The 57,671-nt window shown below is 27.9% G+C and carries 45 protein-coding genes, 3 rRNA genes, 1 riboswitch and 1 other annotated feature (2 of these 50 cut by a window edge); of the genes, 4 read left to right on the forward strand and 44 right to left on the reverse strand.

Going from position 1 to position 57,671, the window contains the following annotated elements; translation table 4 throughout:
• From MFL_RS02120 to MFL_RS02250, 27 genes are all read right to left on the reverse strand, one after another.
• Nucleotides 1-3,653, reverse strand: the 5' portion of a protein-coding gene (locus MFL_RS02120) for an ABC transporter permease (RefSeq protein ID WP_011183300.1). 574 nt of this gene lie to the left of the window's left edge; the window shows 3,653 of its 4,227 coding nt (coding positions 1-3,653); the start codon lies at nt 3,651-3,653; its stop codon lies off the left edge, out of view.
• A gap of 84 nt (nt 3,654-3,737) precedes the next feature.
• Nucleotides 3,738-3,845, reverse strand: a 5S ribosomal RNA gene (rrf, locus tag MFL_RS02125).
• 64 nt (nt 3,846-3,909) lie between these two features.
• Nucleotides 3,910-6,824 (reverse strand): 23S ribosomal RNA (locus MFL_RS02130).
• 206 nt (nt 6,825-7,030) lie between these two features.
• Nucleotides 7,031-8,555, reverse strand: a 16S ribosomal RNA gene (locus MFL_RS02135).
• The 16S, 23S and 5S rRNA genes sit together here, the layout of an rRNA operon.
• A 249-nt stretch (nt 8,556-8,804) precedes the next feature.
• Complete coding sequence (locus MFL_RS02140; RefSeq protein ID WP_011183301.1) at nt 8,805-9,485, reverse strand: type 1 glutamine amidotransferase domain-containing protein; 681 nt, start codon at nt 9,483-9,485, stop codon at nt 8,805-8,807.
• A 22-nt stretch (nt 9,486-9,507) separates the two neighbouring features.
• Nucleotides 9,508-10,740, reverse strand: a complete 1,233-nt coding sequence (locus MFL_RS02145) for a replication-associated recombination protein A (protein WP_011183302.1) — start codon at nt 10,738-10,740, stop codon at nt 9,508-9,510.
• Between the two features lie 51 nt (nt 10,741-10,791).
• Nucleotides 10,792-13,155 carry an endopeptidase La gene (gene lon / locus MFL_RS02150; protein ID WP_011183303.1) on the reverse strand — a complete coding sequence of 788 codons (2,364 nt, stop codon included), beginning with the start codon at nt 13,153-13,155 and terminating at the stop codon, nt 10,792-10,794.
• A 109-nt stretch (nt 13,156-13,264) separates the two neighbouring features.
• Nucleotides 13,265-14,545, reverse strand: coding sequence for a trigger factor (gene tig, locus MFL_RS02155; protein WP_011183304.1), 1,281 nt, complete (start codon nt 14,543-14,545; stop codon nt 13,265-13,267).
• Nucleotides 14,546-14,564: 19 nt separating this feature from the next.
• Nucleotides 14,565-14,864 carry an MMB_0454 family protein gene (locus tag MFL_RS02160; protein ID WP_011183305.1) on the reverse strand — a complete coding sequence of 100 codons (300 nt, stop codon included), beginning with the start codon at nt 14,862-14,864 and terminating at the stop codon, nt 14,565-14,567.
• A 31-nt stretch (nt 14,865-14,895) separates the two neighbouring features.
• Entirely contained in the window at nt 14,896-15,453 is a 558-nt protein-coding gene (gene efp, locus MFL_RS02165; RefSeq protein WP_011183306.1) for an elongation factor P, read from the reverse strand.
• 61 nt (nt 15,454-15,514) lie between these two features.
• A complete protein-coding gene (locus MFL_RS02170; RefSeq protein WP_164919788.1) occupies nt 15,515-16,033 on the reverse strand; it encodes a hypothetical protein in 519 nt (172 codons plus the stop codon).
• Nucleotides 16,026-16,970, reverse strand: coding sequence for a methionyl-tRNA formyltransferase (gene fmt / locus MFL_RS02175; RefSeq protein ID WP_164919813.1), 945 nt, complete (start codon nt 16,968-16,970; stop codon nt 16,026-16,028). Before fmt ends, MFL_RS02170 begins: the two co-directional genes overlap by 8 nt.
• Nucleotides 16,954-19,083 (reverse strand): DUF2779 domain-containing protein, encoded by a 2,130-nt coding sequence (locus tag MFL_RS02180; protein ID WP_011183309.1) that lies wholly within the window; start codon nt 19,081-19,083, stop codon nt 16,954-16,956. Before MFL_RS02180 ends, fmt begins: the two co-directional genes overlap by 17 nt.
• Nucleotides 19,084-19,190: 107 nt before the next feature.
• On the reverse strand, nt 19,191-19,808 hold the full coding sequence (locus MFL_RS02185; RefSeq protein ID WP_011183310.1) for a membrane protein: 618 nt from the start codon (nt 19,806-19,808) through the stop codon (nt 19,191-19,193).
• A gap of 57 nt (nt 19,809-19,865) precedes the next feature.
• Complete coding sequence (mnmA, locus tag MFL_RS02190) at nt 19,866-20,990, reverse strand: tRNA 2-thiouridine(34) synthase MnmA (RefSeq protein WP_011183311.1); 1,125 nt, start codon at nt 20,988-20,990, stop codon at nt 19,866-19,868.
• Nucleotides 20,991-21,060: 70 nt separating this feature from the next.
• Nucleotides 21,061-22,590, reverse strand: coding sequence for an NCS2 family permease (locus MFL_RS02195; RefSeq protein ID WP_011183312.1), 1,530 nt, complete (start codon nt 22,588-22,590; stop codon nt 21,061-21,063).
• A gap of 85 nt (nt 22,591-22,675) precedes the next feature.
• Nucleotides 22,676-22,770, reverse strand: a riboswitch (purine riboswitch).
• A 69-nt stretch (nt 22,771-22,839) separates the two neighbouring features.
• Nucleotides 22,840-23,964 carry a molecular chaperone DnaJ gene (gene dnaJ, locus MFL_RS02200; protein ID WP_011183313.1) on the reverse strand — a complete coding sequence of 375 codons (1,125 nt, stop codon included), beginning with the start codon at nt 23,962-23,964 and terminating at the stop codon, nt 22,840-22,842.
• 54 nt (nt 23,965-24,018) lie between these two features.
• Nucleotides 24,019-25,797: a molecular chaperone DnaK gene (dnaK, locus tag MFL_RS02205; protein WP_011183314.1), complete on the reverse strand. Its 1,779-nt coding sequence runs from the start codon at nt 25,795-25,797 to the stop codon at nt 24,019-24,021.
• Nucleotides 25,798-25,818: 21 nt separating this feature from the next.
• Entirely contained in the window at nt 25,819-26,382 is a 564-nt protein-coding gene (locus MFL_RS02210) for a nucleotide exchange factor GrpE (RefSeq protein WP_011183315.1), read from the reverse strand.
• Entirely contained in the window at nt 26,375-27,403 is a 1,029-nt protein-coding gene (gene hrcA / locus MFL_RS02215) for a heat-inducible transcriptional repressor HrcA (protein WP_011183316.1), read from the reverse strand. The genes MFL_RS02210 and hrcA overlap by 8 nt, the downstream gene beginning before the upstream one ends.
• Before the next feature lie 54 nt (nt 27,404-27,457).
• Complete coding sequence (locus MFL_RS02220; RefSeq protein WP_011183317.1) at nt 27,458-29,593, reverse strand: ATP-dependent Clp protease ATP-binding subunit; 2,136 nt, start codon at nt 29,591-29,593, stop codon at nt 27,458-27,460.
• A 112-nt stretch (nt 29,594-29,705) separates the two neighbouring features.
• Nucleotides 29,706-30,572, reverse strand: a complete 867-nt coding sequence (locus MFL_RS02225; RefSeq protein ID WP_011183318.1) for a thymidylate synthase — start codon at nt 30,570-30,572, stop codon at nt 29,706-29,708.
• A 58-nt stretch (nt 30,573-30,630) separates the two neighbouring features.
• The gene (gene ruvB, locus MFL_RS02230; protein WP_011183319.1) at nt 30,631-31,578 is read right to left on the reverse strand and encodes a Holliday junction branch migration DNA helicase RuvB; all 948 of its coding nucleotides are present in this window, start codon (nt 31,576-31,578) and stop codon (nt 30,631-30,633) included.
• Nucleotides 31,571-32,119, reverse strand: a complete 549-nt coding sequence (gene ruvA, locus MFL_RS02235) for a Holliday junction branch migration protein RuvA (protein WP_011183320.1) — start codon at nt 32,117-32,119, stop codon at nt 31,571-31,573. Before ruvA ends, ruvB begins: the two co-directional genes overlap by 8 nt.
• 69 nt (nt 32,120-32,188) lie before the next feature.
• Entirely contained in the window at nt 32,189-34,021 is a 1,833-nt protein-coding gene (locus MFL_RS02240; RefSeq protein ID WP_011183321.1) for an ABC transporter ATP-binding protein, read from the reverse strand.
• Nucleotides 34,022-34,031: 10 nt separating this feature from the next.
• A complete protein-coding gene (locus tag MFL_RS02245; RefSeq protein WP_011183322.1) occupies nt 34,032-35,876 on the reverse strand; it encodes an ABC transporter ATP-binding protein in 1,845 nt (614 codons plus the stop codon).
• A 121-nt stretch (nt 35,877-35,997) separates the two neighbouring features.
• Complete coding sequence (locus MFL_RS02250) at nt 35,998-36,747, reverse strand: MurR/RpiR family transcriptional regulator (RefSeq protein ID WP_011183323.1); 750 nt, start codon at nt 36,745-36,747, stop codon at nt 35,998-36,000.
• A 119-nt stretch (nt 36,748-36,866) separates the two neighbouring features.
• Between MFL_RS02250 and MFL_RS02255 the strand changes: the two genes are divergently transcribed.
• Both MFL_RS02255 and MFL_RS02260 read left to right on the forward strand, forming a co-directional pair.
• A complete protein-coding gene (locus MFL_RS02255) occupies nt 36,867-38,225 on the forward strand; it encodes a glycoside hydrolase family 1 protein (RefSeq protein WP_011183324.1) in 1,359 nt (452 codons plus the stop codon).
• Nucleotides 38,226-38,228: 3 nt separating this feature from the next.
• Nucleotides 38,229-39,860 (forward strand): PTS transporter subunit EIIB, encoded by a 1,632-nt coding sequence (locus MFL_RS02260; RefSeq protein ID WP_011183325.1) that lies wholly within the window; start codon nt 38,229-38,231, stop codon nt 39,858-39,860.
• Nucleotides 39,861-39,895: 35 nt separating this feature from the next.
• Here the strand turns inward: MFL_RS02260 and MFL_RS02265 are convergent, their stop codons facing one another.
• The 7 genes from MFL_RS02265 to MFL_RS02295 form a co-directional block, all read right to left on the reverse strand.
• On the reverse strand, nt 39,896-41,335 hold the full coding sequence (locus MFL_RS02265; protein ID WP_011183326.1) for a DUF2130 domain-containing protein: 1,440 nt from the start codon (nt 41,333-41,335) through the stop codon (nt 39,896-39,898).
• Between the two features lie 208 nt (nt 41,336-41,543).
• Entirely contained in the window at nt 41,544-42,359 is an 816-nt protein-coding gene (locus MFL_RS02270) for an HU family DNA-binding protein (protein ID WP_011183327.1), read from the reverse strand.
• Between the two features lie 3 nt (nt 42,360-42,362).
• The gene (locus tag MFL_RS02275; protein WP_011183328.1) at nt 42,363-46,142 is read right to left on the reverse strand and encodes a hypothetical protein; all 3,780 of its coding nucleotides are present in this window, start codon (nt 46,140-46,142) and stop codon (nt 42,363-42,365) included.
• A gap of 109 nt (nt 46,143-46,251) precedes the next feature.
• The gene (locus tag MFL_RS02280) at nt 46,252-47,694 is read right to left on the reverse strand and encodes a glycoside hydrolase family 1 protein (protein ID WP_011183329.1); all 1,443 of its coding nucleotides are present in this window, start codon (nt 47,692-47,694) and stop codon (nt 46,252-46,254) included.
• Complete coding sequence (locus MFL_RS02285) at nt 47,678-49,222, reverse strand: PTS transporter subunit EIIB (protein ID WP_011183330.1); 1,545 nt, start codon at nt 49,220-49,222, stop codon at nt 47,678-47,680. Before MFL_RS02285 ends, MFL_RS02280 begins: the two co-directional genes overlap by 17 nt.
• A gap of 92 nt (nt 49,223-49,314) precedes the next feature.
• Nucleotides 49,315-50,067 (reverse strand): transcriptional regulator, encoded by a 753-nt coding sequence (locus tag MFL_RS02290; RefSeq protein ID WP_011183331.1) that lies wholly within the window; start codon nt 50,065-50,067, stop codon nt 49,315-49,317.
• Between the two features lie 21 nt (nt 50,068-50,088).
• Nucleotides 50,089-50,556 carry a hypothetical protein gene (locus MFL_RS02295; RefSeq protein WP_011183332.1) on the reverse strand — a complete coding sequence of 156 codons (468 nt, stop codon included), beginning with the start codon at nt 50,554-50,556 and terminating at the stop codon, nt 50,089-50,091.
• Between the two features lie 134 nt (nt 50,557-50,690).
• Between MFL_RS02295 and MFL_RS02300 the strand changes: the two genes are divergently transcribed.
• Together MFL_RS02300 and MFL_RS02305 are read left to right on the forward strand one after the other, a co-directional pair.
• Complete coding sequence (locus tag MFL_RS02300; protein ID WP_011183333.1) at nt 50,691-51,389, forward strand: hypothetical protein; 699 nt, start codon at nt 50,691-50,693, stop codon at nt 51,387-51,389.
• Between the two features lie 17 nt (nt 51,390-51,406).
• On the forward strand, nt 51,407-52,093 hold the full coding sequence (locus MFL_RS02305) for a hypothetical protein (RefSeq protein WP_011183334.1): 687 nt from the start codon (nt 51,407-51,409) through the stop codon (nt 52,091-52,093).
• A gap of 208 nt (nt 52,094-52,301) precedes the next feature.
• On the opposite strand, the gene MFL_RS02310 is transcribed toward MFL_RS02305, so the two are convergent.
• The 10 genes from MFL_RS02310 to MFL_RS02355 all read right to left on the reverse strand — a co-directional run.
• On the reverse strand, nt 52,302-52,490 hold the full coding sequence (locus tag MFL_RS02310) for a hypothetical protein (RefSeq protein WP_011183335.1): 189 nt from the start codon (nt 52,488-52,490) through the stop codon (nt 52,302-52,304).
• Nucleotides 52,491-52,500: 10 nt separating this feature from the next.
• Nucleotides 52,501-53,853 carry a M20 family metallopeptidase gene (locus MFL_RS02315; protein ID WP_011183336.1) on the reverse strand — a complete coding sequence of 451 codons (1,353 nt, stop codon included), beginning with the start codon at nt 53,851-53,853 and terminating at the stop codon, nt 52,501-52,503.
• 10 nt (nt 53,854-53,863) lie between these two features.
• Entirely contained in the window at nt 53,864-54,607 is a 744-nt protein-coding gene (locus MFL_RS03635; RefSeq protein ID WP_207253446.1) for a DnaJ domain-containing protein, read from the reverse strand.
• Between the two features lie 246 nt (nt 54,608-54,853).
• Entirely contained in the window at nt 54,854-55,141 is a 288-nt protein-coding gene (gene rpmA, locus MFL_RS02325; protein ID WP_011183338.1) for a 50S ribosomal protein L27, read from the reverse strand.
• A 1-nt stretch (nt 55,142) separates the two neighbouring features.
• Nucleotides 55,143-55,457 (reverse strand): ribosomal-processing cysteine protease Prp, encoded by a 315-nt coding sequence (locus MFL_RS02330; RefSeq protein WP_011183339.1) that lies wholly within the window; start codon nt 55,455-55,457, stop codon nt 55,143-55,145.
• 2 nt (nt 55,458-55,459) lie between these two features.
• The gene (rplU, locus tag MFL_RS02335) at nt 55,460-55,759 is read right to left on the reverse strand and encodes a 50S ribosomal protein L21 (protein WP_011183340.1); all 300 of its coding nucleotides are present in this window, start codon (nt 55,757-55,759) and stop codon (nt 55,460-55,462) included.
• A gap of 6 nt (nt 55,760-55,765) precedes the next feature.
• Nucleotides 55,766-55,845, reverse strand: a sequence feature (ribosomal protein L21 leader region).
• 77 nt (nt 55,846-55,922) lie between these two features.
• Complete coding sequence (locus tag MFL_RS02340) at nt 55,923-56,315, reverse strand: hypothetical protein (protein ID WP_011183341.1); 393 nt, start codon at nt 56,313-56,315, stop codon at nt 55,923-55,925.
• 66 nt (nt 56,316-56,381) lie between these two features.
• Nucleotides 56,382-56,528: a hypothetical protein gene (locus MFL_RS02345; protein ID WP_164919789.1), complete on the reverse strand. Its 147-nt coding sequence runs from the start codon at nt 56,526-56,528 to the stop codon at nt 56,382-56,384.
• Between the two features lie 68 nt (nt 56,529-56,596).
• Complete coding sequence (locus MFL_RS02350; RefSeq protein ID WP_011183342.1) at nt 56,597-57,019, reverse strand: hypothetical protein; 423 nt, start codon at nt 57,017-57,019, stop codon at nt 56,597-56,599.
• Nucleotides 57,020-57,143: 124 nt separating this feature from the next.
• A protein-coding gene (locus MFL_RS02355; protein WP_164919790.1) for a hypothetical protein crosses the window boundary here: on the reverse strand, nt 57,144-57,671 show its 3' portion. The gene runs 3,891 nt beyond the window's last position; the window shows 528 of its 4,419 coding nt (coding positions 3,892-4,419); its start codon lies off the right edge, out of view; its stop codon occupies nt 57,144-57,146.

Here is a 57,671-nt window from a genome sequence, read left to right on the forward strand (position 1 = left end):
GGTGTATCTTCATTAATTAAAATTGATGAATTTTTTTCAATAATTTTAATTGAATAAAATAATTCCATAAAATCACTAGTTTTTGTATTAACTGAAATCATTTCATTTTTTGAATATAAACTTGAAAATCTCACTGGAAGGCTTTCATCATAAAATTTAGTTTTAAAATCTTCTGAATTAATTCAAATATTATCTGTGCCTAATTTTATAGTTTCTGCTTTATTAATTCCTACAACTCTAAGTTGAACTGTTTGGGGATCTAATGTTTTAGTTTTAAATTCTATAATGTCGTTAATCTTTATATTTTGATTTCTAGCCATACTATATGGAATTATTGCATTAACAATATTTGAATTTACATTCTCTTGAGCTGAATTTTTAAATCTTTCAATTTCAGAAGTTGATACATCTTCAAAATTAAACATATTTTCAAAATTTCCATATTGATTAGACTGAGTATTTACTAATCTTGCATAAACATCAACATCATTATATTGGCCGCTTTGTGATAAACCAATTCAGTCAAATAAGACTTCATTTTCTTTATCATACATAACATTATTAATATTTAACATGTAATCATTTTCATCATAATTATCAAAATCTGTTAATTGTGTTGTTTGAAATACATTTGTTGCAACCGAATTCATATTTGTAAAATTAGCTCTAACTAAAAGCGGTATATACTGTTTTAAATCATTAGAAAATATCTCATCAATTTGACTTAATAATCAATTGTCTAATAAGTTTCTTTGTTTTGTGTCATAGATATTAACTTTATTAATTAACTTGTTTGTATATAATTTTTGATACGCATTATCAATATATTCATTTGTTGTTGTTGCTCCAACTAGATCGTTTATCTCAATTATTTGATTAGACTTACCTATAATTTCTTGTAATGCAGAAATTGTTAAATCAATTTGAGCTATTTTTACTGCAAAAATATAAGATAAATCCTTACTGAAAATATGTTTTACAATATCAGATTGCATAGATGCAATTGATAAAGAATTACTTTCGTTTGTTTTTTCATTTAAATCTAATATTTGAGAAGTTGTTCCAGTTAATTTAATTTCCTCAACACCTTTTATAAAAGCAGAATTTTGAGAATTTAAATTATATGACATAATTGTTTTTATAAAACTATTATTACTACTTTCTTCTAAGATTAAATCATTTGTTTTAATGTTCAACATATTGTTTAAAATAAAATACATTTCACTTCTTGGTAATAAGAAATTAGCTTTATCAGTTGAATTTAATGTCATAAAATAGTTATTAGTCATTTGAATTACTGCATCTATTCTAAATCTATATTCTTCTGAAGATGTTTTGTTCAAATATTCATTTGTATTTTTATATTCAGAATAATCATTATAATCAGGAGATGTTCTATTTCATTCATATTTGTAATTAAATTTATTTTGTCCTTCAGTAATATCTAATGTTGGATTAGAATTTCATCAATTATAGTAATGATCTGTTTTTTCGTTATAAACTGCAAACGATTGATTTAACATTTTTGTCATTAAACTTTGAGCACCAAATAATAATATATAAGTAAATGATGCACATGCAAATAATGTTTGAACAGTATAAAACTTTCCTTTTGAAGTTCTAACAAAAGCTCTTCTCAATCTTCAATTGAAAAACTTTTCTCCTGCAAATATTTTTTTAAATAATATTCCTTGTTTTATATTAGCTTTTGTTTTTCTACTATTAGACATTAATGATAAAACAGGCTCTTTTATATATAAGATAGTTGTTATGTAACTTATTAGAATAAAAAGTAATGGTATAAGAATAAATAGAGAAAACAAGAATAATGGGCTTAAGTAAATAGTGCTAAAGCTAATTGAAACAGTATTTTCAAATGCCTTTGCAGCGAAAGTCTGTATAGGAATAGAAATTATAAATCCAAAGATTAAACTAATAAAAAATAAAATACCGGTTTTTATTGAAAATATTCAACTTAACTCACTAGTTTTATAACCAAATGATTTAAATATTCCTAACTGTTTTCTTGTTTCATTCATTTCTTTTTTAAGTTGAAAATTAATGAATAAGAAAGCTAGCACTAAAATTATAGTTCCTAAAACAACATTTATAATTATTCTAATTTGTAGATTTTCTAACGCTTTAGCAACTTTTGTTTCGCTTCAAGGAATAAAATTATTTTCTAAATTTGATAGTATTTTAACATCATCATTTGTTTTAAATAGTTCAAAAGGTATTTCATTTGTTGAGTTTACATTTTTTATCTTTAATTCTAAATTATATGAAGCTTCGTTACTTAATAGGTTTCAAGAGTAATCTCTAAATTTATTAATGAATTTTTGATTTAAATAAATAAAACCATAAGTTTCCATGCTTTGTGAAAATGCTGAAAAGTTATTACCAGGAACAAAGTCATCAAAAGTTTGCCCTATTCCAACAATTTTAACAGTTGTTGATTGATTTGCAAAAAAACTTTCTGTTGGTAATATGCTTTGAACTATTTTGTTTGATAGTATTGCATTAAATATTAAATTATTTGAATTAGCTATAGGCATTTTTATTTCATCACCTATTTTAATATTATTTGCACTTGCAAAAGCTGATGAAATAATAATTTCAGGTTGTTTGTTTAAATTTCAACTTTCAGTTTTTCTTGATTTTTTATTACCTTTATCAAAAATAATATTATTAAATTCATTAGTTGAATCAGTTCTTATTTCAAAAGTTTGAGAACTAGTTAAAACTCCTGCTTCACTTTTTTGAAATACAAAATTTTTATTAATGTTTATTTCGTAATTAGATTCATCATTATTTTTATTTAAAATTTCATTAAAAAGTAGTATTCTATCATCATGTTGATATTTTTCATTTGCTAAAATTTTTGAATACTCAGAATTAAAAACTGTATAACTTGAAATTTTAATTGTTTTAGGATTTCAGTTAGCAATTAAATTTTTTATATCGTCAAGATTAGTTATTGATGAAATTGAATTTATATCTTGAATAATACCATTCACATAAGCAAAATTTAATATTCTATATAATGTTGAAAATCCTATACTTGCAACTGAAGAATAAATATTAGTTTCATCATCGTTTTGTAAAAAATTTTCTAAATCATATAAACCTAACTCTAATGATTTTTGAACATGATATTTAAAAACTTCTTGAGGTGTAGGTAATTCAAATTTTGAATCAAAGTTTGCTGAATCTTTGTATGATAATTCAAATGCTGTAGAATTAGCTGATAATCTATATCTTCTTAAAGATGAATTGACTTGTAATGTTATTCTTTCTTTTTCCTCAGAATTAAAATTATTTCAATTTAAATAATAATCTTTATCTTTTTTATTTGTTGAATCAGTTCATAATTTTGCATTTAAAAATTCTATAAATTTAGGATCTAAATAATCTTTTGCATACTTAGTTATAAATTCCTCACTGTAAAGCATATCTTCACTAGCAGAAGAAAAATTTGAATTATAAGCTACATTTTGTTGTTGTGCTGAATTCATTTTTGAATATATTTGTAAAGGTGTTGCTAACATCCCAATGACTGATGCAGCTAATGTAACAATAAAAATTATCATGAATAAAGTTGATAATCAGTTTTTAAAAAAAGTTTTTAGATAACTTTTCATTATTTTATTCATTAAAATCACCAAAAAACCCTTCTTATTTTAAATATATTTTAACATTTATAACTAAAAAAAAGAATCCTTACGGATTCTTTCATAAACTGGCAGCGTTCTATTTTCTCACAATGCAATATCGTCGACGCTGTAGAGCTTAACTTCTGTGTTCGGTATGGGAACAGGTGTGACCTCTACGCTATGACCACCAGATCTTTTTTTAAATTGTTCTCTGAAAACTGGATATTAGATGATTACATACTCAATTGCTTCTTTTTTCTAAAATTCTCTCGATCTATTAGTAATGGTTAGCTTAATGCCTCGCGACACTTACACATCCATCCTATCAACCTCATAGTCTATAAGGGATCTTACATTCTAAAGAAATGGGAAAATTCATCTTAAAGGAGGCTTCTCGCTTAGATGCCTTCAGCGATTATCCGTTCCACACATAGCTACCCTGCTGTGCCACTGGCGTGACAACAGGAGCACCAGAGGTGTGTCCATTCCGGTCCTCTCGTACTAGGAACAGCTCTCTTCAATTTTCCTACGCCCACAACAGATAGGGACCAAACTGTCTCACGACGTTCTGAACCCAGCTCGCGTACCGCTTTAATGGGCGAACAGCCCAACCCTTGGAACCGACTACAGCTCCAGGATGCGATGAGCCGACATCGAGGTGCCAAACCTCCCCGTCGATGTGAACTCTTGGGGGAGATCAGCCTGTTATCCCCGGGGTAACTTTTATCCGTTGAGCGACGGCCCTTCCACACGGGACCGCCGGATCACTAAATCCTACTTTCGTACCTGTTCGACTTGTAAGTCTCACAGTCAATCACACTTATACTTTTGCGCTCTATGCATGATTTCCAACCATGCTGAGTGTAACTTTGAGCGCCTCCGTTACATTTTAGGAGGCGACCGCCCCAGTCAAACTACCCACCAGACACTGTCCTTAACCCGGATAACGGGTCGAAGTTAGAAATCCAATATAACGAGGGTGGTATTCCAAGGTTGACTCCACTGGCCCTAGCGGTCCAGCTTCAAAGTCTCCCACCTATCCTCTACACGTTATACCAAATTTCAATATCAAGTTATAGTAAAGCTCCACGGGGTCTTTCCGTCTAGTTGCGGGTAACCGGCATCTTCACCGGTACTAAAATTTCACCGAGTCTGCAGCCGAGACAGCGAAGGGATCATTACGCCTTTCGTGCGGGTCAGAACTTACCTGACAAGGAATTTCGCTACCTTAGGACCGTTATAGTTACGGCCGCCGTTCACCGGGGCTTCAATTCGAAGCTTCGCTTGCGCTGACTTCTCCTCTTAACCTTCCGGCACTGGGCAGGCGTCACCCCCTATACTTCGTCTTGCGACTTAGCAGAGAGCTGTGTTTTTGCTAAACAGTTGCCCCTCCCTCTTCACTGCGGCTCAACTTGCGTTGAGCACTCCTTCTTCCGAAGTTACGGAGTTATTTTGCAGAGTTCCTTAGCTACAGTTATCTCGCTTACCTTAGGATTTTCTCCTTGACCACGTGTGTTCGTTATAGGTACAGGCTACTAGTTATTAAGTTAGAAGCTTTTCTTGGAAGCGTAGGGTCATGTACTTCGTTACTAGGCGAACCGTTCACTCCTCATAACACTTCAGCGTTTAATACAACACGGATTTGCCTATGTTGCCGCCTTTGTGCTTAACCCAGGACATCCATCACCTGGGATACACTACCTTTCTCCGTCACTCCATCACTAACTAGCAGGTACAGGAATATCAACCTGTTGTCCATCGACTACGCCTTTCGGCCTCGCCTTAGGTCCTGACTAACCCTGGGTGGACGAACCTTGCCCAGGAAACCTTGGTCAAACGGTATGAATGATTCTCACATTCAATCGTTACTCATGCCGGCATAATCACTTCTAATCGTTCCACCAGTCCTCACAGTCTGACTTCATCACAATTAGAACGCTCCCCTATCACTGTATTTAAAAATACAATCCGTAGCTTCGGTATTAGGTTTAGCCCCGGTACATTTTCGGCGCAGAATCACTCGACTAGTGAGCTGTTACGCACTCTTTAAATGGTGGCTGCTTCTAAGCCAACATCCTAGCTGTCTGTGCAATTCCACATCCTTACACACTTAACCTAAATTTAGGGACCTTAGCTGACGATCTGGGCTGTTTCCCTCTCGAGCATGGACCTTATCACCCATGTTCTGACTGCCGAGTATCCGACAATGGCATTCGGAGTTTAATTCTATTCAGTACCCCTAGGTGGGGCCATCATAGATTCAGTGCTCTACCTCCATTGTGGTAAACCTCGACGCTATACTTAAATATATTTCGGGGAGAACTAGCTATCTCCGGGTTCGATTGGAATTTCACCGCTAGCCACAAGTCATCCGCGGTCATTTCAACGAACGTCGGTTCGGTCCTCCATTTGGTTTTACCCAAACTTCAACCTGCTCATGGCTAGATCACCCGGTTTCGTGTCTAATGCAACGTACTAAACGCCCTATTAAGGCTCGCTTTCACTACGGCTCCGCATATTCTGCTTAACCTCGCACGATACATTAACTCGCCGGCTCTTTCTACAAAAAGCACGATATCACCCATTAACGGGCTCTATCTTCTTGTAAGCACATGGTTTCAGGAACTATTTCACTCCCCTCTCGGGGTACTTTTCACCTTTCCCTCACGGTACTGGTTCACTATCGGTAAAATGGGAGTATTTAGGCTTGCCGAGTGGTCTCGGCGGATTCCGACAAAATTTCACGTGTTTCGCCGTACTCAGGATCCATCTAAGAGATCAACACATTTCGTATACGGGGGTATCACCCTCTATGCCGTTACTTCCCAGTAACTTCTACTATATGTTGATTTTGTAACTCTAAAAAGATGTCCTACAACCCCAGCCCGTAGACTGGTTTGGCCTCTTCCGCTTTCGCTCGCCGCTACTAACAGAATCATTATTTATTTTCTTTTCCTCTTGGTACTAAGATGTTTCAGTTCCCAAGGTTCCCTTCTCATAAGCTATGTATTCACTTATGGATAATACGAGATTAATCGTATTGGGTTTCCCCATTCGGATATCACCGGATCAAAGCTCACTTCCAGCTCCCCGATGCTTTTCGCAGGTAATCACGTCCTTCTTCGGCTCCATTTTCCAAGGCATTCACCATGTGCCCTTACTATTTTTTAGAAAAAATCTTAAAGCAATTGATAATTGATTCAGTAAAATTATTTTTATTTGTTAAAAATTGTTGATTTATTTTAATCTTTTACAATGCTTTTCATCTAATATTCAGTTTTCAAAGAACAATTCTCTTTCAGAGATTATATTTAAATAATCCCTGAAAACTAAATAGAACATATAATAGTCAATCTGTTTTGTTTTTATCTCCATAGAAAGGAGGTGATCCATCCGCACGTTCCCGTACGGATACCTTGTTACGACTTAACCCCAATCGCTAGTCCTACCTTGGGACGCGCCTTCCTTACGGTTAGGAAACGTACTTCTGGTATTACCAACTCTCGTGGTTTGACGGGCGGTGTGTACAAGACCCGAGAACGTATTCACCGCGACATAGCTGATTCGCGATTACTAGTGATTCCGGCTTCATGAAGTCGAGTTGCAGACTTCAATCCGAACTGAGACCGACTTTTTGAGATTAGCTCCCCCTCGCGAGATTGCGACTCTTTGTATCGGCCATTGTAGCACGTGTGTAGCCCAGGACATAAGGGGCATGATGATTTGACGTCATCCCCACCTTCCTCTAGCTTACACTAGCAGTCTCGTTAGAGTCCTCAACTTAATGTTAGTAACTAACGACAAGGGTTGCGTTCGTTGCGGGACTTAACCCAACACCTCACGGCACGAACTGACGACAACCATGCACCACCTGTATCAATGTTAACCTCCACTACATCTCTGTAGCTTTGCACTGTATGTCAAGCCCTGGTAAGGTTCTTCGTGTTGCTTCGAATTAAACCACATGCTCCACCACTTGTGCGGGTCCCCGTCAATTCCTTTGAGTTTCACTCTTGCGAGCATACTACTCAGGCGGAGTACTTAATGCGTTAGCTGCAGCACTGAGGTAATCCCCAATACTTAGTACTCAACGTTTACGGCGTGGACTACTAGGGTATCTAATCCTATTTGCTCCCCACGCTTTCGTGCCTCAGCGTCAATAATCAGCCAGTAAGCCGCTTTCGCCACTGGTGTTCTTCCATATATCTACGCATTTTACCGCTACACATGGAATTCCGCTTACCTCTCTGATATTCTAGTCCCGCAGTTTTCAAGGCGAACCGGAGTTGAGCTCCGGGCTTTAACCTCAAACTTGCGAAACCGCCTACGCACCCTATACGCCCAATAAATCCGGATAACGCTTGCCACCTATGTATTACCGCGGCTGCTGGCACATAGTTAGCCGTGGCTTTCTGGTAAGGTACCGTCAAGATAAGAGCATTTCCTCTCCTATGTTTTCTTCCCTTACAACAGAGCTTTACAACCCGAAGGCCGTCATCACTCACGCGGCATTGCTTCATCAGACTTTCGTCCATTGTGAAAAATTCCCTACTGCTGCCTCCCGTAGGAGTCTGGGCCGTATCTCAGTCCCAATGTGGCCGATCAACCTCTCAGTTCGGCTACGTATCATCGCCTAGGTGGGCCTTTACCCCGCCTACTAGCTAATACGCCGCATCCTCATCTTCTAGTGATCCAAACGGATCTTTGAATGTTTTCTCATGCGATAATAACATCCACATGCGGTATTACCTTTCGTTTCCAAAAGTTATCCCCCGCTAGAAGGTAGATTAGATACGTGTTACTCACCCGTTCGCCACTGAGGTGCAAGCACCTCCGTTCGACTTGCATGTATTAGGCATGCCGCCAGCGTTTATCCTGAGCCAGGATCAAACTCTCATTTTAAATTATTGTTTTGATTCTGACTATTATATTTTTTTGTATATTATTCTGTACTCAATTTGAAATTGTTACAGGATTGTACAATTGTTGTTCTATTTAGTTTTCAAAGATCATTTCCCAATCAGGGACTTTTTAATAATAGCATAAGTTTTTATCAAGTTGCAACAAATTTAAAAAATTTTTTCCAAAAAATAAAAAAAATTTAAAAACTCTTAAAAAAGAATTTAAAAATTTGTTATTCTTTGTATTTAATTAAATATTTTCATAAACCAATTTAGCTACTTTAATTACAGAAAAGGGGTTTTGTCCTGTAATTAAATTTCCATCCTTTAACGCGTATGGCTTATAAAATCTTTTGCTTTTAAAATTAGCATTATTTTTAATTGCTATTTTTTTATTAAGAAAAGGTACCTTCCTATATTTACCACTTAAAATTTCTTCTGTCGTTGTAAATCCTGTAATATTTCTACTTTCAATAATAAATTTATTATTCTTATCCTTTAAATAAAGTAAACCTGCGATTCCATGACATACTGAAGATACTATTTTATTTTTTTCATAAATTTTTAAAGCTATGTCGTGAATTTCTTTGTTATTTGTAAAATCTCACATTACTCCGTGACCACCTGTGAAATATATACAATCATATTCCTCGTCTTTTATATCACTTGGTTTTAATGAATTAGTTAACGCTTTATCAACAAATCATTTATCTTTATAAAGTTTAATATCTTCCTCACTTGCAAATTTTAAGCTTCTTGGATCTACAGGAACTTTTCCTCCCTTAGGGCTGATGAAAGTAAATTCAAATTTAATATCAGTGTTTTTTAAAAAATTGATAAATTCGGTTGCTTCACCAAGCCACAATCCAGTTTTTTCCTTGTAATTACCATATTGGTTTGTATTAGTTAATACAATAAGTATCTTTTTCACTATAATAACTCCTCTTTTAGTATTATTTTTTCATCTCCTCATATAAAGATCAAAGTTTTCTTTCATACGCAGAGTTTGTTTTAGGTTTGAAATATTTAATATTTTTTATCTCATTAGGTAAATATTGTTGAGCAACTCAACCTTTTTCTTCAACATGTGGGTATAAATAGTTAACACCTCTATTTAATTTAACAGCTGATTTATAATGATTGTCTTTTAAATGAGATGGCACTTCATATGCCATTCCATTTTTAACATCTTCAAAAGCTTTGCCACTTGCCATTAAAGCAGAGTTTGATTTTTGACTTAAAGCCATTTCTATAATAACTAAACCTAATGGAATAATTCCTTCAGGCATTCCAATTTGTCTAAATGCATCACACGCTTGCATAACTCTTGGTGGTAAACTTGGGTTTGCTAGCCCTATATCTTCATATGCCATAATAACCATTCTTCGCATTAAAGTTTCATAATCTCCAATAGATAATAATCTACTAAAATAATGTAAGCTAGCATCAACATCACTACCTCTAACTGATTTTTGCAATGCTGATTTTAAATCATGAAAATCATCTCCAGTAGCTCCACTTGGATTTTTTCCTTGAGAAATAATTGAAGAAATTAAATCAATTGTAATTTCTTCACCTTTATATAAATTATGAAACAGTTCAATATTATTTAAAAGACTTCTAATATCTCCACTATTTAATTCACATAAGTATTTAAGTGATTCAGGTTTAATATTAATATCTACTTTTTTATCTTTAATTAATTTGTTTACAAAAGCAAAAGATTCATCATGACTTACTCTTTTTAATTCTAATATTGTGGCCCTACTTCTAATAGCGGGGTTAATTGTAAAAAATGGATTCTCTGTAGTTGTTGCAAATAAATATACGTTCCCACTCTCCATAAAGTTCAATAATATATCTTGCTTGTCACGATTTAATCTATGTATTTCATCAATTATTAAAATAAATCTTTCTTTATTTATAGCTTTATCAATAATTTTAGTTAGATTTTCTTTTTTATCATAACTTGCATTAAACAAATCATATTCAATATTAAGATCATTAGCTAATGCTATAGCAAATGAAGTTTTACCAACCCCACTTGGCCCATAAAAGATTAATGATCTACAAAAATTATTACTTATCATTTTTTTAATTAAACCATCTTCTTTTAATAGATTCTCTTGACCTATAATTTCAGATGTTGTCTTTGGTCTTAATAAATATGCTAATGGTGTATTCATAATTCCTCCTTAATAAAAAATAACTAGTTTTTACTAGTTATTATTTTACTCTTATTTTGTTTTAAAAACTATTGCAAATACCTCTTCATATTTTTCAGCAGGTATAATTTTTAGTTTTGCTTTTACTTCATCTGGAATTTCGTCTAAGTCTCTTTCATTTTTCTTTGGAATAATGATTGTTTTCAATCCACTTCTTGAAGCAGAAATTGATTTTTCTCTTAATCCACCAATTGGCAATACATTTCCTCTTAGTGTGATTTCACCAGTCATTCCAATTTCTTTTGAAACTGGTTTATCTGAAAGTGCAGAAATTAAAGCAGTTGTAATTGTGATACCAGCACTTGGTCCATCTTTTGGAACAGCTCCTTCAGGAACGTGAACATGAATATCATTTTCTTCAAATACTTTTTTATCTACTCCAAATTTTTCAAAGTTTGATTTAACATAAGTTAACGCAATTGTTGCAGATTCTTTCATAACTTCACCAAGTTTACCTGTAAGAATTAAATTTCCTTTACCAGGGTATAAACTTACTTCAATTGGTAAAATATCTCCACCAAATTGTGTATATGCTAAACCTGTAACCACACCAATTTGAGATTCTTCTTGTTTTTCAGTGTGATCAAAAATTCTTTTACCTAATAAATCATTTACTTGTTTTTCATCAATAACAATTTTATCCATTTCACCATTTAGATTTTTAACAATATACTTTCTAATAATAGAATTAATATGTCTTTCTAATTGACGCACACCAGCTTCTCTAGTGTAATATTTAATAATTTCATTAATTGCACCTTCAGTAAATGATATTTCTTCTGAAGTTAATTCATGTTGTTCTATTGCTTTTGGAACTAAATAATCTTGTGCTATCTTAACTTTTTCAATTTCAGTATAGCTAGATAAATTTATGATTTCCATACGGTCATATAAGGCTTCAGGAATATCTTCAGGATAGTTAGCAGTTGCTATAAACATAACTTGGCTTAGATCATATGGTTCTTCAATATAATGATCTGAAAACTCTTTGTTTTGTTCTGGGTCAAGAACCTCTAACATTGCACTTGCTGGATCACCTCTGTGATCAGATGCCATTTTATCAATTTCATCAAGCAAGAATAATGGGTTTTTTACTTTTGCTCTTTTCATTGTTTGAATAATTCTTCCTGGCATTGAACCAACATAAGTTTTTCTATGTCCACGAATTTCTGATTCATCTTTAACTCCACCTAAACTTACTTTAACAAAGTTTTTTCCAACTGCTTCTGCAATTGATTTTGCTAAACTTGTTTTACCTACACCTGGGGGACCAACTAATGTAATAATTGGTGCTTTTAGTGATTTTGTTTTAGTTTTAACAGCTAAGTACTCAATAATTCTTTCTTTAACTTTTTTCATACCATAATGATGTTTGTCTAAAATTTTTTTAGCATATTTTAAATCAGTTAAGTCTTCAGTTTCTTCTCATCAAGGAATACTCATCATTCAATCAATGTAATTTTTCTCAGTATTTCATTCAGGAGTTCCTGATTGAAGTGCTTCAACTCTTTTGATAGAAGCCATAATTTTTCTTTTGACTTCTTCAGGGAAAGGTTCTTTAGCTAAACGTTCTTTATATTTTTCTAATGAACTGTCATCAGAATCATCTTCATCTTCTAATTCATCTTTGATAATTCTCATTTTTTCTCTTAGATAATATTCTTTTTGTTGTTTATCCATTTTTTCTTTTAATTTATGGTTTAGTTCTTGTTCAATTTCATTCTTTTGTCTTGCTGCATCAATTGATTCTGCATTTCTTGTTATGATTCCATCTTCAGCAAAAATTATTTTTTCAATAATTGATCATCTTGTTTTTAATGATGGAGATGTTATGTATTCTGGATTTGTCAATATTTTTGATGGAGCCAGTTTAAACATAATTGAATCAAAAGCTAAGCTTAAATCATCAGATTCACCTGATATTAACTGTTTAATTTGTTTTGTTACTAAACTAGCTTTAGTTTTGATAGCATCAGAGATTTTTTCAATTAATTCTTTTAACTCTTCATCACTAAAATCATTAATTGATTCAATTAATTCAACTTCCGCATATGGCACTTGATCTTCATTTTCAAAAAAGCTAATTACTTTACATCTTTGAATAGGGTTTGTGCTAATAGTTAATGAATTATCTTTTCATTCTTTGATTACTTCAAAATCAATTAAAATTCCAAATTCATGTAAATCTGAAAATTCAGGTTTTTCAACAGATGCATCAATCTGTGGTATTGCGATCATTTGATTATTTGAATTTTTAATCGCATAATTAACGCTCGCTAATGTGTTTTTTCTTCCAACTTCTAAATTCTCTTTAATTCCAGGAACAATAAATGAACCTCTTATTTGGAAAATAGGTAGTTTTATTTTTTTACTCATTTTGTTAACCTCCTATGTGGTTAAATATATATTATCATATTGTTTAGCAATTACAATAGTAGAGTGCTAAAAATAAAAAAACCTTTATCAGGTTTGTTTTATTTTATAATTATCCGTTATTTGAATATAAGAAATCAACTAATAAATCGTTAACAATTTCTGATTTTAACATTTCAGGATTTACCATAGTTTTAATTTGATCAGCAGGAATTCCAAATTGCGCTGCTAAGTTTTCGAATTTAGCATTGATTGCTTCTTCAGTAACTTCAAATTTTTCTTTACTTCTAATTTCAGATGTAACTAAGTAAGTTTCTAATTTATTTTTAGCATCAGCTGTTAATTCAGCTTTAATAGCTTCATCTGATAAACCAGTAACTTTTTTATATTTTTTAATATCTAATCCTTGTTGTTTTAATTGAGCTTCAAATTCTTTTCTTAAATCTGCTGTTTGGTTTTCAATTGCTGTTTTAGGCAATTCGATTGTTGAATTTTTAATTATTTCATTAATTAAATCATTAACGAATTGATTTTTAACATTTTGTAATTTTTGTTTTGTAATGTCTTCTTTTACTTTTGCTTCAAATTGAGCAAAAGTTTCAACATTAGGTAAATTTAAATCTTTAACAAGTTCGTCATCTTTTTTAGGTAATTCTCTTGCTTTAACTTCAATAATGTTTAATTCAAAAGTTGCAGGTTTGTTTGCTAATTCTGGAGTATAACCTTCTGGGAAAGTTACATCAATTTTAGCTTCTCCAAGTCCTAAACCGATCATTGAATCTTCAAATCCAGGAATGAATTGGTTTGAACCTATAACTAATTTATGCCCTTTAGCTTCTCCACCTTTGAAAGCTTCTCCATTCATAAATCCTTTAAAGTCAAAAGTAACAATATCACCTTTTTCAATTTTTGCATCAGCAGCTTTTGGTTTTTCCATAATGAATTGTTCACAGTATTGATCAATAACTGCTTCAATTTCTTCTTTTGTAACTTCAACAGTTTCTTTTTTAACTGTTTTAATGTTTTTGTAATCACCTAATTTAATTTCAGGTTTTAAGTCAAATAAGAATTCAATAACTAATTCTTTTTCACTTACTTTTGCTGGAATTGGTTCTGGTGAGTTCATTGGTTCAACTTTAACTTCTTGAGCTCTTGCAAAGTCAAAAGCAGGTGAAACCATCATTCTATAAGCTTCATTATAAATTTTTGAAGGAGTTACATATTTTTCAGCTTGAGCAGCAGGAATTTTTCCTTTTCTAAATCCAGGAACTTCTAAGTTAGCAAGAACTCTGTTTTTTGCTTTTTTTAAAGTTTCTGTTCATTCTGTTCCATCAATAGTAACAGTTCATTTACCTTGACCTTGTTCAATAATTTTTAATTCTGTGAATTTCATTTTCTATTCCTCGTTTATTCTATCTCTTATAAGCAACAGCTATATTTTTAGGCTTTATGCTTAATGTTTTTACAATTATTTCTTCAACAATTTTATTAATTTGATTTTCTTCTAACATTTGTTTTTTGTTTTTTAAATCAATTTTAATTAAAACGTAAAGCAAGTTATCGTGGTATAAGTCTGTTAATACTTCAATATTGTCTACATTATTCAAATCTGAGTTTGAACGCATTAAGATTGTATTTTGAATTAACTTATTTAAAGCATTAACTTCAATCTCTAATGCTCCACGATTATTTCTTTCTATTGAAATATACATATTCTTACACCTCTATTTCTTATTTTTATTATTATTGAGCTCTACCGCTGTATTTTCCATCTGTTGTAGAAATAATAACTTTTGTTCCTACATTAACAAATAATGGAACCATAATATCTAATCCAGTTTCAACAACAGCTTTTTTTAATGCTCCACTTGTTGTATCACCTTTAACTGCAGCTTCAGCTTCAGTAACTTCTAATTCAACTTTATCTGGTAAAGAAATCCCTAAAACTTCTCCATCATATTCAGTCATTTTAATCATTAATCCATCTGTTAAGAATTTACTTTCTCATTCTAATCTAGTCATTGGTATTTGAATTTGTTCATAAGTATCTGTATCCATTAAGTATGCATCTGTACCATCATTGTATAAATATTGCATATCTTTTCTTTCAATCATTGCTTTTTCAACTTTTTCTCCACCAGTGAAAGTTATTTCAACTCTTGATCCAGTTCTTAAGTTTTTAGCTTTTACACTAACTTTTCCTTGTTGTCTTCCTGTTTTTGAGAAAGACTGTTCAATAACAACAAATAAATTACCTTCGTATATAAATGTTGTTCCAGGACGTAAATCATTTACTGACATTTGTTTTCCTTCTTTCTTTTTAAGATTTTGATTTTAATCATAGTAAATTATAGCATTTAACCTAAAAGTTTGAAAGTTTTTCATTTAGTTTTGTTTTTGATAAAGCTAAAAACATTACTTCAAAAACTATAATTGAAATAATTCATTGAATGCTATCAACAATAGCTTCTTTTACAGCTAGACCATTTCTTGTTGAAATTTGTAGTGTATTTCAAACAACATAATATAAAAATGGTATATATAAAAATACTAAGCTAGCCGCTAAAATTACTGCAATATGTTTAGTAAATATTTTTGAACCAAACTTCATAATTAAAAACATTAAAATATTTATTGCAATAGTTATACCCATTGTAATAACAGAATTTAAAGCTAAATCCATTATTGCTCCATACACAATCCCAGAAACTAACATTCCATATCCTGGTACTAAATAACAGAATGTTAAATAAACTCCTGTTGTAAATTGAATAGCAACACCATCAGCAGTAAATAGCATAGTTACTAATGACAGAGTTACAAGCAACGCGGTTAGCATTCCAATTAAACATATATATTTAATTGATCATCTTTTACTCAAAACAATCACCAACTTTTAAATCAGAAAGATTGTTCAGTTTGTATGAACTTGCTTCCATCATTTTTTTACCTGGTTTTTGAATAAGTAAAATTTGAACTTGACCATCTTTTGTTTGAATGTCTATTCCATTTTCACTAATATTAACTATTGTTCCTGGTTTTGCTTCTACATTATTATTTAAAATTTGTACTTTTTGAATTTTGTATCTTTCTTCACCTTTAAATGTATGAGCTATTGGTCATGGTGATAAACTTCTGATATGATTTCAAACATTAACTGATAAATCATTTCAGTTAATTTTTTCTTCTTCTGTTGAAATATTTTTTGAAAAAGTTACTTCATCTTCATTTTGAGCAATTGGCGGTAATTCATTATTATAAATTTTTAATAAATTTTCTTTAATCATTTTTTGACCTAGTTTAGCTAATTTTTCAAACATGATTCCTGTATCATCAGTTTCTTCAATATCAATTGATTCTTGAATATAATAATCACCTGCATCCATCTTTTTAACCATTTTCATAATTGATATACCAGTTTTAGAATCACCATTTTTAATAGCATACTGAATAGGTGCACCACCACGATATTTTGGTAACAAACTTCCATGAACATTAATTGAATCAATTTTTGGCAGATCCAATATTTTTGTTGGTACAAATTGACCATAAGCACATGTAACAATAAAATCACTTTCGATTTGAGCAATTTCTTCATAAGCTTCAGAAATTTTAACTGGCTGAATTATTTTTAAATTATTTTTTAAAGCAATTTCTTTAACAGGAGTTGGTTTCAATTCTTTTTTTCTGCCAACAGGTCTGTCAGGTTGAGAAATAACTAATACTACTTCAACATTTTCCATTTCAGTTAATGTTGTTAAAATGTCAGCCCCAATTTGTGGAGTGCCACAAAATATAACTTTAATTTTTTCCATTATGTGCCTCCACTAATTCTTTCACTTTTTTAAGAATAACTACCATTGCAAGAGTATCTCTATCACAATATTTAAGCATTCCTTCTTTTACTTTTAAATCTCATGCTGCTTTTGGGATTCTACCATCCACGAATTTTCTAAATGTTTCACTGGCCTTATCACCCTTGTTAATAACTAAATCATTATATGAAAAACTTGGGTCTAAACTTGGTTGTGTTTTTTTGATTGAATAACTTCCTTTAAAGTAAGGATGATAAATTAAAAATGCTGGTCTTCCTGTTACTTTAGTATCACTTGTAAAAAAGTCCATTAAATCAACTGTATTTTGAATTATGTATGCCAATGGTTTTGCATACTTTGGAAACATCATTGCCAGTTTTCTCAATACACCTTGTTCAAAACTTTTATTATAAGCTACATAAACACCAGGACCATGTTTAAAAGAATCTTTAATAAAGTTTTCAATAAATTTAATTCTTGGATCTGTGTCTTGTTCATTGCTTAAAAAGCTATAGTGTTTCATTGTTTCAGGTTTATTGTAATCATAATTATTATCTACAATTACATCAATAGAATATTGAAATGGTGTTTGATAGTATGTGTTAACTAAATTAAATCTTGGAATAGCTCATTTAGAAGTTTCAAAATCATACATATAAATAGGATAATTTTCATAAACACTTAATAAATTGTTTATTCATTCAAGATTATCTAAATCAATAACTCTTCATTTTGATTCATCTTCTGGATATTGTTTTTTAAGGTTATAAACTTCAAACATTCTTTTAGCTATTCTATTTGTTTCAAAAAAAGATTCTCCTTTTTTGTTTAAAACGATACTTGGTTCAAATAAACTCTCATAGTCTTTAAAGTAAGGAGATTTTGAATTTCTTATAACATGTGATTTAAAAGAACGTTTAAATTTTCCTATATTTCAAAAACCTGGTTCATCTTTATCAAATCAATTCATCACATGAAAGCAATTATCATATTCATCATGATTAAAACCATGATCTCAATTCCCAGCACGATCTTTATTGTAATTTAATGTACATTTTTTATTATGTAGAAATTCTGGTATTTCACCATTTTCATATTTCATATTTAAATGGTTTGATAGATTCATAAATATTTGATCTAAATCAAACTTTTCTCTAAAAGCTTTTAAATCATCCTTTAAAGTTGGTCTCTTGGCGTTTTTACCATAAGTCAAATAGTCAAGATAAATTAGTTTATTTAAATCAACTTCAATAGGTTCATTATCATATTCAACAGTAAAATCGCTTTTTACAAAATCTTTAATTTCTTCATACTTAATTTTTCCAAGTTTGTTTATAAATTCTTTAGCTTGTTCTCCAAATGTTTTTTCAGTTATTATTAAGTCAGAATTCATTACATAATCAGAATTTATTTTAGCAATACAAATATCATCTACTATAAAACCACATTTTTCTAAAACAAAAACTTGATACATTAAGTCGAAAAAGTGTTCAGCTTTAACTTTTGTTGTTGCTTTAGCTTCTATTATTTCAACATGTTTATTGTCTTTAATTTTTAAAACGTCACATCTTGTTCTTATCTTTTCATCATCAAAACTAAAAGCCGCTTCATAAATATATTCACACTTATTTTCTTCAAGTAATTCTTTTGTTTTTTTCTCTGCTTCAAAAAATTTTAATTCATCAAGATTTGCTGTTGATTTTTTTTCACTTCTTTTATCATTAGCAATGATATTTTTCATGTCAAAATATTCTCTAACTTTCTCACCAAATGCATTACCATCTTCAATAGTTTCTCCAGCAAATAATTCAGGGTCAAAACCAGTTTCAGAATCTCATGCAGAGTTTCATTTTTTAAGAAACTCTTCTTTCTCATTTTCATTAAGTGATTCAATGTTTAAATATGCAGAAAATATATCAATTGATTCTGCTGAATCAGAAAATTCATTTTCATCATCAAAATTAGCATCAGCATCAATCTCAAGTATTCTGTCTTTTTTTCAATTAACAGCACTTGCAAAATTTTCTTTGTTATCTCATATTCATGCTTTTTTAACGCATTCTTTCATGGATAATTTAAATGTTTCTTTATTAACTTTAGCTTTTAATTTAAACATGCTTAATCTCCTTATAAAACTTTTTATTATTAATATTTTATCAACTTTAAATGTGTTATTAAAAAATAACTTGCATTTATAAACATAATTGCAAGTTATTGATAATATTAGTTTTTTTCTCTACTTCTAACAGGAACAAATTTTTCTTTATTTTCAGTTGTTCTTTGGATAACTGGATTTTTTTTGTTTTCTTTAGCTTCAGCTCTGATTTTTTTAATTTCAGCTTTTTCAATTTGAGCTAATTCTTTTTCTTTTATACGATCAGATTTTTTAATTGCTTTTCTTTCTTCTTTAGTCAATTTAATTTCTTTTTGACCAATTGCAATTCTTTGTTCTGTTTCGTTTAAATCTAAAATTGTATTAACAACTCATTTTGTTGCATAGTTTTTTTTATCAATTTTAGTTGTTATACCTTCAACTTCATAAGCTCTTCTTTCGATTGACTTTTGAGTTTTAGGTTCAATTAATTCAACAACAACATCAAATACGTCACGATATTTATATTCAGGGCCTTTTCTTGAATAAACCTTTTCAAATTCAACTCTAATGTTTTTTCTGTTATCTGATTTAGCTAAAAATGCTTTAATTTCATTTCTAACTGCTTTATACCTTTGTTCTTTTTCTTTTTTAGCAGCTTTTTTACCAGTAATTGTTGTAATAATTACAAAACCTACAACAACAACAAGCATAACTAAAAGAATTATTAATCCTGCACTATTACCCATAAAAATATCATTCCTTCTTTTTAATTTCTTTATTATTATAAATTATTTTTTCTAAAATTATTCTACTATATCAATAATTCCTCCACCGAGACAAATATCGTTTAAATAGAAAACAGCTTCTTGTCCTGGAGTTACTGCTTTTACAATAGCATCGTATGATACTTTATATTCATTATCTTTAATTTTATTTAATCTAACCTTTACATCTGGTTGTCTATATCTAAATTTTGCAGTACATTCAAATTCTTCAACATTATCTATATATTGTTTTAAATCTAATGATCAATTAATTTCTGTAACAATAGCATTGTTTGATAATAAATAACTTTCATCACTAGCTGGACATACATAAATTATTTTTTTGTCTATGTCTTTTGCTGCAACATAATATGGTTCTTTCATACCACCCAAGTTTAATCCTTTTCTTTGACCGATTGTATAATACATTGCTCCAATATGTTTACCAAGAACTTCATTAGTTTTGATATCTACAATATCACCTGGTTGATTTGAAATATAATTTTGTAAAAATTTAGTAAATTCTCTTTCACCAATAAAACAAATTCCTGTTGAATCTTTTTTATCTGCGGTAATTAAACCTTGTTCAGCAGCAATTTTTCTAATCTCAGGTTTTTCTAGACTTTGTAATGGGAATAAAGTTTTTGAAAGTTGATTTTGAGTTAATTGACATAAAAAATATGTTTGATCTTTATTTGTATCAACCGCTCTTATCATTTCATATTGCTTTGTTTTTTCATTAAATCTAACACCTGCATAATGACCCATTGCAATGTAATCTGCTTTTAATTCATTTATTGCATGATTTAAAAACTTGTCAAATTTAATATACTTGTTGCATAAAATATCTGGATTTGGAGTTCTTCCTTTTTTATATTCTTTAATAAAGTATTCAAAAACGTATTCTCAATATTCTTGAACAAAATCAATTCTATGCAATTTTATTCCTAATTTATTTGCAACTTCTAATGCATCTAAATAGTCTTGTTCTTGAGGACATACATCATTATCAATTTCTTGATTTCCTAAAATATCATTATTTGCTGAGGAATCTCAGTTTCGCATAAATAATCCTTCAACTTCATAGCCTTGTTGAATTAATAAATAAGCAGCAACTGATGAATCAACACCGCCACTTAAACCTACGATAACTTTCTTTTTCATATTTCCTCCTTAAACAAAAAAATTACTCAAATGAGTAATTTAATTTTAACATATTTTAATTTATTTCAAATTATATTTGTATGAATGCAAAAGCAATGAAGTAAATAATAAATAAGAATGACAAGCAGTAAACTGCTGGATGAACTTTTTTAGCTTTCGCTGTTATCATCATCATGAATGAATATCCTATAAATGCCATCGCAACACCATTTGCAATTTCATAAGTTGCAATCATAAATAAAATTGATAAGAATGTAGGAACTAAAAATTCAGGTTTATCTCATTCAACATGAGCAGCTTCTTTAATCATCATAATTCCAATATATACACAAGCAGCACTTGTAATAGGTTGAGGAATTAATTTAAAGATTGGGAACATTATAATTGCCAATAAAAATAGAATTCCATTAACAACTGCTGCTAATCCTGTTTTAGCACCTTGTTCTATACCTGCTGCTGATTCAGCAAAAACTCCTAAAGGTGTTGTTCCAGTTACTGAAGCCATCATTGTTCCCATTGAATCAATAACTAAAGCTTTTTGACTTATTTCTTTATGTTGATTTGTTTTTTGATCTAATTGATGTGTAAATGCAGCCATTGTTCCTGTTGCATCAAAGAAATTAATTAACATAACAACAAATATTGAAATATATGTTACTGGTGAAGTTCAAATTTTAGCATTACCGAATGCCTTAAATGTAGAAGTTCAATTTCATGCAAAACCATCAAAATCATAATTTCATCCTTCTCATTTTCTTAAGTCAGCTGAACCTAATAATGAAATAGCTTTTGAATCACTAGGAAGTGTAGATGCTAATATAATTGCAATAACTGACATTGATAAAATAGCAATTGCTACTGCTCCTGGTATTTTTTTAAATGCTAAAAATAAAATTAATAATAAAGTTATTGAACCTAATATTATTGGTAAGTAATTATCTTTTAATGTAGCTACTGAAGCCATTGGTATTCCATTTTCTTGAGCTAATCATCCCATGCTTGAAATACCTACATAAGCTATAAATAAACCAATACCAATACCAATAGCTAATACGATTCCTTTTGGAATTGATTTAATAATGAATGATCTTAAAGGCGTAAGTGAAACTGTTACAAACACTACAGATGATAACATTGTAACAATCATTGCACCTTCAAAGCCTAAACCACCACTAATTCCAATGTTTACACTAACCAATGCATTCATTCCCATTGATGTTGACATTGCTACAGGTATATTAGCAAATAAACCCATAATTATACAACATATACCAGAAACCAATGCTGTTGCAAAAAATATACCAAAGTAATTCATATTTCCAGCACCAGTATTAATTGAAGGTGTTCCTGAAACTAATCCAGGGTTTACTGTAAGTATGTACATCAATGATAAAAATGTTGTAATACCACCAATGATTTCTTTCTTCATAATTGCACCTAAAGTATCAAACTTAAAGTACTTTTCAATTGATCGGATAGCTTTATTGTTGCTGAAGACAAAAGCTTCCTTATTTCTCTGAGCCGTTTGCTCAGGTGTTTCATTTATAAATAATTCAGACTCATTCTCAACTTGAGTCTGTTTTAGACTTTTATTATCCATTTTGCCTATTCTTTCTATGTATAAAATTCAATGAAGAACTCAGCAAAAAATAAAAAAAGTTTTCGTCTACGTAAAAAATACGCATAGCGAAAACCATAAAACTCATAATCTAACATTGGTGTTAGGTAGAGACTCCTTCCCGATATGAAGGATTATACAAGTTTTCATATTAATTTTATACTTAACGATTTTATATAAAAAATAGTCAATATTCAAATAAAAAAAACTAACTTTTATTTTAAGTTAGTTTTAATCAATAATATTTTTAGGCTCAAAATTAGAAAGTTGTTCTAACTCTTTAAGTATTTTTTTCTCTTCTTTAGAAACTGATGTTGGAATAGAAATACTTATTTTAATTAATAAATCTCCACGCTTATCAGAAGTTTGATTTTTGTATAATCCTTTATCATGTACTTTTATTAGTTGACCAGAATAAACACCTTTTGGTATTTTTAATCTTACAGGTCCATCTAATGTTTTAATGATAACTTCATTTCCTAAAATAGCATCAAGGTATGAAATATTATAATTCATTATTAAATCATTTGAATTTGGAATCAATTCAAATACATCGCTTTTCACAATACCTATAGTTATGTAAAGATCACCTGGAATTCCACCTTCTAGTGATGCATGTCCTTTTCCTCGCATAACAAATTGTTGACCAGGTCATAAACCTTTTGGAAGAGGTATTTCAACTTCTTCTCTTTTAGATTCAACACCTTTACCATGACAATTTTTACATTTGCTTTTAAATTCTTTTCCAACTCCATTACATTTATCACAAGTAACTTGGTTTTGAACTTGGAAAGGTCCCATTTGTTTATTAACAATAATTTGTCCAGCACCATTACATTTTGTACAAATATGAACATCAGAAGGGTTTTCAGCACCTACACCATCACATTTTGTACAAGTTTTAACTAAATTTAAAATTGTTTTTTTATTTACTCCAAAAACTAATTCTTTAAAAGTTAGTGTTGCTTCTAATCCAATGTCTTGACCTTTTGAAGGTCCTCTTCTAGAAGAACGCCCGCTTCTTCCCCCACCGAATAAATCAGAGAATATGTCACCAAAGTCCATTCCTCCACCCATGTTTGAGAAGAAATCTTCAAATCCACCAAAGCCTGATCCACCAAAACCTGAACTACCATCAAAAGCTGCATGACCAAATTGATCATATTTAGCTTTTTTATCAGCGTCAAGTAAAACGCTTGCAGCTTCATTAACTTCTTTAAATTTTTCTTCAGCACCGCTCTCTTTATTCATATCGGGGTGATACTTTTTAGCAAGTTTTCTGTATGCGCTTTTTATTTCTTGTTCTGTTGAAGTTTTAGAAACACCTAAAACTTCATAATAATCTCTTTTTGCCATGTTCTTTTCCTTTTTAAAAAATAAAACTAACAATTGTTAGTTTTTAAATTTGGTTTATTTGTTTTCTTCTGAATCTGAATTTCCTTCTTCAGGTTGAGCAGTTTGTGCTTGAGCAAATTGACTTGCCATTTGAATCATTTGTTCTAATTCATTAACTTTTGTTTCTAAAGCTTCATAATCTTCTTTTTCAATTAATTCTTTAACTTCAGCAACCATTTTTTCAGCTTGTTCTTTTTGTTCTTGTGGAATTTCTTGTCCTTCTTGAGTTAAACTTGACTCAATAATAGCAACGTAGCTTTCAGCTTTATGTTTTAATTCAATGTTTTTTCTTTTTATTTCATCAGCTTCTGCATTTGCTTCTGCTTCTTTAATCATTTTTTCAATATCAGCATCACTTAATGCTCCTGAGTTACTAATTGTAATAGATTTTTCTTCATTAGTTGCTTTATCTTTTGCAATAACACTTACAATACCATTTACATCAATTTTGAAAGTAACTTCAATTTGAGGAGTACCTTTTGGAGCTGGCTTAATTCCTGTTAATTGGAATTGACCTAATGATTTATTATCTGCTGCCATTGGTCTTTCACCTTGTAAAACATTAATATCAACTGCTGGTTGATTATCAACTGCTGTTGAGAATATTTGTGATTTTTCTGTAGGAATAGTTGTATTTCTATCAATTAATTTAGTCATAACTCCACCCATAGTTTCAATTCCTAATGATAATGGTGTAACGTCTAATAATAATACATCTGTAACATCTCCCGCTAAAACCCCACCTTGGATAGCTGCACCCATAGCTACAACTTCATCTGGGTTAATTGAACGGTTTGGTTCTTTTCCTAATAATTCTTTAACAATTTTTTGAACAGCTGGTATTCTTGTTGATCCACCAACTAGTAAAACTTCATCAATATCACTAGCACTTAATTTAGCTGCTTGTAATGCATCTTTTACTGGTTTAGAAGTTCTTTCAACTAAATCTTTTGTAATTTTGTCAAATTCTGTTCTTGAAAATTGAGTTGAGAATGAAACTGGTCCATTTTCATTCATTGCAATAAATGGTAAGTTAATTTCAACTTCTAATTGACTTGATAAATTAATTTTTGCTTTTTCAGCTTCATCTTTTAATCTTTGTAATGCCATTTTATCGTTTTTTAAATCAACACCACTTTCAGTTTTAATTTTTTCAATTAATCAGTTAATGATTTGAGTATCGAAGTTATCTCCTCCAAGTTTATTATCACCACTTGTTGATAAAACTTCGAATGTTCCATCAGCTAATTCTAGAATAGAAACGTCAAATGTTCCTCCTCCTAAATCGTAAACTAAAACTTTTTCTTCTTTATCTTTTTTCTCTAATCCATAAGCTAAAGCTGCTGCGGTTGGTTCGTTAATAATTCTTTCAACATCTAACCCTGCAATTTTACCTGCATCTTTTGTTGCTTTACGTTGTGAATCATTAAAGTAAGCAGGAACAGTAATAACTGCTTTAGTAATTTTTTCTCCAACTTTTTCTTCTGCATATTTTTTCATGTATCTTAAAATTTCAGCTGAAATTTGTTCCGGTGTATATTTTTTACCATTTATATCAATTTTTTCATTTGTACCCATTTTTGATTTAACAGATATAACTACGTTTGGATTTGTAACTGCTTGACGTTTTGCAGCTCCCCCAACAATAATATCTTCGTTTTTAAATGCTACAACAGAAGGTGTTGTTCTTTGTCCTTCAGGGTTTTCTAAAATGATTGGTTGCCCACCTTCCATAATTGAAACAACTGAGTTAGTTGTACCTAAGTCTATTCCTATAATTCTTTCTTTTGCCATAATTTATTTCTCCTCTTAATACTATTTTGCTACTTTTACAATTGCGTGAATTAATACTCTATCATGAATCATATATCCATCTGATATTACAGATACTATTTTATTTGATTCCATTCCACTGTTTTCCAGTGATTCATTTGCTTCATGAAAGCTTGAATCAAATTCATCCCCCGCTTTTACACCCATTGCTTTTATTCCGTTAGTTTCAAATGCATTTTCAATTTGACTAATGATCATTTTAAATCCCATCAAATAATTTTGTAACTCTGGAATATCTGTAGGTGTCTCAACCACTTTTTTTAGTAAGTCAATTGGTTTTATTAAGTCCTCAGCTAAATTGCTTGAACCATATTTTCTAACTAAAGCTTCTTGTTCATTTCTTTTTTTTGTAAGATTTGCAATATCAGCATTTCTTAAACTTTTTTGAAATTCAATTTCTTTTTGACAACTCTCAATTTGCTTTTCAAGATCTTGAATTATTTTTTTATAATCTTTTTTCTCTTTTTTGATTTCTTCAGTTGCAACTTTTTTCTCTTTATTCTCAACTGAAGTTTCTTCTTTTTTTAATTCTTTTTCGTTATTCATTTTTATGATCATCTCCATTTATTATTTCTACTATCAAGTTAATTAATTGATTAGCTTGAGAATAATCAACTCTTTTAGGCCCAACCAAAGTTAACATTGTTGAACCCTGTTCTGTTTTAATTGCGGTTTCAACAATTGAAATATCACTTAAATCTTCTGAAATTTCTTCACCTATTTTTGTGCTTATTTGAATCATTTTTTGATTTGAACTATAACTTACATCAAATCAATCAAATGGTGACATGTTTTCCATAATGTTAATAACTTTTCTAAGTTTATCTGTATCATTAAATTCTGGATTTTCTAACATGTTTTTCATTCCAACAATTTCTTTTTTAGATTCTTTTGTTTGTAAAATGTTTGACATAAAAGTTTCTAAAATTAAATCATAGTTTTTAACAGTTGTTTCTAAGTTAGGTCTGATAAGTGATATGTTATTTTCAATTTCTTTAACCGGAGTATCAACTAAACAATCTGAAAATATTTTTATTGATATTGATAAGTCTGATAAAGAAATATCTTTTAAATTGAATAATTGATTTTGCATTTCTCCATTTGAAAGAATAAAAATAACTGATGCCATAGTTTCTGATAATGGAATTAGGTCTATTTTTTTGACCATTAGTTCACTATTTAAATTTTGCTTTGTCACAATTGCTGTCATTTTAGTCATTTCACTAATTATTTGACTTGCTTGTTCTAAAACATTTTCAATTTTTGTTCCGCGTTGAAATAAAATTGATTTTAAGTTTTCTTTTAAACTTTCATTATAATCATCAAATTCCATTAAGTGATCAACATAATATCTGTATCCCTTTGTTGAAGGAACTCTCCCAGATGATGTGTGTTGCTTCTCTAAAAAATTCATTTCTTCAAGTGCTGCTGAATCATTTCTGATAGTTGCACTTGAAACTTTTATGTTAAGTAATTCTTGAATTCTTTTAGAACTAACAGCTTGGTTAGTCTTAATATATTCTGAAACAATTACTTTTAAAATTTTAGCTTGTCTTTCGCTTAACATTTGATCACCTATTTTTATTTTAGCACTCTATACATTAGATTGCTACTTTTTTTCTTAATTTCTAATTTTTGTTAATTCAAAGTCATCATTTTCAACTGTTATTGTATATCTAATGTTTTCTTCTATTTCACCAGAAATTATTTTTTGAGCTAATAATGTTTCAATATTTTTTTCAATATATCTTTTTATTGGTCTTGCTCCGAATTGAGAGTCATATCCTTCATCAATTATTTTATTTTTTGCTTTCATATCAAATGTTAAAAAGAAATTTTTATCATTTTCTAATCTTGCTGATAAAGTATTTAGTTCTTTTGTTACTATTTCAGAAACATTTTCTTTTGACAATGGATTAAATACAACAACATTATCAATTCTATTTAAAAATTCAGGTCTAAAATGTTTTAGCAATTCTGCTTGAATAGCTATTTTACTTTCTTCAGATGTTGAACCATTTTTTAAAATATATTCACTACCTAGATTTGAAGTTAATATGATAATTGTGTTTTTGAAGTCTACTGTTTTACCTAGTGAGTCTGTAATTCTTCCTTCATCCAAAACTTGCAATAAAATGTTAAATACATCAGGGTGCGCTTTTTCAATTTCATCAAATAGAACAATTGAGTACGGATTTCTTCTAACAGCTTCAGTTAATCTTCCACCTTCTTCATACCCAACATAACCTGGAGGAGAACCAATTAATTTAGATACACTATGTTTTTCCATGTATTCACTCATATCTATTCTTACCATTTTTTTATTTGAGTTAAATAATATATCAGCTAAACTTCTTGCAACTTCAGTCTTACCAACACCTGTTGGACCTAAGAATAAGAATGAACCAATTGGTTTATTGGGATCTTTAATACCACTTCTGCTTCTCAAGATAGCCTGAGAAACAGCTTCGATTGCTTGATTTTGTCCTTTTACTCTTTCTTCTAAAGTTTTTTCTAACTCAAGTAATTTTGTTTTTTCAGACTCAACTAGTCTATCAACTGGAATACCTGTTCATTTAGCAACAATTTCAGCAACATCTTTTTCAGTAACTTCTTCACTAACTAATGTTTCACGAGTATCTTTTTCAGCTTCACTTAATTGTTTTTCTAAACTTGGTAATAATGAATATTGTATTTCTCCAGCACGTTTATAATTACCTTCATTCTGTGAAATTTCTAATTCATTTTTTAAGTTTTCAATAGTTGTTTTGAAACTATTTATTTTTTCTAATTGAGATTTTTGTTTATTTCATTCGCTTGCTAATTTATCTTGTTCAATTTTTGTTTTTTCAAGTTCTTTAACAGCTTCAGCTAAACGTTCTTTTGATTTATCGTCTTTTTCTTTTGAAAGTGCACTTTTTTCAATTTCAAGTTGCATAACTTTACGATTAACTTGATCTAGTTCAGTAGGTACACTTGCTAATTCAGTTTTAATTGTAGAAGATGCTTCATCAATTAAATCAATTGCTTTATCTGGTAAGAATCTATCAGCTATATATCTATTTGATAAATTTGCAGCACTTACAATTGCATTATCATGAATTCTAACTCCATGATAAGTTTCAAATCTTTCTTTTAATCCTCTAAGAATAGAAATAGTTTGATCAACAGTTGGTTCTTCTACCATTACTCTTTGAAATCTTCTTTCTAATGCAGAATCTTTTTCAATGTATTCTCTATATTCTTTTAAAGTTGTAGCTCCAATAGCTTTTAACTCTCCTCTTGCAAGAGCTGGTTTTAGAAGGTTTGAAACATCCATTCCTCCACCATTACCTGTTTTACCAGCACCAACTATTAAATGAAGTTCGTCAATGAATAAAATTATTTCACCTTCTGATTTTTTGATTTCATTAACAATTGCTTTTACCCTAGACTCATAGTCCCCAAGATACATAGCACCAGCCATTAAGCTTCCCATATCTAATTCTAAAATTCTTTTTCCTTTTAAAATTGAAGGCACATCACCTTTAACTATTCTTTGAGCTAATCCTTCAACTACTGCAGTTTTACCAACTCCGGGTTCTCCAATTAAAACAGGATTGTTTTTTGTTTTTCTTGAAAGAATTCTAATAACTCTCAATATTTCTTCTTCTCTACCAATAATAGGATCAATTTTTCCATCCTTAGCACTTTGAGTTAAATCACGTGTGTACTTTTCTAATGCGTTAATTTCTTCACCTTTTTGTTGAAATTCCATAATAAATTTCCTCCTTGATAAAAACCTTTTTCCTAGGTTTGTAATTATATTAATACATAATTTTAGCAAAGTCAATAATAGAGTGCTAATTCTTAAAATAAAGAAAAAGTTACTAAACTGCAACTTCTCCTGTTATTTTAGCATGACTTTCATAACCTTCAATTTCAATGTCCTCAAATGCAATATCAAAAATTGATTTTTCAGAATTAATCTTAATTTTGCATAGTGGCAATGGTTTTCTTTTTAATTGCTCATTAATTTGTTCTAGATGGTTTAAATAAATATGAGCATCCCCAATTGTATGAACAAAGTATCTTGCTTTTAAGTTACATTCTTTTGCGATTAATTCCATTAGTAACGCATACGATGCTATATTAAATGGCACTCCTAAAAACACATCACCACTTCTTTGGTATAGTTGTAAATCTAATCAACCGTCTTTTGAAACATAAACTTGTCAAAAAGAATGACATGGTGGTAACAACATGTTATCAACTTCAGCTGGATTTCATGCTGAAACAATATGTCTTCTTGAAAATGGATTTTTCTTAATATCATTAATTAGTTTTGCAAATTGATCAATTCCACCAAAGTCTCTTCATTGTTTTCCATAAACAGGTCCTAAATCTCCTCATTTATTACAGAACTCATTATCATTCTTTAATCTTTCAACAAACTCTTGTAAAGTCTCATTATTGAACTCAGATGATTTTTTAAAATTTTCATATGGTCATTCATTTCAAATTTTTACATTATTCTCAACCAAGTATTTAATATTGGTATCACCTTTTATAAACCATAACATCTCATGAAAGATTGCTTTATAAAAAACTTTTTTAGTTGTTAGTAATGGAAAACCTTCACGTAAATCATATCTTTTTTGTACACCAAACTTAGATATTGTTCCTGTGTTTGTACGATCTTCTCTTTTTTCTCCATCTTTTAAAATTTCATTAACTAATTCTAAATATTGTTTCATATACAATCTCCTTATTTCAATGTAAAGATTATAATTCTAAAATTATTAATTTTCTTTTCTAAATATGTTGATTTTTATTTTTTTCTAAATATATTTTTCCTTTGTTAGTTAATTGTCTACCACGGCCTGTTTTTATAATTAATCTTTCTTTTAAAAAGATTGGCTCCATATTATTTAAAATTGTTTGATTAGGTACATTTATAATTTGCGCTAAGCTATCTAATGACAATGTATTATTTTCTAATAGTGTAAATAAGTAGTCTAAATCTTTTTCATTTAAACCATATTCATAAAGACCCATTTGTTTAAAAACTCATATTAAATTTTTTTCTGATAAATCTTTTATTTTTTCTGTTATCAAAAAATCATAAATTCTTTTTACTAAATTTATAGCAACTCTTGGAACTAATCGAGAAAATTTAGCAATAATCTTTGCTTGTTCAATTTCTATTTTGTATTGCAATTTATTAAATGTATTAATTATAATTTTTGTTAAATCATCATGATTGTAACCCTCTAATTCGAATTGTATTGGAAATCTATTCAAAAAAGGAAATGGTAATTTATTTATTTCTGTTGTTGCAGTTATGATAGTAAAGTTTGGTAACTTTATATTAACTATTTTAGAATTATATTCTTTTCCAATAATAATACTAAGTTTATTTTCTTCTAAAACCGGATATAACACTTCCATGATATCTTTGCTAACTGAATGAACTTCATCAATAAAAAGAATTTGATTTTCTTTTATACTTGTTAGAACTGAAATCAAATCACTTGGTCTTTGTAAACTAGGCCCATTAACAATATGAATTTTAGTTTTTAATATTTTGCTTAATAAATAAGCTAAGCTTGTTTTACCCATTCCACTTGGTCCTGAGAAAATTATTGGATCTAAAACTTTATTTTGTTTGATTGATGATTCTATACATATTTTTAAATTCTTAATGACCTTTTCTTGTCCTATGTATTCACTCCACTTACTAGGTCTAAAATCATTACTCATAACTAATTTGCTCCATAACTATTTTGGTTATTTCATCCACTGAAAGTAAATTATCAACATTAGCAATATTTTTCATTATTGTTTTATAAGAAAATCCCAGCTTAACAAGTGATGTTATTATTTTTTCTTTTTTCTGAGTTATTTTGTTTTTGAAAAAATGCTTTTGCAATTCTTCAATTATTAGTTTAGCTGTATAATTGCCAATCCCTTTTAATTTAGCTAATTTCTCAATATCATATTCTTCAATCATTTTTATAAATTCTTCAAATGAAAAATTATTTAATAAATAAAAAGAAGTTTTAAGTCCTACTGTTTTAATTTTCACCAATTCTTTAAAAAGGTTTCTTTCATCTCTTGATCTGAAAACTATTTCAACATTTTCAAATTCAGTATTATGATCAACAATAAACAATTTAATGTTTTTTTCATTTTTAAAATTATCTTTTGTTAAATAAGAAAAGTATTCTCCTTTATTCTGATACTCAACATATAAATAATTATCATCCTTTGAATTAATATCACAAACTAAATAATCCTTCATTCTTTTCACCTCATATAGTTATTAAAGAAAAAATAAAAAAATCATCTCAATTGAAATGATTTTTATATATTAATGTTCAATTTTTCCTGCTTCATATAAGTTTTTAAAATGACCTTCTTTTTTAGTTAATTCATTAAATGTACCTTCTTGTACAATACCAGCACCATTAGCACCAAGTACTATAATATGATCTACATTTTTAATAGTTGAAAGTTTATGAGCGATAGTAACACTTGTTCTACCTTTCATTAATTGATTCAATTTATTTTGAATTTCTTTTTCAACAATATTATCTAAAGCAGAAGTAGCCTCATCTAAAATTAATAGCTCAGGATTTTTTAAAATCATTCTAGCAATAACTAATCTTTGTTTTTGTCCACCAGATAACATAAATCCACGTTCACCTAGAACAGTTTGATAACCTTCAGGTCAACTCATAACTAATGCATGTAACTCAGCTTTTTTACAAGCTTCAATCGCATCATCATCAGTTGCATCAAATTTACCATATTTAATGTTTTCTAAAACAGTTCCAAAAAGAATTTGTGGTTCTTGTTCTACATAACCAACATGGTCTAAATAATGTGATAAATTTAAATCTTTTAAATCATCTTTATTATTAATTAATATTTGTCCTTCAGTAGGATCATAAAATCTTAATAATAATTTAGCAACTGTTGACTTACCAGAACCAGTTTCACCAACAAAGGCATATGACTTACCATATTGTAAAGTAAAGTTAAAATTAGGTAAGATTAAGTTTTCAGGTTTTTCTGGATATCTAAACTTAACATCTTTGAAAACAATATCACCTTTTAAATCTTTGATTTCTTTTCCTTCATGATAATGAAAATCTAAAATTGATTCAGCATTTAAAGTTTTTAGAATTCTTGAAGAAGAAACTCCTGCCATAGCAGCACCACCAGATATTACAAATAAAGTAATAATTGGACCAGTCAACATCCCTTGTGCCATAACAAAGGCTGGGAATACTTGGAAGAAAGCTTGCATTCTAGCAGTATCTGAATCTCCACCAAAGAAAACTGCAGCAAATACAGGAGCTGTAAATAATAATAAGAAGTCTCCTGCGAAAACAATAACTGAGAATAAACTTAATCATTTACCAATTGGTTTACCTTGATCAAAATAATCAACATGTTTGTCTTTAAAGTATTGTGTTTCATAATCTTCTGTTCCTGAAGATTTAATTAATCTAATTGAAATAACTCGATCAATTACATTACCATTAGTTTTTTCTAAAGTTAATCTAACCTTTTCTCATTTTTTAACTAATGCAATATAACAACCAAAAAATGCAATTAAAATTAATACAAAAATTACAAATCCAACTAAAGCAATTCTTCATTCTAAAATAAAAGTTAAAGATAATCCTATAAGTGATTGAATAACTGCACTAGCAACATTCATTGGAATATCAACAGCTTGATTTCCTACTACTTGAGCATCAGAAATAACATTAGTTAACAATTCTCCAATTTTCTTATCTGAATAATAAGAAATATCTTGTCTAATTAATTTTTCTAAAATTTCATTTCTTAAATGAGTTTCAATTTGTTTTGCAAAAGTATTTGATCATCAATTAAATAAAAATGAGTTAAATAAGTTAAATAATAATAAAGCTACTGAGATAATAATTAATTCTGTTGTCTCTAAACCTCAAAATCTAATTAATCAAAAACCACTTGAAGCAGCTTTTTCTGCATCAGTTAAACTTAAAGCTAAGTTTATTTGGTTTGTTAGCAATGGTGCTAAGAACAACATAGAAGCTCAAAATATAAAGTTAGGAATTACTCATCAGTTTTTCTTAAAGTCTTGTTTATAATATTTAAAAAATAAATATAAAAATGCTCGACTGTTAGAAATTTCTTTTTTCTTTTTCATAATTACCTCCTTAGTGATTTTGTTGTTGTTCTTCTAATAAACCTGCTTCATATAAGTTTTTAAAGTGTCCTTCAACTTTAACTAACTCTTTAAATGTTCCTTGTTGAACTATTCCTTTAGCGTTTCCACCTAAAACAATAATGTGATCAACATTTTTAATTGTTGAAAGTCTATGAGCAATAGTGAAACTTGTTCTACCTTTCATCAATTCATTTAGTTTTGCTTGAATTTCTTTTTCTACAATATTATCTAAAGCTGATGTAGCTTCATCTAAAATTAATATTTGTGGATTTTTTAAAATCATTCTAGCAATAACTAGTCTTTGTTTTTGTCCACCAGATAACATAAATCCTCTTTCACCAAGAATTGTGTCATATCCTTCTGGTCATGAACTAATTAATTTATGTATTTCAGCTTTTTTACATGCTTCAATAACTTCTTCATTAGTTGCATCAAATCTTCCATATTTAACGTTTTCATAAACATCACCAAATAAGATTTGAGGTTCTTGTTCTACATAACCAACATGTCTTAAATAACTTGATAAGTTTAAGTCTTTTAAGTTTTGATCTTTATTAATAATGATTTCTCCATTACTTGGATCATAGAATCTTAATAATAAACGAGCAATTGTTGACTTACCTGAACCAGTCTCACCAACAAACGCATATGACTTACCTTCTTCAAATGTAAAGTTGAATTTAGGCAAAATTAATTTTTCTGGTTTTTCTGGATATCTAAATTCAATATCTTTAAATACAATGTCCCCTTTAATCTCATCAACTATAATTCCATCAGTATAATGTGGATCTAGTCTTGATTCATCTTTTAATAAGTTTGATACTTTTACACTAGCAACTCCAGCTACAGCTAATGAGAATGTAATTCCCATTAAACTACTATATGTTGCAATTAAACTTGCTTGATTAATCATATAAGCTGGGAAAGTTACTGAGAAGAATGTAGCAGATGCTGCTGTATCTCCTTTAATTGAATAAATAATCCCTGCAATTATTGGAATAGCAAATTGTAAGATCATTGAACCTGCATAAACTGTAGTCATTAAGAATGACAAGTTTAAAATAGCTGGTTTATGTGCTTTATAGTTAATATCTTGTTGTTTTTCTAAATAAGCTTTTTCATAATCTTCTGTTCCAGTTGATTTAATTAATCTAATTGTTCCAACTCTATCAGTAACATTACCATTAACTTCTTCATACACTTCTCTAACAACTGCATATTTTTTAACAGTTTGAATATAGAAAACAAAGTATAAAGCTAATAATAAGAAGTAAATAATTGATCCAAAGATTGCAATTTTTCATGCAAGAATAAATGTCATGGTAAATGCAACAACAAATTGTGATAATGAAATTCCAATATTAGTAGGAATTCTAACCGCACCATCACCTAAGTTTTGAGTATCAGCAACAACACTTGTTAAGATTTCTCCAATTTTTTTATCTGAGTAATATGAAATATCTTGTCTTACCAATTTTTCAAGAATTTTATTTCTTAAATCAATTTCAATTTTTCTTCCTAAAATATATGAGAAATAGTTAAAAATAAAAGTTCCTATTGCATCAATTAAAATCATAACTACAGCAACAATAATAATAGTTGTAGAACTTCATCCTCAAAAAAGAGCTTGTTCTGCATCATTTAAAACTACTTTATTTTCACTTTTAATAGCCAATGTAATTTGTTGTGTTAAAAGTGGTATTGAAGCTCTAGTTAAACAGAAAGATAATATTGTTAATGCTAGAATAATTGTTATTCATCAATATTTTAAATAATACTTAGAAATTATTTTAAAGAATTCTGCATTTTGTGATGTTTTTTTATTTGTCTTCATAAAGTCCTTTCTTAAGTATTTTTACAATATATAAATAATATCATTTAGTTTTGAAATTAGATAGATTAAAATATCATTTTTTTAAAAAATAAATAAAAAATGCTTGCGCATTTTCTTTTGATTAAAGTTTTATTATTACTTTTGTAAATAAATAATTAAGAACTACAGATCTCATAGATAAATATATATCTTCTCTATTATGTTCATATATTAAAATTTCTGCTTTAAATTCTTGAAATTTATGACTTTGAGATGATGAAGTTACAATTACAATATTTTTTGTTTTATTTTTAACTAAATTATAATAGTTTACTAAGTATTGATTATCTAATCCAAATGCAAAGAATATACATAAATCGTCTTCTTTACAATAATCTATTCAAATAGGATTCATTTTTCTTTGTGAATTAAAGTTTGAATCAATACCTTTATATTGCAATTGACTTGCAAAGATTTCAACATTAAAGTTCTGTTCATAAGAACTAAATAAAAATGTTCTTCCACATTCTTTTAACAAACTTACCAACAAACTTATTTCATCTTCTTGGACATCAATTTGTTTTATATTTTGAACAACTTGATTAAATAAGGTAGATGGCTTGGCAGAAAGTTTTTGCTTTTCAAAATCTTTGTAATATTCTCTTTCAACTTTTATTCTAATAGCTATTTCTCTAAAACCGTTATAACCATATTTTTTAGAAAATGATGTTAACGCTGATTCAGAAATAAAACATACTTCAGAGCATTCTTTACTAGTTGGGGTTTTATTTTCTTCCAAACAATCAAGTAAATATTTAGCAATTAATTTATGTGTATTACTCTCGTTGTTATTATAAATAACAGTTAACTTTTCTTTTATACTTTGAAACATATTTTTTCTCCCAAAAGTACTTCTCATAAATTTAAGTACTTCTTTATAAATATACTACATGTAAAATTAATAGCAAAATTTTTATATAAAATAAGTGTAGAAAAAAGAGGATTATAAAAATGTTAAAATTTCCTAAAAATTTTCACATCGGTGCTTCAATGAGTGCTATGCAAACAGAAGGAAAAGGAATTACTGAAATAGGTGATTTAACTTTTGATGCATATTTCAAAGAAAATCCGGAATTGTTTTACCATGGTGTTGGGCCAGATCTGACAAGTGATATTACAAGACACTATAAAGATGATATTGAAAAATTTAAATACATCGGATTAGATTCAGTTAGAACAGGTTTTTCTTGAGCTAGATTATTTCCAGATGGTATTAATCTAAACAAAGAAGCAGTAAAGTTCTATCATGACTATATCGATGAGTATTTAAAAAATGATATTGAAATTATTATGACTTTATTTCACTTTGACATGCCTTTATGAGCACATGAATTAGGTGGTTGAGAGAGCAGAGAAGTTATTGAAAAATTTATAAGTTATTGTGAATTTGTATTCAAGGAATATGGATCAAAAATAAATTATTTTGTTACCTTCAATGAACCACTTGTTCCTGTATTTGAAGGATATGTAGGTAAAATGCACTATCCCGCAAAGGATAGTCCCAAAGAAGCTGTAGCTCAAGCATATGGAATTTTCCTAGCTCATGCTAAAGCAGTAAAGTTATTTAAAGAATTAAAAATTGATTCAAAAATAGGAGTTGTTTATAACTGAAACTTTACATTCCCATTTTCAGATTCAGCAGAAGATAAAATTTCAGCTGAAATCTATGATGCTTATGTAAATAGAGGACCATTAAACATTATGTATAATGGAAATATTAACCCAATTATTATAAAAACCTTAGAAGAATATAACATAACTCCATTTCACACAAGCGAAGAAATTGAAATAATTAAACAAACTGAAATTGATTTTTTAGGAGTTAATTATTATTTCCCTTGTAGAGTTAAAACAAATGAAAATGTAAAAAATAGATGAGCTTTAGATCAAATGCATATTGAAATTCCTGCAGATGCAAAAATTAATCCTTTTAGAGGGTGAGAAATTTATCCTGAAGGGCTATATGATATATCTATAGCAATTAAAAAAGAGTTAAATAACATTCCATGATACATTGCTGAAAATGGTATGGGTGTTGAAAATGAAGATAGATTTAGAAATGAAAATGGACAAATAGATGATGATTACAGAATTGAGTTTTTAGAAACTCATATGTCTGAATTAAAAAGAGGTTTAGATGCTGGATCAAATTGTTTTGGTTACCACATTTGAGCTGCCATTGACTGCTGAAGCTTTAGAAATGCTTATAAAAATAGATATGGTTTAATTGAAGTTGATTTAAAAGACCAATCTAGAAAGTTTAAAAAATCAGCTTACTGATATAAAGAACTAATAGAAAATAAGGAGTAAACTATGGCTACAAAAAGTCAAATATACAAAAATGTTGAAAAATTATTTTTAAGTCTTGGTGGACATGAAAATATTCAATATTTCACTCACTGTATGACTAGAATGCGTTTTCATTTGCATGATTGAGATAAAGCAAATGAAAATGAAATTAAAGATGGTGGTTATGCTGTTGGTGTTAACAAAAATAAAAGCAACGGTGAATTCCAAGTTATTATAGGTCCTGAAGTTGAAAGTTTTTACAATGCTTTTTGCGAAGTTAATGGATATGATGAAGATGGAAAAACATTAATTGTTAAAAATGATAAACCAAATTTAACAGAGAAACAAAATAAAGAAATTGTTGATATGAAAAATAGATTTAGAGTTAAAGGTTCATTTAACAAAGCCCTTTCTTTTATCTCAAAAGTTTTTGCCCCAATAGTTATACCTCTTGTAGGTTATGGATTGATTTTGACAATCGCATCATTGATAACTGTTGAATGAAGTGGATCAGATAGTAGTTTAGCTGCTAATTCACATTTTTTTAAAGAGTTTTCTGGAATACTTTCAATTCTTGTTAATTCATTTTCATTGTTTGTTACAGTTGCTGTAGGTTATACAACAGCTAAAGCATTAAGATGTAATGGAATTTATGGAATTATAATTGCACTTGTTTTAACATCACCAGGATTAATAAATATGGGAGATGTTAAACCAGCTGATGGTCAAAGTATTTTAGGAGCTTATGACGGATGAACATTATTTGGAGATGGAGTTAAATATCCATGAAAAATAAACTTCAATGGATTAATTATTCCAATGATAGTTGTTGTTTCATTTGGTGCATTCTTAGAAATACAAACTAATAAAATTAAACAAAGTACATTAAAAATGATTATTCAACCAATTGCTATTATTGGTGGAGGTTTCTTATTTGGAGTATTCATAGTAGCACCTGTTGGGTTACTATTCACAAACTACTTATCAATTGGTATAAATTGATTAAGTACAAATAGTATTGCTAAATATATTGCTATACCTGTTGTTGGAGGATTATATGGCCCTTTAGTTATAACTGGTTTACACCACTCATTAACTCCAATTATTTTACAAGGTCAAGCAATTTATGGAGCCACATTGATTCAAGGTTTCTGTACTATTTCAAACGTTTCACAAGGGGTTGCTTCAATTGCATTCGTTGTGTTACACAGAAGAGTTTCAAAAATGAAAGATATTGGAGTTTCAAACGGGGTTTCTGCCATTGTTGGAGGAATCACAGAACCATCATTATATACAATAAACTTAAAACATTTATTCCCACTAATCGGATGTTCAATAGGTACATTCTTTGGAACAATGATTATGGTTGCTTCTAATTCATATGCATTGCAAGGGGCTTCTTCAATTTTCGGAATACTTATGTTCTTACAACAAGCACCTGAAAAAACTGGAGCTACAACTTGAATTGGTGGAGGATACTTATGAGGTACAATCTCAGTATTAACTTCATGTATAATAACTTTTGTTGCAACTTATTCTTTAGGTAAAACTAAATACTTCTGAAATAGATCAAGAGAAATCTTATTAAATGATTTCCATGAAGATATTAATGAATTAAAACTTTTACCAAAAACTAAAAAAGCGAAAAGAGCTTAATATAAAAAATTCACATTATTTGTGAATTTTTTATATTATAAATATTCTGCTTTCATTTCTCCAAGTATACTTGATAATCCTTTTTGTACTTTATTAAAGAATTGTTGATTAATAACATTAATTGATTTTTTTATTCTTGATGAGTTTCTTTCTAAACTATCAGCCACTTTATCAAGATCTTCTAATTCTTTTTGCATTTTTTTATACGCTGTTGGGAATTGAATCGTTCAATATTCATTTAATTCAGCTTTTTGTTTTTCTAATTCTTTTAGTAATTCATTATCAGAAGCTTTAGTAACTGTTTTAATTTTTTGATTATATTCATTTTCAAATTCAACTAGTCTTCTTACGATTTGACCGACAAATACAAAACTTTCTGAATCAGTTATTCAAATGTTTTCATATTCATCACTTCTCATAAAAGGTATTCCTGGGTATTTATCATTAAAACTTGTTGCAATTAAAATTCCATATTTAGTGTTATTACTTGCAGCGTCAGTTGATAATTTAGGAATTCAAGTATTACTTCATTCCGCATTCTTAACTTCATAAACAATTTTTCCAATTTCTTCACGTTTATGATTTTTAATAGTTTGTAAGTAATCTGCTTTCTTTTCACCAGTTGTTATTTTTTCAATACCATCAAACAATGAAAACGCTTTAACTAAATCTTCATACACTTCATGTTCAAAGTTTTCACCTTTTCGTTTTGAATTAATAATTTTAAATTCACGGTTAGCTTGCACTAAATCAGCTATTCTTTTATCATAATCATTTATTAAAGTTAATTCTTTAGTTTTTGATTCAGCTTCTTTTTGAATAGCAAAGTTTTCTAATTCAATTTTTTTATTATTTAACTCTAGTTTTAAATTATTTATTTCTTGACTAAATTGATTAATTAAAACTTCTTTATTTTTTTCAATCTCAAGATTTAGTTTTTGATCCAAAGCTTTAATTTCAACTTCTTTATTTGCAAGTTTAATCTCTAATGAATTTTTAACATCATTAAACTCATTTAATAAATTACTTTTTGCTTCATTCAATTCTGCAATCTTTTGTTGATTTAATTGATCAATCATATTTTGTTGTTTTTGAATGTTCAATTCATATGTTTTAATTTTTTCATTAAACTCATTAATAACAGCATTTCTTTCTTTATCTATTTCTAATGCCTTTTGTTCATTTAATTTATTAATTAAATTATCTTTTTCATTAATTGAAATATTTAAGCTTTCTAATTGTTTATTAAAGTTATTTAGCATTTCTTGTTTAACTAAACTAATTTCAGCAATCTGTTTATCATTCATTTGTGCTATTAATTCATTTTTAAGTTGCACTCGAATTTCATTCTCTTGCTTTTGTTTTAATTCACTTAAATAGTTTTCAATAACTGTTCAGTTTGAATTATGATTCTTAAAAGAATCTTTTGTGATTTCTTCGCCACATTTGGGGCAACGAAAAAGTATATCGCTCATGGATATATCCTCCTTTATTTAATATTTCTTTGTTTTATTTTTAGAGTCTAGAATAAGCACAGACTGTCAACTTTGGCTCACTTTCTTTATCATTCTAAGGTATAAAACTTACCTACTTTTATATTACTATTTTAATTTTTAAAATAATGTTATTTTTATATTGTCATTATTTATTTTTTGGTTAAAATAGAAAAAAATAAGCCTAAGCTTATTTTTGTTCCTCTTCAATTGTTATCGTTTCAATTGTTTTTTTATTATATTTAATTCCAGTTCATTTTGTATCTGACATAATTAATTTTAAATTACGTGAAGGTTTAAATTTAATTATTGTTGTTGCGGGAACTTCTACAATTTCTCCATTTGATGGATTAATTGCTTGTTTTACCGGCTTTTCAACTTTAATTAATTTTCCAAAGTTTTCAATTATAACTTCTTCTCCACTTATTAAATGATTTTCAACATTTTGAAATAAATTTTTAACAATTTCATCAATAGTTTTCTTTTTATAATCAGGATACATTTCTGTAAGTCTTTCAACTAAATATTTTTTTGATACCTTATCATAACTAGTTTTCTTAATTAATTTATCTTCTCTAATAACTTTTTCTTTAATAATTAATAATGAACTTTTATTTTTTTGAACTATAGTTTCATTTGTTTTTATTGTTTGTTTTTTAAATCAAAACTGTAAAACAAGTATAGTTAACAAAATTATTAGGATAATCACATACATTCAATTTATAAATGCATCTAAAAATATAGGAGTTAAGAAAGTTGAATCAACATATAGTTTAGATTGAAACATAGAATAAAAACCAATAGGACCTTGTAAAAAATGATTAGTATTTTCAAATCATTTAGATACAACTTGTGAGTTAAATCCAGATGAAATTACCTCACTTCATTCTTGATTTCCATTATAAACATTATTTAATAATTTAAAAATGATCAATAAAGTAGTAAAAAGAATAATCAATAGAAAAATAATTGATATTTTAAGATTATTTTTATTAATTAATTTCATATCTTAATTCTCATCTTTCTTTTTCTTTTTAATAAATATAGCTGCTATAGCAATTGCAACTATATTAAGTGCTGCTAGAATTCATAGTAATATACTTATTGTATTATTTCTTGTATTAATAGTAGTATTGTTTTTAATGAAGTCAAAGTTAGCTTGACCAATATACATTTTTGAATTATCTATTGGTTTAATAACTACTTTTGCACTATCTCCATCAATTACTACTTCTGTAATAACTTGATTTCATACAATATCGCTATTTTGTTCTTTAATTATAGAAATTATTCCTGCTTCATTAAACTTATTTTTTGGAATTGAGTCAATAGAAACATTTATTATTAAATTTAAATCTTGTATTGGAGAAACCTTAACTTCTAATTTACCAGAATACAAACTTGTTTCTTCTTTACCTTCAACAATTAAATTTCCACTTTCGTTTTTACTTATTTTTGTTTCTGATCAATTAATAACAGTATTTTGGTATTGTAATTTTAATGCATCTTCAAGTTTATTAATATTATCTATATCCTCTTGATTAACAAAAATACCATCTTTAAATTCTGCTTTATGCTCAGCTATATCGTATTGTAAATAGTATTTAGCATCAATTGAACCTTTATAATTTTCAGAATCATCATTTGCTACAATTTTAAAGTTAAATCTATCAATTAGTTCAATATGTAAATCTTCATATTTAATATCAGAATTTTTAATTTCTGCTTTTGACTGTTCCATTATTTGATTTTTTAAATTGATTATCAATTCTTCATTAGTATTACCATCAATATTTCATGCATCAACTTTTTTAATGTCTAAAGGTTTTATATTCAATGTTGATAAATCTTTTCTTGCTGGTTTTACATCAACCTCTATAAATTGATTGTCTTGGGTTACTCCAACAAAGTCAGATCCAATTATTTCAGACTTTAAAGATGTTATTTTATATTTTAATGAATAAGAACTAACACGTTCAAATGATATATAAGACGAATCAACATTAGTTCAATGTTTTTGATTTTGTAAATAACTCATAATATCATAAGTATTCGTATCCTCATAAAAAATAAAGTCCTTAAATAAATCAGTTTCATTAAGATTCAATATTTTTGGAACATTAATTTCTTTATTATTTTGAAGAAGTTTTGAATCATCTGTTGCGGTTAAAGTAATTTTACCTTCTTTTTCTAATGTTGAATTATTGATTTTAAAGTTAAAATCTTGCTCTGTAACACTACTTAATCCTGTTATTAATTTTAATCTTCTTAATATTTCATTTTTGTCAGTTAAATTTGATGAATCAGCAATTTTAAAGTCTTTTAAATTATATTTCAATTGCTCAATTGTGAATGTATTAAAATTGCTAACATTAATTGATACCGGTTTAGCTTTTACAACTATGTACCCTTCTTCTCCAACTTTTGCACTTTTTACTCTTTCAATATCAATATCATCAGCATTGATTTCAACTTTAACAATTGGTTGATTAAGGTTCTCTTTAATTAATTCATTTATTGTTTGAATAATTTCTGCGTCAGAAGTTGTATTAGAAAGTGGTTTTTTGTTAAAATCTAATTTTGATAAATCAATTGCATTAGTTGCAGGTAGAATAATAGTTTGTTCACCTTTTATTTGCAAAGCTGATTCTTTTGCTTTTACAGATATTGATCCGTTCTTACCAATGGCTGGATTAGCTATTTTTAATTCTTCTAACTGATTTTCTACTAGATCAGTTGTTAATTGACTTTTACCATTTATAGATTGAGCTACTATTGTGTTTACAATTTTGGTTCTATCAGTATCTTCATTAGTAAATTTAGTTTTTGAAATATCATAAACTAAATGAGGTATTAAAATTTTTTGTTGATTCATAACAAGCTTAGAAGATGGATTAGCTTCTATTTGTATTTCACCATCTTTTTCATATGTTGATGGTTGAATTTTTATTGTTACATCTTCATTTGTTATTTTTGTTTCTGTAACTTTTGATAATGAAGCCAAAATTTCGGTATCTTTTATTTCATTTGATGGATTGATTTTACCTTCAATTGAATTTTCTGCATTAGCTAAATCAATTTTGGCGCTATCGGTTGGTCTCAATTTAAGAATTGAAGTAATGACATTATTAGGTTGTTTTTCTTCATCAAAAAATTGAACATATAAATCATACCCTTCTCTATCATGTTCATCAGGTGTTTTTATTTCTCAATATTGTTCATCATCAGAAATTTTATTATAAATAACACCATTCTCAACTGGTGTTTCAGTTCCTTCATGAACTAATAAAACTTTTGTTATATATGATTTAGCTGTTAATTTTAATAAATTATTAGATTTTGTGACATCATTTCAAATATAAACTTCACCTTTTGATCCTAAACTTCAATCTAATGAATTTGCTCCTATTAAATTAGATGATCTAAGAGTTTCTTGAAATTTATCGTTAAACACTCTATTAACTTGAGCTCTATCTGTTGTTGGTTTGTTTTTGGCAGTCACAGTTTTATATGTTTCATCTGCTTGGTACATAACACCATAATCAAACATACCACTATATCTTGGCAAACCGTCCTCATATCGAACTGTTAAATTAGGGTTCAATTTAGTACCATCAATAATATACTTTGATGCAGAATATGAGTTCGATTTAACAATAGTTTTTGAATCATAGATAACATATTTAGTTATTCGGTTAACTCATTGAACATCTCTGATATATCCATCTCCATCACTAGGATATGAAACTTCATCATTGCTTCTATCAATATATAAAGTTTTAGCAGTCTTTTTAATTTCACCTGATTCATGAGCTTCAAAATTAGTATTTTTACTTTCTGATAAACCTATATACATGCCTTCTGTATCAACAAAAATATTATAGGCTTGTAATTGTTTATATTTTTCAATATTTGCTATAACTTCAACTTGATTTTCTGTTTTTTCTTCTCTATAAATAGAAACCTCTCCATCAACCATAAAATATGTATTACTTGAATTATCTTCAATAGATACAATTGGATAATTTCCATAATTACTTGTTCCAGATGCTAAAGTAATTTCTTCTGATTTATTGATGTAAATTTTATTAATTTGTCAATCTTTTCCATTATCATCTAACGTAGAATAAATTAAAGAATTATCAAATGAATTATATTTTACACTTTTAATAGATCTATTGTAAACTTCAAGTTGAACTTGTTCAGATCCTGTTATTGGTTTTGGTTTAGGCGCAGATGGAAGTAAAAGTTGCCCAACTCCGCCAAGTATTCCACCAACTCCACCAAGTATTCCACCAACTCCACCAATTATGCCACCAAGTCCACCAACTAAACCATAATTACTTGGTTGATCATTTAATCATTCAAATTTATATATTTTAGAGTCATCAAAATAATAAGATATTTTATCATCTCCATAGAATATTGTTTTTCCTGAAACATCAAGTGGTGTTGTATTCTTATTAGTGCCTGCTTTGTAGACGTAGGCAACTTCTTTTGTTGGACCACTCATTTGTGAGTTCATTTTAGTTTTTGATAAACCTTGTACTTTTACTTTCTTATTATTTGGATCTGTATAATTTCCTGTTCATGTAGTAATGCCATCTTTTTGATCAAAATAGGATTGTCTTACTTTTGTGCCAAATGTTAAAGCTGCTCTATTCATTGCCTCATACTCTAATATTTCATAATTTTTATTTGAATTGATTGAAAAATTAGCCAATTCAACAATATTAAATGAACCTTGACCAATAGTCAAAGCCGTTAAAAATGATAATAAAAACTTCATTTGTTTGTCCCCTTATAGTATGTTTAATTTAATTTAAAATATTTTAACAATTAAAATTAATAAAGTCAAATATATATATTTGTAACAAAACAAAAAACCCGTAAGGGTTTTAAATTTCTCTTTTTTCACAAACTTCTTTAAATCAGTAATATGATTTTTTAGGTATTCTTTTTTTAGTTCCATTACCCATATCATCTTGATCCACATATATAAGACCATATCTTTTTGCCATTTCACTAGTTCCATGAGAAACAATATCAAAAGGACTTCACATTGTATAACCAATACATTCAACACCATCATCAACAGCTTTTTGAACTTGTTGTAAATGTGATTTTAAATATTCAATTCTATAATCATCATTAATCATTTCTAAATTTGGATTTTCTTCTTTAAATCCAACACCATTTTCTAAAATGAATAAAGGCTTTTGATATCTATCATATAATCTATTCATTAATATTCTTAATCCTACAGGGTCAATTTGTCAACCCCAGTCATTTTCTTTCAAGTGTTTATTTTTTCCAACTTTAACTAAATTTCCTTCAGTTAATGAATCTTCATTTAAACTAACAACACCTGACATGTAATAACTAAATCCAACAAAGTCACATGTATTTTCTTTTAGCACAATTCTATCTTCTTCACTAATTTTTAAATTCATACCAAAAGATTTATAAAGATTTAATGCATATTTAGGATATTCACCACGATGTAGTACATCAAAATAAGCATAAATTTTCATTTGTTGATCTTTATCAGCTTTCAAAACAGTTAAAGGGTTTGAATCATCTGCATAAGATAATAAAGTTGCAATCATTGATCCAAACTTAAACTCTGAGTTTATTTTTCTACCTTCTTTAATAATTGAAGCATTAGCAACAAAAATATTGTGTAAAGCATAAATTGATAGACCCAAAATATTTTCGTGTTCATCATCTCTTAAACCAGCTCCAGCTCAAACACTATAATTTGCAGCATTCATTTCATTAAAAGGAATTCAGTATTTAACTTTATCTTTAAATCTAATTAGTAAAGTTTTTGCATACTTTGTATAAAAATCTATTAATGCTCTATTTTTTCATCCACCAAATTTTTCAACCAAATAATAAGGCATTTCATAATGAGAAATTGTTATTATAGGCTCTATATTATTTTTTATTAATTCATCAATCAGTTGATCATAAAATTTTAATCCCTCTTCATTTGGGTCTGTTTCATCTCCATTAGGAAAAATCCTTGTTCATGCAATTGATGTTCTAAAACAATCGTTATTCATTTCAGCTAATAGTTTAATATCTTCTTTAAAATGTTTGAAAAAATCTATTCCATTTTTTTTAGGATAATAAAATTTTGAATTAGGGTCTAAAGCTTCTTTTATTTTATCTTCAGTCATTTTTCTTTCAGTATTAATATCTTTTTGATCCAAAGATGGATTATATCTACGCATTTCAGCTATTGATAAACCTTTACCATTAATATTTCATGAACCTTCTGCTTGATTAGCTGATATTGAAGTTCCCAACATTATATCTTTACTTAATTTTTCCATTTTTATTACCTTTAAATTTAAATATACTTTTTTGTTTTAATTCAGGAGTAAATCCGTATTCATCAAAAAGTATTTTATTTGTTCTTTCTTTAAAATATTTAACTTGACTTAAAACTATTGTCATAAATATTGTTATTGATATTCCCAAAATTACACTTAGTGTTCCTCAAACAATTGAACCACCAGCTCATTGTTCTACATTTATGCCTTGTGGTATAGTTGAAGCAAAACCGATTATTCCTAAAATACCAAAAGGTGCTGCATTTGTTCAAACTCCAGCTGAAGTATACAATAAGCATCCAAAATATGTTCCTATAGCAGAAGCTATTAAAGGGAAAAGATATTTTAAAGAAATTGAATAAATAGCAGGCTCAGTTACTCCTGCGATAAATGCAGAAATACCATTAGAATATGCAATATTTTTTACTTCTTTACAGTTTTTGTTTAATCTTCCAAATGTTAAACAACCTACAGCTAAACAAATGTTAGAAATGATCATTAACCCCATTATAAAACTACCGTTAAATTTTAATATATCTTGCATTAATATAGGTGTTATTGTTCTATGTAATCCAAATACTACCATTGGTGCATATAGCATTCCTATTAATGGTGAGAATATATATTTTGTTATATTATGTGTCATTAAAAAGTTAAATGATATAGACATATAATTTGTTATTATTAATCCTGCTGGAGCAATTGTAAACATAGTTACAATAACTGTTCCAGCAATAACAACCATTGGTTGAATAAGCATTCTAGCTCCACCTAAATTAACTTTATTCATCCCTCTTTCAATGAAAACTCCTAGTAAACCAACAAAAATCATCGGTATTACTAAACCTTCAAATGAAACTTTTCATGGGAAAACAGCGTTTCCAAATATTTTTCAACCATGTTCATTCATTGCTTGTATTATTGTTTTACCACCATCAAGATCAAGTGCTGAAAGAGGTGTTAACATTGGACTAATAAGAATTGCGCCAATTGCTAAACCTATAATTGGTGTCCCTCCCATTACTCTAAATGTACTTCAACAAACTGCCATAACAATAAATCAACTTAATCCTTTTGAAATTAATTCCATAAAACTATTAATTTCAATTAATGTTGGAATTTCTGTTGAATTAGAAGATAAGAAGAAAGGCGTTCTTACCATTTCTCACATTCCGTATACAACAAGCAAAATCATTATTGGGCTAAAAATTGATGAAACAAACATAATAAAAGTCATTTTTTGTTTTTTAGTTTTTAACTCATCATTTGCGTTTTCATTTATTCCAGTTGTTTTTAAAAACATTTTATAAAAACTTTCAATTTCTGTTCCTATAACAACTTGATATTCACCACCAACAATTAAAACACCTTTACATCATTTTTGCTTTTTGATTTCCTCAGTGTTAGCTTTTGTAATATCTACAAGTTTAAATCTCATTCTAGAAATACAGTGACTTATTTTTTCAATATTTTCAGATCCACCAACATTTTCTAAAAGAAATACAATATTTTCTTTTGTAAATTTCATAAAATTCTCCTTTGTATATATTTCAACTCATTTTTTATAAAAATGCTAAAGTAAAATAAAATACTAAACTAGTTTGTTTTCTAAAAACTAGTTTAGTATTCTGTTGTCATTAATAATTCCTCTAATAATTTAAATAAGTTTATTAATCAAAAATTTCTGTCAACATAATTTCTTTGACAAAGCTTATTATCAAAATACATAGCTTTAGTATTATCATCATCAAATTTTCAGTTCGTTGAACAAATTATATAAACTTTAGAACCAATACTTGTTAAGTATTCATAAATTAATTTTAAACTTCCATTATCTCTTCCGGTTAAAATCAATAAAACAAGTTTCTTTTCTCATTCTATTTTTTTCAATTTATTTAAATCTTTTTCTAAATTAAAAATATTGGCTTGATAATCATGTTTTTCTAAAACATCAATCAAAAAAGTTGATGCATATTGTGTTTGAAAACTTGGAAATAAAAATACTTCTTCTTTTTTCTTTATATCATTAGCAAACTCTATTAAAAAATCATAATTTTCTGAAATTCATTTTTCAAATGAAACATAATATTCTCTAACAGTTAAGTGTTTCGAGTAATTTGCATTTTTTTCTGTGAAATTATTTTCATATTCAATTTTCAATCTAACTTGCAACTCACGAAATCCTGTGCATTCAGCTATTTTAGCAAATTGTGTAATTGTTGATTTACTTACAAAACATTTTTTAGCTAACTCATCTTGTGTTCTAAATAAACCTTTTGAAAAATCTTTAAGTATTTGTTGAGCAATTTGTTTAAAAGTTGTCTCTCTATTATCTCTACTTAAATTGTCAACTTTTTTGTATATTGAATTCATTTATCAATTTTCCCTTACTAATTATTCTTCAATTAAATCTTTTACTTTCACTTTATTAATATAATTACTTACATAAAATTTGAATTCTTCTTCATCCATAGAATCTTTCATTTTCATATTTGCATTACATATATTTCTACCTGAATATAGAATATTTAAAATAGCTATTATAGTTAAGAAGACTCAAACTCCATACATTCCTCAACCAATATATAAATCTAAATTATGAATAGGAAATACATCACCAACAATAATAGGAGTTAAGTTTAATTGAATCATCATGAAAAAGATTCCAAACATTAATGAAATAAATAAAGCTCAGTTTAATTTTATATAGCGATCTTTTCTTTCATTCTTTACATATTCTAAATAAATAGTTTGTTTTTCAGTTAAATTTTTCATTTTTCAATGGCGATTAAGACTTGAAAATATTAATAAAATTACTCAAATAATAAAAACGGCTATAATTGTTCATAAAAATGAAAACATATTTGCCCCTCATGTTGATAAACCTGATGCTAATAAGATATAAATCACCTCTTAAGTATGATTATACAATTTAAAATGAAAAATAAATTTATTTTTAAATTGTAGGTATAATAACATTTAAGGAGGTCTAATATATGAAAAAAAGATGAAGTTTTTCATGACTTAATCTATTCGGTTTATGTGTTTTTTGATTATTTTTCATTTACGATTTAATTTATTTAACTTTTATTGCTAAAACTTTATTTTTAAGTTTTAATTTTGTGTTTTTATTAATTTTTATTTTACTATTAACATGACTTATTTCTTATATATTACTTATAAAAAGAATTAAAAATAATATAAAAACATATGTTGTGGTTATATTAATTTGTTCAATATTATTATTTATATTTAAAGTACATTACTTATATGAAGCAATTGAATTATTTAATAAATATGATTATCAACTTTCATTGCTAGGTTATTTAAATATATTTATAGGTTTTATTTTCTTTTTTACTAATTCAATTTTAGCAATTGTACTTATTGTAAAAGAAAAAGGAATAACAGATTATGAAAAAATTAATCAAATAAATAACAAAAACAAATTGGAAGTTTCTGTTAACAATGATATTTTAATTGCATATTATTTTTTAATTGCTTCAACAATAATTTATGCTATTTTAATTATTCCTTTAATTTGATTAATACCAATGACTTTAAAAACAAAAAGATTAGCTTATAATTTTGAAAAGCGAACTGGTTTTGGAATTTGAGTATTACTATTTGGTGGAGTTTTTGGTTTAATATCAGGGATATTATTGATAACAAACAGAATTGAAAATTATAAATAGAAAAGGGGATTTAGAATATGAATAGAAAAAAAATAATATTTTTATTACAAATAATTACTGCTTCGCTTGTTTCATTATTTACAATTTTATTTTTGATAGATGGTATTAGACTTGGAGTTACATCTTTTTTTGATCATGAAACTGGTAAAGAAATTATTGTAAGAGAATGGACTTGAATCATACCTTGAATTATGAGTTTATTAACAAGCACAGGTTTTTGAATAATTACATATTTTTATAAAAAAAATATGACTAATACAAATAAAAATAAAAAAATAACTGTTTGATGACTTATTTACCTAATTTGTGGTTTGATCTTATTTTCAATTTTTCAATTATTGGGTATATTCTTATTTCATTATTTCACTATATCATTCTTTTTATCTTGAATTATTTTGGGAATAGTTTTAATAATTAATATTATTTTCTTATCAATAGAAATTGATAGTAACAGAATAAGAAATGATTTTGAAATAATAAATACTGATATGGTTATTGCATATAGATTAATGTTAGTTTCAACAATTATTAGTGGCTTCGTTTTAATTCCATTGCTATGAATGATTCCAATGACTATTAAAACTAAAAAATTAACTTATACAGATGAAAATAAAACTGGATTTGGAGTGTTAGTTTTCTTATTTGGTGGTTTATTTGGAACAATATGTTCAATAATAATAATTGCAAGTAGTTCAAAAAAATAAATAATAAAATTATATTTAGTTATTTACGTCAGTTTTTCTGACGTTTTTATTTTAATTATTTTAGGTTTATTGAACTTTAATAATTAAATTCACACAACAGTATTTATTTTTTACTGTATATTAGGAAAAATATAACTTAAAAAAACAAAGTTTAACCTTTAAAATTGGTTAAATCTTTGTTTTTTACTTATTAATATTTTTTATTTTGTTAAACTACAACTACTATAGCAATAACTGCTATTGTAACTAAAATAGAAAAAACTATTCCAACTAAAATAGAATACTTTAACATTTTTTGAATTTTATTATAACAATCCAAGTGATAAATACCTACACTATTTTGAATATACTTATGTGTTGGCAAAATATCATTTTTACATTTTAAACAAACTAACATTTTTTTCCTTCTACTTTGCTAACTTTGTTATTGCTTTAGCATATATTTTAATCATTTTTTGCAACTCTTCAATAGTAGCAAATTCATTATAGTCATGCATAGGTGAATCTTCTAAACTCATAACAGCTCCAAACGCAATTAAGTTAGGCATAGTTTTAGCATAAGTTCCTCCACCCATTGCTTGAGGTTGACTGATCATATCTCCAGTAATTTCTTGATAAACTTGCATAATGTTTTTAACAACTTCACCATCTTTTGGGAAGTACACTGCATCTTCAATTCTTTGTTTAGTATGATCTAAACCATATTTATTAAATGCTTCTTCAATGATTGGAAAGAATTTAGCTTTAGGTTCTGATAAAACAGGTATTCTAAAGTTAAATGTAAACATTCCTTTTCCGTCTTTAATATCAATGATTCCAATGTTTTGAGTTAAATCTCCAGTTTCATCAGCAATGTTATCAAAGATATTAGACATGTTGAAATTTAAATGAGCTTCTTTTGCAATAAATTGAATTAAAGGGTGTTTAATACCTAATTCATTCATAGCAAATGCTAAGTGAGATGCAGCATTAACTCCAACATGAGGAGTAGAAGCATGACCAGGTTTTCCTTTAACAATTAATTCATCATTATTAATTGAAGTATGAATATCTTTCATTGTATCTAATTTAGCTTTAATCTCATCAATTCTAGGTCCTTTATATGAAACCTTATCACAAATCATGTTGTAAGCTTCTCCACCTTTAATTTCAAAATCACAAGGTACATTAGCAATAACATCCATATTATTAATTCACTTTTCTGCATATACACAAGGGAATAAACCATCAGGCACATAACCAGCAGAAGCAATACCATGATCTGCTACATATTTTTCCATACATTCTCATGTTGTTTCTTCACTTAATCCAAAAATCATTCTAATTTTATAAGTATCTGATTTTCAATTATGATCTTTTAAGTATTTAAGTGCATATAGATTCATCATTGTTGGGCCTTTGTCATCAATAGAACCACGTCCAATTAATTTACCATCTTTTTCAATTGGTTCAAAAGGATTAGTAACTCATTCTGACATATCTCCAGCAGGAACTACATCTAAATGACATAAGATTACATATAATTCTTTTCCCTCACCATATTCTAAAAACCCATATTTATTAGTTTCATCACGATATGTTTCAAAACCTAATTCATTACCTAAATTTAAAATATAGTCTAATGCATCATTAACTCCTTTTCCAAAAGGCATATTTCCAATTGGATCTGCTAATACTGATGGTATTCTAATTAATTCTTTAGTTTTTTCTAAAGCTTCTGTGAAATATTTATCTAATAATAATTTGTTGTTAATTTCCATAATATTCTCCTTAATTAACTTTGTTAATTGATTTTAAAAATTGATAAGCTCGATTTATCTCAACCATTTTATCTTTTGCTTCTGCTGTTTTATTTTTGTCTGGGTGATAAGTCATTGCTAATTTACGATATTGTTTTTTAATTTCATCACTTGTTGATTTTTCATTTACACCAAGTGTTTGATAAGCTCAGTTAATATCACTGAACTGATCTGACATTTTTGATTGTTTTTGTTGGTGATATGTATATTGTTGATATTGATTATTGAATGTTTCTGATTGTTGATAAACTCCAGATTGTTTATATAATTCATTAATTAAATCATCAATAGCTTTTGCAAATCATGAATGCATTAAATTGACTTCTTTATCAATATCTAATAATGCATCTCCTTTTAAGAAATCTATTTTAGCTTTTAATATTCTTGGTACAAAACCTTGAGTAACTACTTTCATATATATATTTAAAGATTCATTATAAAATTTCATTAAAAAGTTTCGATTTTGATAATTATCTTCTAAACCAGTTTGATCAAATGCTTTTAATAGTTTTTTTTGTTCAACTAATCAAAAATTCAATATTTTTGATTGTGCTTCATTTAATTCTTTAATTACATCATTTGTTGTTGTAAAAGAAAAATTATTTTTTAATAAATATTCTTTTGTATTATTAAACTCTGAGTTAAAAGGAAACTCTTCAAAACTTTCATAATAGTCATATTTTGATACTAAAACAGTTCTTTTAGTATTTCTCATTCATACCTTACGATTAGTGCTTAATAACTCTTCATTTTTCCTTATTTGAGCGTCTGGTGAATCAATCCGATTCTTTTTAAACGTAAATAAAAATGTTATTGTTCCAATAACAAATAAAGTTATGATTATACAAAGTATAATAATTAACATTTTTACCATTTTATACCTCTTTAGTGTTTATATTATTTTAACAAAATAAACAAAAAAAATTAGTCGAGTAATCGACTAATTGATTTTTATGAATAATTATTCAGCAGGAGCTACAACTTTAACTCTTGTACGACCTTTTCCAAATTTTTCATATTTAACGATTCCTGATACTAATGCAAATAAAGTATCATCTCCACCACGTCCAACATTTTGACCTGGGTGAATTTTTGTACCTCTTTGTCTAAAGATGATTGAACCTGCGTTTGCGAATTGTCCATCAGCTTTTTTAGCTCCTAAACGTTTTGATTCTGAGTCACGACCGTTTTTAGTTGACCCTACTCCTTTTTTAGAAGCGAAGAATTGTAAATTTAATATAAAACGCATATTAGTATACCTCCATAATTTCTATAAACTGTTTGTATTGTGTTTGTATTGTTGATAATTGTATTTTCAACATTTTCAACATTGTTTGTAAAGATTGATTTTCTATATTGTTATTTGTAATAACAATTTTATTTTCTAAAACTTTTAAATCAACTTCTTTTGAAAAGTGAATATCTAAAGCATTTAATGCTCCAAATGTAATTCCTGAAACAGCTGCACATACAAGATCTTGTCCGTAAGGTCCAGATTCAGCATGCCCTGATATTTCAAATTGTTTTAACAATTCACCTTCATTTTTAATTTTGACTTTAATCATAATTAAGCTTCAATTTTTTCAATTTTTACTTTTGTATATGGTTGTCTGTGACCATAAACTTTATTAACGTTTTTCTTAGGGTGGTATCTAACTACACGAATTTTTTTACCTTTACCTTGTTTAACGATTGTACCAGTAACTTTAGCACCTTGTACTAATGGGCTACCAAATTTTCCATCAACCATTAAAACCTCTTCGAAAGTAACTTCAGTGTTTAATTCACCTTCTAATTTTTCGATAAAGATTTCCATTCCAGCTTCAACTTTAATTTGTTTTCCACCTGTTTTTATAATTGCGAACATATTTATCCTCCAGTCTAGACTCGCCTTTATACGTGAGATATAAATCTACTTATGTACGTATTAATTAAGAGCGGTTGAAACTTGATTTCAACATTTAAATGATACTACAAACCAATATATAATTCAACTAAAGAGATTAACTACTTAATATATTTACTTGTTTTTAACCAAAATACTTATTAAAAACCATATCTTTACCTATATTAGCATCTAAAGTTGTATTAATAGGTTGTGACATTTCTAAATTATTATTTTGATTGATTAAACTATTATCAAATGATCTCATAGTTTCTAGTTTAACTATATTATCTGAAATATTACTATTAGCATTTAGCTTAACAGAAGTTGTATCATCAAATTCAAAACTAGAATTACCTATTTTAAATTTTGCTTTATCATGCCCTTTAGCAGCTTCTATATAAGCAAATGGTAACATTGCTACATCAATAATAAAATCACCCGTTTTACCAATAATAGAACCTATTCCATTTAACAACGCTCCTGAAGCAGCTCCACCTTTTATATCTTTTAATTCATCAACTTTTAGTTTTTGCATAATTACCTCTTTTCTAACTTCATATTGTTATTACAAAATAAAATTAAAAAATTAAGAATAAAATAATTATTTATTAAAAATATAATTAATTAACATTTCTTCATCTTCTTTTTTAGTATTAATATCTTTTCTAAATAAAATTTCATCTTGTTTTCAATAACCATTATAAGGTTCTAACATATATGAAAAGATTTGGTCAATTAATTCAAACATTATGTTTTCATCAGTAGTATTTTCATATTCTTGTACTAGTTTAAATAACTTATTATCTTTTTCTTGTATTATCTTAAATGTAAGATTAAATTTACCTGATTGTATTTATCTATTAGCAATTGATTATTAATAACTTTATTATTATGTTTAATAAAATAATCTAATGCTTTATTAACTTCATTATTAGTATCATGAATAATAACTCCATTTAAATGCATTAAGTCAAAAACATTATTAGTTTGTAAATAAAACTGATCAATTGTTTTAATCATACAATCAACAGGAATATCATTAACGTAAAAATGCATACCTGTAATATTTGGTGTAATAGTTTTATTTAAAACAATTGTTAAATCATAATCACCTTGTTGGTTTTGATCTTGATTTAAATAGTCACGACTTCCACATTGAATAATTCCAATAATGTTTTTGTTTTGTTTTAAGTTATCAATTAAGTCTTTAAGACTTTTAAAATGTAATTTTTTAATCATATATACTCTCTTTTTAATTTAATAAATTATTATATTTTAACATAAATTTTTTAGTGTTTAGTCTGAATAAATAAAAAAGAACTACTTGAGTTCTTTTACTTATTATTAATAAATAGTTAACTAATTAGTTAGAATATTTATCTGAAATTATTGAGTATGAGAATATAGAAAGAGCTTCTGATTCTGGTTCTTCACCATTACCTGAGTCTGTTGATCAAGTTACAACAAAAGTTACTTTAGAACCATCAACAACTTTATCTGAACCTTTTCCTGTTATTTCAACACTTGTTGTTGCTTCATCATCAGTACGAGCAACTGTAAAGTCTACATAATCAGTTCCATTTACTAATCCAGCTGCAGTTAACACAGTTTCAATTTGTGTTTTAACAGTTGAAACATCATTTCCTTTAGCAGCTGAAATTTTTAAATCATCAGCTTTAATAATATCTGCTAAATCTTTTGAAAAGTCTGTTGATCAAGTTACAACAAAAGTTACTTTAGAACCATCAACAACTTTATCTGAACCTTTTCCTGTTATTTCAACACTTGTTGTTGCTTCATCATCAGTACGAGCAACTGTAAAGTCTACATAATCAGTTCCATTTACTAATCCAGCTGCAGTTAACACAGTTTCAATTTGTATTTTAACAGC

It is taken from the genome of Mesoplasma florum L1, from assembly GCF_000008305.1.
GTDB classification, from domain to species: domain Bacteria; phylum Bacillota_I; class Bacilli_A; order Mycoplasmatales; family Mycoplasmataceae; genus Mesoplasma; species Mesoplasma florum.